Origin of the sequence: Lentiprolixibacter aurantiacus (assembly GCF_026241225.1) — a bacterium.
Taxonomy (GTDB): domain Bacteria; phylum Bacteroidota; class Bacteroidia; order Flavobacteriales; family Flavobacteriaceae; genus Lentiprolixibacter; species Lentiprolixibacter aurantiacus.
The window spans coordinates 287,674-344,457 of sequence record NZ_JAPFQP010000004.1 but is presented as its reverse complement, the minus strand read 5'-3'; the positions used below and the strand labels follow the sequence as shown (position 1 = coordinate 344,457).

The window sequence follows — 56,784 nt, the reverse complement described above, 5'->3', positions numbered from 1 at the left end:
TCTTACTTCTCTGTACTATGGCAGGGCTTTTCCTTTGTTGCCACTTTATGATGCCCGGGACCCGCGTAATTCGGTATTTCGGATCAGGAATGAAGTAAGTCAGCAATTGCAGACCCTTACCACGCATGTGCCTGAAGATAAAAAATACGAACAATTTATTGCTTATCTGATTTCAAGGGGAATTGATTTCCAGGATCCTGAAAAGGCAAATCAGGCAATTGCCGGCTTCACGGAGAATATGGTCGATTTCCCAGATGAGATGGTAAAAAAAAGGCGTACGGGAATACTCAGGCTTATTTTTTACCTGTTCAATTTCCCATTGGTGATCCCGTGGTTTTGGATAAAGAACCGATTGGTTCCCGAGCCGGAGTTTAACAGTACATTTCGGTTTGCCTATGCCCTTATGATATATCCTTTAGTATATCTGATTTGCTTTTTCCTTATCAGTTCCCTTTGGGGATATGCACAGGCTTTGACCCTGATCGCTTTGCATTTCGGTGTCAATCAGGTCTATATAAAAGTTGTGAGGGAGAACTGAAAGTGTTAGGAATTATACCTCGGAAATCATATTCTTCCCGGAATACATGTATTCCATAACATTTTATGCATAAGAGAAAACGGTCTCCTGTATAGAAGACCGTCAACTTTTTTTTGTGCTAGGCGATTAAATATCGTCGAAATCCAGATCCGTAAAATTCTCGGGGGATTTCATCTCTCCATTGGATTTTACGTCTTCCTTCTTAAAATCTTTCTGATGTCTTTCAGAAATTACCTCAAGGCCCTTTTCATCAATGATATAATCCATCATTTCCTCCATGATTTCCCGGAAAGCCTCGAAATCTTCCTTGTAGAGGTAGATCTTGTGTTTTTTATAGTGAAATGAACCGTCTTCGTGGGTGAATTTTTTGCTTTCCGTTATAGTGAGGTAATAGTCTCCGGCTTTTGTGCTTCTGACATCGAAAAAGTATGTGCGTCTGCCTGCTCTTAGGACTTTGGAGTGAATTTCTTCCTGATCCATGATTTCTTTATCACTCATTTCGGGTTGTTCTGGTTAGTATTTTCAATCTTGATCAGCTCAAAAATGTAAAAAAAAAGCGTATTCAGCAACTTTTTCTATGTTTCTTTCTCTGATAACTGGTGCATGTAAAGCTCTTTGTAATAACCCTCCTGTTCTACTAACAGATCGTGCGTTCCTTCCTGTAAAATCTGTCCGTCTTCAAGCACTATGATCCTATCTGCGTTTTTGGCCGATGATACCCGGTGGCTCACAATAAATGTGGTCCGGTTCCTTGAGGCCTTTTTCAGGTTGCTGAGGATTTCTTCTTCTGTTTCCGTATCTACCGCAGAAAGGCAGTCGTCAAAAAGGTATATTTCCGGGTCCCTTAAAAGTGCACGGGCTATTGAAACCCGCTGCTTTTGCCCTCCACTCAGGGTAATACCCCTTTCTCCAAGTACGGTATCATAGGTTTTCGAAAACCCCATGATATTGTTGTGCACAACGGCCTTTTTAGCAACATCTATCAGTTCTTCCTCACTGGCTTCTTCTTTTCCGAACTTGATATTGTTCCTTATGGAGTCCGAGAACAGGAATGCATCCTGCGGAACCGTCCCTATGGACGATCTCAGGTCCTTGAGGTTTAATTGCCTGATGGGTACACCGTCTATGCGTATTTCTCCTGAAGTGGTGTCATAAAGGCGTGTGATAAGTTCGAGAACGGTAGATTTTCCCGATCCGGTCTTACCCAGGATAGCGACGGTTTCTCCGGCATTTACACGGAAGGAAACTTCCTTGAGTGCTTCAATGTTGGTGTCTGAATAGGTGAATGAAACCTTGTCAAATTCAACCTGTCCCTGAATTGGGGTATGCCCTTCAACCTCATTCTGGATTTCCGGTTCAATTTTCAGGAATTCGTTAATTCTTTTCTGGGAGGCCTCAGCCCGCTGAACAATCGAGGTCAGCCATCCTACAATGGCTACAGGCCAGGTAAGCATGTTTACGTACAGGATAAACTCGGCGATGATCCCAAAAGTGGCTATTTCCCCGCTGAGGTATTGTTGTCCGCCCACATAGATCACACACAGGTTGGAGATCCCAATGAGCAAAATCATCAGGGGGAAGAACCACGCATTCACCTTGGCCAGATCCATGCTCTTGTCTTTTCCTTCGTGTGCAAGGGTGCCCATTTCCCCATTCAATTGTGGTTCCAGGTTATATGCCTTGATTACGGATACACCGGAAAAGGATTCCTGTGCAAAGGTCGATAGCCTGGACAGGAACTCCTGTACCACCGTGCTCCTCTTATGAATTATCCGACTGATCTGATAAATGAGTATGGAGAGGACAGGTAGTGGCACCAGGGCATAGAAAGCAATGGTTGGGGCTTTGATGAACATTAGTGGTATTAGGCATACAAATAGTGTAAGCGTCTGTATCCCATACATGATGGCCGGCCCGGCATACATGCGAACCTGGGTAACATCTTCACTTATGCGATTCATCAGGTCACCCGTACGATTTCTTTTATAAAAATCCAGGTTGAGAACCTGATAATGGTCGTAAACCTCATTTTTCAGATCGAATTCGATATAGCGGGAAACATTGATGATGGTTTGCCTCATCAGGAAGGTGAAAAATCCGGATAAGAGTGCGGCGCCCACAATTATAAGTATATATTCGAGCAACAGGTTGCGGGCAGCAGATTCGGCTATTTCCCCACGGATGAATTGCTCAACTACCTCAATAGAGTTTTTTACATAAGAGGGCATAACCAATTGGAAAACCCTGGCAATGATGGTGATAATTATCCCAATAAACAATTTGAGCCCGTATTTGCGGAAATATTTATTGAGGTGCTTGAGTTCTTTCATCTGAGTTTGGCAGGAGTGGACCGCTATCCCGGCAAATATAGGTGTTAGTTCCGGAACCAAGTGTTAGAAAAGTGATAAGAATATTGTGATGCAAAATACAATCCATTCGGGCAGGATTGTTATTTTTGTCGCTGATAACAGCAAACAGGCTAAAGTTCTTTTCACATGCTAACAAGAAGGCAATTGCGCATCAAGGTTATGCAATGCATATATGCATTAATCCAGTCTAAGGACGATTCTCTGGAAAAACAGCAGAAGTTCCTTAAGGTAAGCATAGACAATACCTTTACACTTTACCTTTTGCTTATAAGTGTTTTTCGCGAATTGCATGCCCTGGCTAAACGGCATGTGGAGCACACTTCAAAGAAATACCTGGCTGCTGAGAGTCCTTATCCCAACTCCAAGAAATTCCTGGAAAATCAATTGTTACAACAAATTGTTGATAATGAGCTTTTTGAAAAGGAATTAAAAAAGCGAAAGCTTAACCTGTGGTACCTGCATGAAGACTATATCAGCCTGCTCTACAAAGACATTGAGGGCAGTGATTTATACCAGGAATACATGCAGACTGAAGGGAGCTCTTACGAGCAGGACAGGGAATTTTTGATTGCTTTGTACAGGCAACTGATAGCTCCTAATGATAAGGTATATGAACTATTGGAGGACGATAAGCTGACCTGGGTTGACGATATCCCATTGGTGAACACCTTTATAGTAAAGAAGCTCAGGAAGATGACTCCTGATGAGCCCAAATCCTATTTACTCCCCAGATTGTTGAAGGATTCAGATGATTTGGATTTTGCAAGGGATTTACTGGCCAAAACCCTGCTGCACAACTCAGCTTTTGAAAAGGAAATTGTAGATAAGACCCCTAATTGGGATAAGGACCGAATAGCAGAAATAGATGCCATCCTGCTTAAAATGGCTATATGCGAGTTGCTTCACTTTGCATCGATTCCTGAGCGGGTGACTTTAAACGAGTATCTGGAAATTGCCAAAGAGTATTCCACACCCAAAAGCAGCATCTTTATAAACGGTGTTTTGGATAAACTGGTCAGGGAATACAAGGCTGCCGGAAAACTCAAAAAAACAGGTAGGGGCTTGTTGTAAGCAAATATTCCGTAATTTTGCCCAAAATTTAATCGCTTCACATAATGAAAAGAATTCTTTTATCGATCAGCCTTGTGGCTGCACTGACCCTGGTTTCATGTAAAGAAAAAGCATCTGAAAAAATCAATGCTTCAAACGTAGAAGTTGCTGCAGAAAGGGACGCCGTTTCCAAAAATCTGCCTGTGATGTCATTTGACAAAGCAGAACACGATTTCGGTGTCATTGAGCAGGGTGCTCCTCAGGAAACCGTATTTACATTTACCAATACAGGTAATGCTCCATTGATCATTACCAATGCCACCAGCAGCTGTGGTTGTACTGTTCCTGAATATCCAAAGAATACACCCATTGAACCCGGGCAATCCGGAGAAATGCTGGTAAGATTCAATGGTTCCGGACAAAATCAGGTTACCAAGACCATTACGGTTTCGGCCAACACTGCAAAAGGTTCTGAAATGCTCAGAATCAAAGCTTTTGTAACCCCTAAGAGCAGTACGTCGGCATCAACCCTCGGTCCTGTAAAATAAAACAACCCATAAATACCAGACAATGGAAGGTTTAGGACAATTTCTGCCCTTATTACTCATTTTTGTGGTGGCTTATTTTTTTATGATTCGCCCTCAGGTAAAACGTCAGAAAGAAGAAAAGAAGTTTGCGGAAGCCCTCAAAAAGGGTGATAAGATCATCACCAAGAGTGGTCTTCATGGCAAGGTGGTAGAGGTTAATGACAAAGATTTTTCCTGTGTTATTGAAACGATGGCTGGAAAGTTAAAATTTGATCGTTCCGCTATTTCGTTGGAGATGAGCAAGAAATTAAACCCACCCAAGGCGAAGTAAAATTGGCATTACAACAAATATAAACACCGGCCTGAGCCGGTGTTTTTTGTTTTCTAATATTATTAACGGTAGTGATCGTTCAGGCCTTTACCCTGCAGGATCATGGGAAAGATTTTCTCAATGCGTGAATGTTTGGTTTTTTCCTGCCTGGCGCTGTTAATATACTCGCAATACTCACGCTGCCTCCCTTGAGTGAGGCTTTCAAAGGCCTTTTTTAGCCTGGGGTCTTTGAGTGCGGTCTGCAGAAGCATGGGGATTTCAACCTCCTTTTTGCGTTCCGGGCTTAACTTCAGGCCTTTCTTCTGGTTGGCTATGGCTTCCTCTACATAGCTCAAAACAGCAGTGGTGTCGATGCCTTCATTCCTGGAAAACCTCCACTGCCTCATGGCTCTGGTCTTTTCCTGCTGTGCATTTTGGAGCACACCCAGTGGGTCAGAAAGAAACACGCCGTTGAAGAACCATATTCCAAAATGGTTTTTAAAGCCCATGACACCCAGAACATTTTTGTTGTTAAGGGAATATACCGGGGCACCCCATTTTAATTGTTCTTCCAGTTCCGTTTTAAGGATAATCTCCCGCAATTGCTGCAGCCCTTTTTGAAAAGGGTGTTCACGGGAATAGTAGGCTTCAATTTTATCCGAGCTCATGATAAGGAGCTTCTTTCAGCGGTAAGTTCACAAATCTTTACAATAGTAGCCACAGCTTTTTCCATGCTCTCCACGGGCACGTATTCGTACTTTCCGTGGAAATTATGCCCGCCTGCAAAAATATTTGGGCAGGGAAGGCCCATATAACTCAGCTGAGAACCGTCGGTACCGCCGCGGATAGGTTTTATAATTGGCGTTATGCCCAATGACTTCATGGCCGCTTTGGCAATCTCCACAATATGCATAACCGGGGTTACTTTTTCTTTCATGTTGAAATACTGATCCTCAATTTTGACTGAAAGGTAGCCGGGGTTTTGCTTATTGATTTCCTCAACCAAATGGGCCACATGTTGTTTGCGCGATTCAAACCGTTCCCTGTCGTGATCGCGAATGATCATTTCCAGGCTGGCATCTTCAATGCTTCCCTTAATTTTATGGATATGGAAAAACCCCTCTCTGCCCGATGTGCGTTCGGGAACTTCCTGCCTGGGTAGACCTGACATGAAATCCTGCAGCAGGCCAATGGCATTTACCATTTTGTCTTTGGCATAACCCGGGTGTACACTTTTACCTTTGGCTGTAACTACTGCACTGGCGGCATTGAAGTTTTCATATTCGAGTTCCCCGATCTGGCTGCCATCCATGGTATAGGCCCAGTCGGCCCCAAATTTTTCCACATCAAAATGGTGGGCTCCCCTTCCGATTTCCTCGTCCGGCGTAAAGCCAACGCGGATTTTACCATGTTTGATCTGGGGGTTTTGGATCAGGTACTCCATGGCCGTCATAATCTCAGCGATACCTGCCTTATCGTCTGCACCCAGTAAAGTGGTTCCATCAGTTACAATAAGAGTCTGTCCCTTATACAGGTTGAGGTCTTCAAAGTCATCCGGGGACAGGTGTATATTCTTTTCCTTATTCAGGACTATATCTTCTCCATTGTAGTTTTCGATTATGCGGGGGTTGACATTGGTTCCTGAAAAATCAGGGGTGGTATCAAAGTGCGAGACGAATCCAATAGTCGGGATGTCCTCAGTTGTATTGGCCGGCAGGGTGGCCATTATGTAGGCTTTGTCATCGATCGTTACATCCTGCATTCCAATTTCTTTGAGTTCAGTAACCAGCTTATGAGCCAGGTCCCATTGTTTTTTGGTGCTCGGTGTGCTGTTAGAGTAAGGATCGCTCTGGGTATCAATTTTCACATAGCTGAGGAAGCGTTCAACAAGATTATCCATATCCTTCTATTTTGGATAAATGTACTGCTAATTTGGAAGTATTCTTGTAACTTGGTAGAAAGATCAGGTTATGCAATTCCGGGTTTTTGGTTTGGTTTGTGTTGTGCTGCTTATCCCGAAGTTACATTTCGGACAGATGCAGGATTGCACCCTGGGTATTGGGAATAAGGATACTGAGGTAATTTACCAGGTTTTTAAGCTCAGTGGAGAGCAGCAGGTTGTGGCAGAGGCACTGGCCGCGGAGTACCAGAAAAATTCACGCCTTATACAGGAAGAAGTGGACCTGCTTTTCGAATCACATCCACAAGCAACCCCGGAGGACCTGCAAAAGATGGCTAAAAAATTCGATTCCCTCAAAGTAGCTCTAACTACAATGTCCAGAACCTTTGATCAGAAACTGGTGGGGATATTTAATGAGAAGCAATACGAGGTGTATTTGCAGCTATGCAATGAGGTGATGCGTAAACCTCTGGTGCCTTACCGGGATTAACAAAAAAACTTGTCAAAAAATTTCGTTCAGGATGCCCTGTTTAATTGATGTGTCCGCATGTAAGTTTGTATTTTTGCATAAACGAGCTTAACTTCATGTACAAGTCCCTCATCCGGCCATTATTGTTCCTGTTTGACCCGGAACGCGTTCACTACTTTTCCTTTGCCGCAATCAGATTATTATCCTGGCTGGGGCTCTCGCCCCTGATACGAAGGATATACCTCATAGAGGATAAACGACTGGAGCGGGATCTTTTTGGACTTAAGTTTAAGAATCCGGTTGGACTGGCAGCCGGGTTTGACAAGGATGCCAAGTTGTACAATGAATTATCCGATTTTGGATTCGGGTTCATCGAAATCGGTACACTAACTCCAAAACCTCAGGAAGGAAATCCAAAAAAGAGGTTATTTAGATTGAAAGCCGATAAAGCGATAATCAATCGTATGGGTTTCAACAACCAGGGTGTTTACAGTGCCGTGGAGCGCCTGGAGAAACCCCATCGCGTGCTCATAGGAGGGAATATTGGCAAGAATAAAATTACCTCAAATGAGGAAGCGATTGAGGATTACCTGATTTGCCTGCAAGCCCTTTTTGACCATGTGGACTATTTTGTGGTTAATGTAAGCTCTCCAAATACCCCGGGACTCAGGGAACTTCAGGATAAAGAGCCACTTACCAAATTATTGATCGCCCTTAAAAAGGAAAATAAAGCGCTTGCAGATTCAAGGAAGACGGGTGAAAAGCCCATATTGCTGAAAATTGCACCCGACCTGAATGAAGCCCAGCTTCTTGATATCATTGCCATTGTCCAATCGTCCCAAATTGATGGGGTCATTGCCACCAATACCACCATTGAGCGGAAAGGTTTAAATTCAGATGTGCAATTAACAGAAGAGTCAGGTGGTTTAAGTGGAAAGCCGCTCACCAATCGCAGTACGGAAGTGATCCGCTTCCTGACGGAAAAAAGCAGGAATGCTTTCCCAATTATTGGAGTGGGGGGCATCCATAGTCCGGAAGATGCCCTGGAAAAGCTTGAGGCCGGGGCAAGCCTGGTACAACTTTGGACAGGTTTTGTTTATGAAGGGCCTGGCTTAATCAAAAAAATAAATAAGGCGATCTTACAAAAGAAATTGGACTAAAATCAGGGGTGATACCTACTTTTTTCTTTACCAGCCCATTCTGTTTTATAAGTAGTATTTTTGAGGAAAGGTGGTTTTTTAGCTTATGTCCGATAAGGTTAAAATTATAGAATGCCCAAGGGATGCCATGCAGGGGATCAGGGCCTTTATCCCTACAGCGGAGAAGGTCAGATACCTTCAGGCATTGCTCAACTGCGGTTTCCATACCCTGGATTTTGGAAGCTTCGTTTCCCCCAAAGCCATACCCCAGATGGCAGATACCGCCCGGGTTTTGGAAGGACTGGACCTGAGTAAAACAAATACCCGTTTGCTGGCCATTGTGGCCAACCTCAGGGGTGCTGAAGATGCTTGCAAACACTCAGAAATACAGTACCTGGGTTATCCCTTTTCTATTTCAGAGAACTTCCAGATGCGGAATACCCATAAGACCATAACCCAGTCTGTGGAAATTTTGAAGTCTATCCTGGAACTGGGAGCTAAAACTAACAAGGAGGTAGTTACCTATATTTCCATGGGCTTTGGCAACCCCTACGGGGACCCATGGAGTGTGGAGGTAGTAGGGGAGTGGACCGAAAAACTGGCCTCTATGGGCGTAAAAATCCTGTCGCTATCCGATACCATTGGAACCTCCAAACCTGAAGTGATCCACAAGCTGTTCCATGAATTGATCCAGATGTATCCCAATATTGAATTTGGGGCCCACCTGCATACCACCCCTGCCACCTGGTACGAAAAGGTGAACGCTGCCTATAAGGGTGGATGCCGTCGTTTCGATGGCGCCATACAGGGGTTTGGCGGCTGTCCTATGGCTAAAGATGAACTCACCGGCAATATGCCCACAGAGAAAATGCTCTCCTATTTTACCAGCCAAAAGGTTGAGACCGGTGTTAACTGGATGGCCTTTGAGGCGGCATTCAATAAGGCCAAGGACCTTTTTGGACAATATGCTTAATGCAAGTTACCTCCTTAGTAACTCAAAATAAAACCAAGGCTTGCATTAAAAGGAAGTCCCGGACGCAGGCCTGCAGGAACACGGGCCACGGCATATTCCTCATCCGTCAGGTTCAGCACATTCATGGTTAGGCCCAGGTTTTTGCTAAACTGGTATTTTCCGGAAAGGTCAACAATAAAATTTGATGGTACTTCCTCGGCATCGGGAATACTCCCACTTCCTGCCTCAGTTCGGAATGCACCGTTGTATCTTCCACTCAGGTTGATTTCAAAATCCTGGTGCTCCAGGGAAATACCCAGGTTAAACTGGTGCTTGGCAATATAAGGCAGTTCGTCTCCTGCAGTTACCTCACCCCAGAGATCGTCCTCGCTTCCGAAACTGTTTTGGAATTCTGTATCCGTAAAAGTATAGGCGAAGGTAACAGGGAGTTGAAATTTTTCATTGTTGGAAAGCAGGTTGTAGTTCAACAGCAATTCCAATCCACTTACATTGACGGCTCCTGCATTGAACTGTTCCAGGCTGCCTGTCCCCCCTGTTGCTGCGAGGTCGCTCCCCAGCAAATTACTGTAATCGTTAAAGAAGCCTATAATTTCTCCTGAAAGACCCAGGAAGGTAAATCGCGTTCCCAGTTCCAGATTAATACTTTCTTCGGCTTCTTCACCTTCCCTGCTGGTAGGAGGGGAGAATCCTTTGTGTACCCCGCCAAAAAGAGAAAATTGCTCAAAATTATAGTTGAATCCAATTCCGGGAATAAATACATCTACCTGATTAGACCTCTCGGAAAGATCAGTTCCTTCCCGGGTTATGTCATTGGTCCCGTAATTGATCCTGCCCAAACGAATACTTTCAAAGCGCAAACCCGGGGTCAGGGTGAGGTTGTTGTATTTTAACTTGTACAGGGCATAGCTTGAGAAGGCACGCGCATCACTGATCCGGTTTGCATCCGTTCCGGGAGTCCCGGCTGTGGTGAGATTCATTACCCCATTAGTAATGCCATAGCCGTCTACCCACTGGAATCGGTCTTCCTCATCGTAATGGTACCTCAGGCCAATTTCGATATCGTGGAAGGTTTCTTCCCCCTTCCAGTGATAGTCAAATTTTGTCTGGATACCGGTAGAGATGTAGTCTCTGTTATTGGCTTTGACGAGCAGTGCATCTGCCGCTGCATCCTGGCTGCCATTGATCAGGGCAAAATAGTCAGGGAATAATTCAGGATTTTCGAGGATTCCTGAGAGTCCTTCCCGCTGGCCATTGATGGTTACGCCATCCAACTTGTACCAGTTTCTGCTGAACTTGTTATAATAGGCTGTGGTAGAAAGACTGAAAAAATCATTAAATCGGAAGGTATGAGTGCCCATAAATTGCAGGTGATCGTTCGTCATCTGATCCCTTTGGGAGCCTGCGTACCGGCGAAACGGACTTGCATTGAAATCAGTATCGGTCAAACCCAGATAAGTCTCATCCGAAACTTCATCCGAATACTGGAATTTCAGCATAAAGGATTGAGGAAGTTTGGAATCGGGCCTGGAGTTGTATCGGAATTTGGCTACCAGGTCGTTTTTGTTAAAACCGGTATCCCCACCCCGGTCCAGGTCCTTAAAGCCATTGGAATTGAAGTTAAGGTATTCTACAGCATACCCGAATCTTTCTTTGCGGTCACCGAACTTAGCGTGTAATCGACCGCTGTTAAAACTGCCATAGCCTCCACTTAAGCTTGCTTGAAATGCCTCGGGAATGGGCAGTGAAAGCATGTTGATAGCCCCCCCGGTAGTAAAGGGGCCGTATTGTACCTGACTACTTCCTTTTAAGATTTCCACAGCCTGCATGCGGGCAACGGAAGGAAAGTAATAAGCTGCGGGAGCACTGTATGGGGCAGGTGCTATAAGTACACCATCTTCCATCAGGGTAATCTTGGCACTTCTTTCAGGAGAGGTTCCCCTCAAGCTAATGTTAGGCCTAAGGCCAAAACCATCCTCCTCATATACGGTCACTCCCGGAACTGACCGCAATACGCGATTGATGTCCGTGTAATCAAATTTTTTAATTTCCTTAGGAGAAATGTAATACGCTGCGCCGGTACGATTCTGTGCCTGGAATTTGCTTCCCAGGATTTCATTGGCAGATAGAACTACTTCGTCAAGTTTAACCAGATTAGAGTCCCGCTGTGTAATTAGTCTTGTTGATTGAGCAGCCAGATTAAAACTGACGATACTAAATATAATCAGAACAGAATACCGTAACATTTTATTTAGATTGATTAAAAATAAAGTGTAAAAGTAGTAAGTAAACGGGGATTTGACAAGCTTATTTGGAAAGATTTTAAATAAGAAATTCTTAGGTTTTTGTAATCAATCGGTTATGAATAAAAATTAACATTTGCTGTTTTTATAGCCTCAGGCTGCCCACCGTGTTTAAGCCGATAAAAAACCGTATATTTGCACGCAATTAATCCTTAATTGCCATGGACGCTCACCTAAAGAAGATCGTTGGAGAAGGCCTCACCTATGACGATGTCCTCCTTGTTCCTGCTTATTCCGAAATACTTCCCAGAGAAGTTGATATCTCTTCCAGATTTACCAAGAACATCCGCCTTAATGTTCCTATAGTCTCTGCGGCTATGGATACGGTAACGGAGTCTAAAATGGCTATAGCTATGGCCAGGGAAGGCGGAATAGGGGTATTGCATAAAAATATGACCATCGCCAACCAGGCTCTTAAAGTTCGGAAAGTGAAGCGCGCGGAAAGCGGCATGATCATGGATCCCGTAACCCTTCCTTTATCGGCCATAGTACTTGATGCCAAGGAATCCATGCGGGAACATAGCATTGGCGGTATACCCATAGTGGATGAAAACAACAAACTGGCCGGTATCGTAACCAACAGGGACCTGCGTTTCGAAAAGAACAACAACAGGCCCATTACCGAGGTGATGACTTCTCAGAACCTTGTTACTGTGGGTGAGGGTACTTCAATGGAGGAAGCTGAGGAAATATTACAGGCAAACAAAATAGAAAAGCTTCCGGTCGTTAATAAAGACAATAAACTCGTTGGATTAATCACTTTCCGGGATATCACCAAGGTTACCCAGAAGCCCATGGCCAACAAGGATAAATATGGTCGGCTCCGGGTTGCTGCAGCCATAGGCGTAACCGCAGATGCTGCTGAAAGGACTGAAGCTCTTGTAAATGCAGGTGTGGACGCCGTAATCATTGACACAGCGCACGGGCATACCAAAGGGGTAATTGCTGTTTTAAAAGAGATAAAGGCCAATCACCCGGAACTGGATGTGGTGGTAGGTAATATTGCTACTGGGGAAGCTGCAAAGTATCTGGTTGAAGCCGGTGCAGATGCCGTAAAAGTTGGAATTGGACCCGGATCCATTTGTACCACGCGCGTGGTGGCTGGGGTTGGGTTTCCACAATTCTCTGCTGTACTTGAAGTAGCAGCTGCTATCAAAGGCAGTGGTGTACCCGTAATTGCGGATGGGGGTATACGATATACCGGAGATATTCCCAAAGCCATAGCCGCAGGTGCCGATTGCGTTATGCTCGGATCCCTGCTGGCCGGTACCAAAGAATCCCCTGGGGAAACTATTATCTATGAAGGTCGTAAGTTTAAATCGTACCGCGGCATGGGATCGGTTGAGGCCATGAAAGAAGGAAGTAAGGACCGCTATTTCCAGGATGTGGAAGACGATATAAAGAAACTGGTTCCTGAGGGAATTGTGGGCCGGGTGCCCTACAAGGGGGATCTTTTTGAAAGTATCCATCAGTTTGTGGGTGGACTCAGAGCAGGTATGGGCTATTGCGGAGCCAGGGATGTACAAACCCTGCAGGATTCTGCCAGGTTTGTAAAGATCACCTCAAGTGGTATCGCGGAGAGCCATCCACACCACGTAACCATTACCAAGGAATCTCCTAATTACAGCAGATAAATATTTCGAAAAGAAAATGGATAGAGCCTAAGGGTTTATCTGCTCTGGCCACTGTATGTTTTCCAGTCTTGTCTCAGGTAAATATTGTCTCCGAAATAACGGGCAATGTTTAAAAAAGGCTCAGGTTTCTGGTATCCCGGAACTGGTGAAAGCATGTTAAGGTTTTCATCCAGAAAAACTACAGTAGGATAACTTAGTCGGCCCTGTAGAAGGGCGGCGGCAAATTCGTGATAACCCCTTCGACCTGAAGGAACAAACTTAAAGGTTTTGCCTTTGAAATTGATGGGTTCCTTTCCCTCCCCGTCTAGTTTAACCATGTAGAAATTCTCTGTCATATAGGCGGCTACCTCCTCATTCTGAAAGGTGTCCTTGTCCATCTTCTTGCACCAGCCGCACCAGTCAGTGTAAACATCGATGAATATTTTCTTGGGATTTTCTTCTGTAGTAGCCAGCTGGGCTGCTTCTTCCCAGCTCATCCATTGTACTTTCTGTCCGAGTACAGAATTGCTTGTGAGCAGGAATAGAAAAACAGCAATTAATTGGAAAATTCTGGGGGCAAAATTAGTCATGAGATAGCTTTTGAGGAATCAGTCCAATTTCTATACCAAAACTAACGAAAATAATGAGATTTTATTTTACCGCAGGCTTTCTGGACGGGGCTTTGAAAAGATCGTCTACATCGATTTGATTGCGGATCAGGTCGTCAAAGTCTTCCCTTTTTCGGATCAGGATCGCTTTGCCTTCATGCCAGAGCACTTCCGCCGGCCGGTATCGTGAATTGTAATTGCTGGCCATGGTAAAGCAGTACGCCCCTGCATTTTTGAAACAGAGGATATCGCCCTCTGAGATTTCCGGGATGCGGCGGTTGTTGCCAAAAGTATCGGTCTCGCAGATATAGCCTACTACGGAATAGAAACGCTCCTTGCCTTCAGGGTTGGAGATATTTATTATTTCATGAGACGAACCGTAGAACATAGGCCTGATGAGGTGGTTAAAGCCAGAATCCACACCTGCAAAAACTGTGGAGGTAGTTTGTTTGACCACATTTACTTTGGCAAGGAAATATCCCGCTTCGCTCACCAGGAACTTGCCGGGTTCAAAGGCCAGGGTTAGCTCCCTGCCATAGCTTTTGCAGAATTCATTGAAACGGGTACTTAGTTTTTGTCCAAGTTCCTCAATATTGGTCTCTATGTCGCCTTCCTTGTAAGGCACTTTGAAACCGCTGCCAAAATCTATAAAATCAAGGCCTTTGAAATGCTTTGCCGTGTCAAAGAGGATTTCCGATGCGTAGAGGAAAACATCTATGTCCAGTATGTCGCTTCCCGTATGCATGTGGATCCCGTTCACCTTCATTTTGGTGAGTTCCACGATCCTCAGGATGTGGGGTATCTGGTGTATGCTGATACCGAACTTGGAGTCGATATGCCCCACGGAAATATTGTTGTTTCCTCCTGCCATCACATGTGGGTTGATGCGGATGCAAACAGGAATATCGGGATGCGCACTTCCAAATTGCTCAAGGAAGGAAAGGTTGTCGATGTTGATCTTGACGCCCAGTGCCGCAGCTTCCTCAATCTCTTCAAGGGAAACTCCATTGGGCGTAAAGATGATGTCTTCAGGCTTGAAACCAGCCATGAGCCCCAGCTTTACTTCCTGTATGGATACGGTATCCAGACCACTCCCCAGGCTGTTCATCAGCCTCAGAACAGACAGGTTTGACAAGGCCTTTACAGCATAATTCAGTTTAAGGCTGGGTACTGAACTGAATGCCCTGGTAAGCCTCTCGAACTGGGAGGTGATTTTTGCGCTGTCGTATACATAAACCGGCGCTCCGTATGTTTCTGCTACTGAAAGTAAGTCTGACGGTCTCATATCCGTTGCGATTTTGGCAAATCTAGGGGTCTTCTTCCGGGCACACAAGATATTGCCTTAGTTTTATATTTATACAACAAAAAGTTATAAATGTAACATTATGACTTTTTGGCTTATGCCGATTTGCTTTGTATTTTTAGGTAAAATCCTGCCATGAAAATACCGTTATTTCCTCTACAGACCATATTCTTTCCCGGTGAACAGGTGCCTTTGCACATATTTGAGGAACGCTACAAGGAGCTGATCCGGGATTGCAGGGAGGAGGCCACAACCTTTGGCATTCCGGTATATATAAACGACAGCATCGCCTATGGTACAGAAGTGCAGCTGGTAGAGGTTGTGAATACCTATGAAAGCGGGGCTATGGATATTGTTTGTGTAGCCCGACAGGTTTTCCGCGTGGTTACTTTTGAGAATGAGATGAGCGGTAAGTCCTACCCCGGAGGGATCGTTGAGTTTCTGGACAATGTGAAGGATGGGGACGAAAAACAGAAGCGGATAGTGCTGGACAGGTTAAGGGAACTGTATGATTTGATGGATGTACCCTTTGGTCCGCTCAAAGAAGATTTATTCAACAGTTTTACCCTGGCACACAAAATGGGCCTCTCTTTTGAGCAGGAATACCAGTTACTGCAGATGGCCCGGGAGAGCGAACGCCTCAGTTTTATCAAATCCCACCTGATTGGGACCATTATGGTGCTAAAGGAGGTGCAACGCACCAAAGAGCTGATTGATCTGAACGGGCATTTTCGGAACTTTGACCCGCTGGACTTCAAGGATTTTAAGATAAAGTAACTTAAGCGGATTACGCTATAATTTCGCCTCCCTGCAGCTGGTTCTAAATTGCTATCTTAGTTTCAGTAATGCATAATAAATAATACTTGCAGTTCAGCTTTGGTCGGGATAACCCAAATCAGTTAAGCAGCATATCGTCGGGAGTACGCAAATTTTAATGTACTTATTTTTATGAAACCTAAAACCAACTACACCAAAAGCGGGGATTTTAATATCGCCTATCAGGTAGTTGGCAAGGGTCCGGTGGACATCATTTACATACCTGGTTGGGTCTCCAACATTGATATGATGTGGGCCGAACCCAGACTTGCAGCCTTTCTGACAAGGCTTTCCCTTTTTTCAAGGCTTATTTTATTTGACAAAAGAGGTACGGGACTTTCGGATCGAACGGATGAATATTCCACTATGGAAGAACGGATGGACGATATCAATGCTGTTATGGATGCTGCAAATTCGGAAAAGGCATTTCTGTTTAGTCATTCAGAAGGTGGTTCGGTAAGCCTGTTGTTTTCCTTGAACTACCCGGAAAGAACATTGGGAGTTATCGGATTTGGAATATTTGCTAAACGCAGATTTTCCAAAGACTATCCATGGGCCCCTACCGACGAAGAGCGTGAAGTCTCTAATAAGTTAATAGAGGAGAATTGGGCTCACGGTGATTTGGATGAACTGCGTACCCTGGTACCGTCTTTAGCCCATGATCATGGATTTATGGACTGGCTCGCCAGCTATTTACGATCCGGGGCAAGCCCCAAAGCTGCCTTAATCCTGCATAAACAGTGCACTCATATAGATGTGACCGGGATTTTGGGCTCAATTAAGATTCCAACTTTACTCCTCTTCAGGATTGGGGATATAGAAATTCGTGTGGAAGAGGGAAGGTATCTGGCCGAACGTATCCCAAATTCCAAATTAGTGGAATTCCACGGTTCGGATCATCTCTTCTGGACTAGTGATACCTATCCTATTCTTGCTGAAATTGAAGAGTTTATAACAGGAATACGACCGGGAAGAATTGAATTTCAAAATGCAGAACCAATTAAGAGAAAATCGCGGATTGATCTGGAAACTGTAATGTCTGAAAACTTTCTGTATAATTTAAAAATCGAAGAATTCGCCAGATTATGTGGTAGAAGCCTGTCAGCATTTAAAAGAGATTTTAAAGCCAGTTTTAACACTACTCCTTCCAGATGGATCAAATCCAAACGTCTGGAACATGCCAAAAACCTTCTTTTGGAAAGTGAATTAAACATAAACCAGATTTCCTTTGATAGTGGTTTTGTAAACCCATCTCATTTCATTAAATCTTTTAAAGAAAAGTATAGGCTTCCTCCACTACAGTACAGGTACGAAAATTCCCAGGTCTGATCACTGATTCCAATTTTGGACGTTTTAGAATGTTTTTTGAACTATTCTGAAAATTCAACACGTTGATTTTTAATGACCTTTAGTATTTATTAAAATCAAACTTCACATATATGAAAACGAAATTAAGATTCGCCCTTCTTGGAATTACGCTGGTCGCATTTACCGCCTGCCAGGAACAAAAACAAGAACAAACTGCCAAAGTAGAGGAAACTAAGGTCGATTTGATTAATGATGAATTCCCGGAGGCCAAGCAGGAAGTCATGGAAACCTTTGGAGCTATAGCCCAGAGTATTCATGAAGGTGACCTGGACAAACTGATCTCCTTCCATGCCTATGGTCCAAAATTCACGGAATTCAAAAACGGAGAACCCAGAAATGGCGGAGCAGAAAATGAAGCGCATGAAAGAGGTGTATTTGGTTCCGTTACGGAAGTAGTCAAATTCGAAGCCAAAGATCTCCAGATTGCCGTATATGGAGACGTTGCCAATCTAACCTTCCATTCCGATTTTCATCTGAAATTTGGGGAAGACCTGGTTGTGGTAAACGATCAGATTACTTTACTCTTTGTAAAAACCGATAACGGTTGGAAAATGGTTCATGAACACCATTCGCCCCTCAACAAAGAGGAAGCATAGTTGATTTATGCAGACCATATAATTAAGCCAGAATTATAAGGTTTATAGTTCTGGCTCTTTCCCAAAATAAAAACAGGATGTAAAGCAAATTTTTATGAAAATACATGCTACATACAATTTCCTTTTGTCTGGTGTGATGCTCTTTTCATTTCTTTGGAACCAGGATCCACAGATGCGACCAGATGAATCAGAACCTGCCTCGAGAATTGAATACTTTACATTTTCAAACAACGGTACGCCCACAAAAGGAAAAATCTACATACCTGATTCGTACGATACCAATAAAAATATACCTGCCATTTATTTGATTGATTTTACAGAACAACACTTTAAGCTGGCTACAGATGAATTTGAAAAGGTAATTGCCGGAGTGGAACAGCTAGAGGGAGTTGAGGCCCTGGTGGTATCCCTGGAGGGCATTCCGGATATCGATGCCGAACCCGATTCGTATCAGCAACATTATTATATTTATAAGAATCTGGCCTCTTTTGTCGATGCCCAATATCCCAACAATTCCTCAAGAACATTTATCGGAAAAGGCAGCGAATCCGGAGTTGTACTGATGGCCATGTTTCTTGAAGATTCGAAAACTTCCATCTTTGAAAATTTTATAGCTACAGATCCTTCCGGGCTGTACACGGCTTCCCTGATTGATTTAATTGAGGGAGGGGATTTCCCACAAAACAAATCGGGTAAAAAACTCCATTTCTCTTTTTCTACCAGCAATGACCGGAATTCGTGTACCAGGCTGATCAATCTGATTGACAATGCCCGCTACCCCTGGCTGCAGTTCGAATCAAAAGAATATACGGATAGTAATTACGAAAACACCTACCCGATTGCTTTCGCAGAGGGCCTGCAGTATGTTTTAGGTGATTGATACCAGCAAACCGAATTACTGAGGGTTGAAATCAAACACATAAACATGTGAAATTTTCAGATACCTAAAACTGTGATATGATAAACCAGTCTGTAAAATATGCTCTTCAAGGGTTTTTTGCCTTAAATTGAAGAAATTCTACATTAACGCGAAACGGGGAATGAACAAGATCAGAAATAATCCTATCGAGATTGAAAAAGAAGAATTCAGGCGTATCGGTTATCAGCTTATTGATGACATCTCTGGTTTCATTAGCAGTATTGATGCAAAACCGGTAACCTACAATCGAAGTCCGTCACAAATTCAGCAGAAGATTGCTGCGACCTTACCCAAAAATGGTAGTCCTGCTGGGGAGTTATTGACAAAGACCACTGAATTGCTTATCAATAATTCACTCTTTAATGGTCATCCCAGGTTCCTCGGGTATATAACTTCTTCTGCAACGCCCATTGGCGCACTTGCCGATCTGCTGGCTGCTGCAGTAAATCCCAATGTGGGTGCTCATATTTTAAGTCCGGTGGCCACTGAGATAGAAAAACAAACTATAAAATGGCTGGCAGAATTTATTGGGGTATCCCCTAAATATGGTGGTGTTCTGGTTAGTGGAGGAAATATGGCAAATTTTACAGCCTTCCTGGCCGCAATAACTGCAAAGGCCCCCAAAGCGTATAAAACTAAAGGGGTAAGGTCCCTTACAGGTAACCCTGCAGTTTATTGTGCAAAATCCACCCATGCCTGGATTGAAAAGGCTGCCATACTTTTCGGACTGGGCTCAGATGCCATCCGATGGATACCCTGTGATTCCGCAAACAGCATGAAAACCACGGCTCTTGAGGAAAAAATTGAAGAGGACCTTAATAATGGCTGTCTTCCAATAATGGTAGTGGGTACAGCTGGTGATGTGAGTACAGGGGCCATAGACGACTTAACGGAAATCGGAAAGATTTGCCAGACCTATGATCTCTGGTATCATATTGATGGAGCATATGGTGTTCCTGCTGCAGTTGTACCGCAATACCGAGGTCTTTTCAACGGCATGGAGCAGGCCGATTCCATAGCACTGGATCCGCATAAATGGCTATATAGTCCCCTTGAAGCCGGATGTACGCTTGTTAAAGATCCAAAGCATCTGACAGACACCTTCAGTTCACATCCGGAGTATTATAATTTTGGCAGCGAGGAGGGAGAGTTTGCACAGAATTTTTACGAATACGGCCTTCAGAATTCCCGGGGGTTCAGAGCCCTTAAAGTGTGGCTTGGCTTGCAGCAAATGGGAAGAAATGGATATGAGAAGCTTATACGTGAGGATATCCAATTGGCAGAATTATTATATATGCTTGCTGATGAACACCCTCAATTACAGGCCGTTTCACAAAATTTGAGTATTACCACCTTCAGATATGTGCCAGAAGAATATGGTTCAGATGACAACTTTGACGAGGTTTACCTGAATTCGTTAAACGAAACCCTTGTCCATGCCCTGCAACGGGGCGGTGAAGTATTCTTGTCCAACGCCATTGTAGATCAGAAATACTGCCTGAGGGGCTGTATAGTAAATTTCAGAACCTCAGAAAAGGATATTCGGGATATTATCGAAATAGTGGTTCGAGAAGGAAGAAAGATGCATTTAAATCTGCAGAATAAAAAATAAAATCGATCTGCCATAACGCTTAAATGTGCCGGTATTATGAGGTTGGTCTTAATTTGCTATCTTAGGTTATCGTACACTTGGTTTGTTAAAGATATATTGAAGATCTTCCGGTGTGCCGATTTCATTTAGACCTCCTGTTCAATGCTTTACCGGGTTTTTAAATGGCTGTTTTACTTAACCGTTAAAGGGTATTTCCGTTCTATTTACATAAAAGGGAAAGAGAACATACCAGCCTCAGGTCCGGTCATTTTCGTGGCGAACCACAATAGTGCTTTTATGGACCCTATACTGCTCGCCGTCCATATCAATAGGCCTATCTATTTTCTGGCCCGTGGAGAATCCTTTACCTCAAAATTAGTATCCACCATTTTTGGGTGGTTGCATATGATTCCCATTTATAAACCGGAGATAACCCCGGATGAGGTCTATAAGAACAAGGCGATATTCCAGAAATGCTTTGACCACCTGGGTAGGGGAAAGACCATTATGATTTTTCCCGAGGGCATAAGCGAGACGGTGCGCAAACTCCGGCCCATAAAGACCGGAACGGCACGGATTGCTTTAGGTGCAGAAGAGCAGCATCAATTCGGGCTGGGTGTACAGATCGTTCCCATTGGTATCAATTATTCCAATCCGCATTATTTCAGAAGTGATGTTTTTGTCGAGGTGGGATCATCCATTGGCCTGGATCAGTACCGGGAAGGGTATAATGCGGATCCCGTGGGGGCAGTTCTGGAGCTGACTAATTTGATCAAGGACCGGTTGGAACAGCTAATTGTTATGGTGGAGGATCAAAGCATAGATCAGCTGGTGAAGGATATAGAACGCCTGTATCGCAGTACACTAAGGGAGGAAATGCCTGAAGAGCACAAAGCTTCCCAGGACTTCTACCTTTCACAGGAGATTGTAAAGGCGGTTGTTTTTAACAGGCAGAACCGTCCGAAAAAGTCTTTTAAATTCGAACGCAGGATCAGGCAATATTTTCGGGCCCTGGACAAGCTGAAGATCAGCGATTCGAAATTTCGGGACCCTGGTTCCAATAATCCCTCACCATGGCGAATTCCTTATTTTATTTTCGGATTGCCCATATTTGTCTACGGTTTTTTGGTAAACATTTTACCCTATATGACCGTCGGCCTGTTGTCGCGTCGTGTGAGTGTGAGGGCCGACTTTATCGGTTCTATGAAACTGGCCTTTGGGATGTTTGTTTTCCTGATTTTTTATGTCCTGCAAGTACTGATATTTGCTACCTTAACCAACTGGGCCTGGGGAATAGTATTTGCTTTGTCATTGTACCCGGGTGGCTTATTTGCGGTGAACTACCTGAACCAATGGTATCGTTTTAAAGCATATCTAAACTATCTCAGACTTAAAGCTAAAAGAAAAGAGCCTATTGGCAGGCTGCAGAGACTTCGTGATGAATTGTTGAATGAATTGGATGTAGGTAGGCATTCATATCTGGAAAGCCTTGATTAAAATTTCCCTATCTTATTATGAAATTGGAAGCAATAACTTTGAGACTTTAAGTGACTACAGATTAAATTGGATAAAATGGATAAGCCTAACTGGTTAAAAGAAGCGGAAGAAACCCTGATACGGTATTGCGGGGATTTTTCACCCATCCTGGTTGAAAAGGCAAAGGGCTCCTATATTCATACTAAAGACGGCAAGCGCATTCTGGATTTCACCTCCGGCCAGATGTGCTCTGTTTATGGACATAACCACGAAAAAATAATCCAGGCCATTCAGATGGCTACAAAAGATAGTATCCACCTGCTGAGCACCATGCTTTCCCCTGCTGTTATTGAATTAAGCAAACAGCTGGTCGACTTGTTGCCTGAAGGACTGGATAAAGCCGTATTTGTTAACACTGGTTCGGAATCTAACGAGGTTGCCATCCGAATGGCAAAACTGGCTTCAGAAGGCTTTGAGATCGTTGGGTTCCTGGGTTCCTGGCATGGTATGACCGCGGGTGCTCAATCGAGCACCTATTCCCATACCCGCAAAGGCTACGGGCCTGTAATTCCGGGAAACCTGTCGATTCCTGCGCCTTATGCCTACCGGTGTCCTGTAAAACATTGCAATAATAAATGCGACAACACCTGCCTGGAAGTGGGTATGGCCATGGTAGACCAGCAATCTGTGGGGGCTTACGCGGCCTGTATTATTGAACCGGTATTGAGCGCTGCCGGTATTGTGGAGTTATCGCCGGAATATTTGAAAAGGCTAAAAGAGCTTTGTGATGAAAGAGGACTTTACCTGATCCTGGATGAGGCACAAACTGGCTTCGGGAGGCTGGGGGTTAATTTCGGATTTGAATTACTGGAGGTTCAACCGGATTTTCTTACCCTCTCCAAAACCCTGGGGGGTGGATTGCCACTGGCCGCAACCGTTACAAGTAGGAAAATCGAAGAGGACTGTTATGAAAAGGGATTTATCAATATTACTTCTCACATTTCAGACCCCTTACCTGCCCGGGTGGGTCTGGCTATGATCGACATATTGATCAATGAAAAAATGGCTGAAAACGCTGAGGTGCAGGGGGCTTATCTGAAGCAGCGATTGCTGGAATTGAAAAACGAATTTGAGTGCATTGGCGATGTAAGGGGTGGGGGGTTGCTGCTTGGTGTGGAGATCGTTAGAGACAGGGAATCCAGGGAACCCGATATCGCATTAGGAAACAAAATTGCAGATACCTGCCTGGAAATGGGATTAAGCATGAATATTGTGAGGGTGAAGGGTTTTGGAGGCGTATTCCGCATTGCCCCGCCTTTGTCCATTACCCAGGAGGAAATTGATTTGGGCATTGAGATCATGGCCAGCGCCATCAGAAAATCAATCACCTAAAACCAGCTACTAACTGCAAACTACCAGCCACAAACCATGATCCTGCAAACCGAACGGCTCATCTTAAGAGAAATGCTGCCTTCAGACGAAACGAATATGTTGCGATTACACAGCCATCCCCAGGTACAGCAATACACGGGAGATACAATAATTACAACCCTTGAAGGGATTCATGGGAAAATAGAAGAGAAGATTGCCGAATACAAAAAGTACGGGTATGGCCGCTGGGTTGCGATCCTCAGGGAGGAAATGGAATTTATCGGTTGGGCCGGTTTGTCCTACCTCCCTGAATTTGACGAGATAGACCTGGGCTATCGGTTTTTACCGGAGTTCTGGGGTAGGGGATTAGCCACGGAGGCCTCCCGGGCAATTCTCAAATATGGATTTGAAGAACTCAAACTAAATAGGATAATTGCCATGGCCCTTCCGGATAACGAAGCATCGATAAGGGTGATGCAAAAAGCAGGCATGCAATTTGAAAAATTTGCGCCTTATGAACCTGGAAGCAAAGATGTAGTTTGGTATGCTCTCAGCGCAAACGACTATTCTAAAAACCCGGCCATTCAAACCTAGCTGGCTTGATTCAAATATTGCCTCCCAATTAATTGTTCTAATGGTAGGTGTTTCCTATTTTTGCCAGCAATAAAATTGAGCATATGAATCTTCACGAATACCAGGGAAAAGAAATCTTAGCGAGTTTTGGAGTGCGCATTCAGCGCGGTAAAGTGGCACAAACCCCTCAGGAAGCGGTGGCTGTTGCCAAAGAGCTTACTGAAGAAACCGGGACTTCCTGGTATGTAGTAAAGGCCCAGGTCCATGCAGGAGGTCGTGGAAAGGGCGGAGGTGTTAAGCTGGCCAAAGGTATTGAGCATGTAGAGGAAATAGCCGATCAGATCATCGGGATGAACCTGGTTACCCCTCAGACATCAGCTGAAGGAAAGAAAGTGCACCAGGTACTGATAGCTGAGGATGTTTACTACCCTGGAGAGAGCGAGACCAGTGAATTTTATATGTCGGTCTTGCTTAATCGTGCCATTGGGAAGAATATGATCATGTATTCAACCGAGGGTGGGATGGATATTGAGGAGGTTGCGGAAAAAACCCCTCACCTGATCTTTACCGAGGAGGTAGATCCTGCCGTTGGGCTGTTGCCGTTCCAGGCCAGGAAGATCGCCTTTAATTTAGGATTGAGTGGCGGAGCTTACAAGGAGATGGTCAAGTTCGTTACAGCACTCTATACTGCCTATGAGAAAAGTGATTCCAACCTGTTTGAGATCAACCCTGTGTTAAAGACTTCGGATGATAAGATCCTGGCGGTGGATGCCAAGGTAACCATTGACGACAATGCCCTTTACAGAAGAAAGGAATACGCTGCCATGCGCGATATCAGGGAAGAAAGCCCTATCGAAGTTGAAGCCACCGCATTGGGCCTCAACTACGTAGACCTGGATGGAAATGTTGGCTGTATGGTAAATGGGGCTGGTCTGGCGATGGCCACTATGGACCTTATCAAAATGGCAGGCGGGGAGCCCGCAAATTTCCTGGATGTTGGTGGTACTGCTGATGCCAAAAGGGTTGAGGAGGCATTCCGTATTATCCTTAAAGACCCAAACGTAAAGGCTATACTCATCAATATTTTCGGGGGTATTGTCCGCTGTGACAGGGTGGCCCAGGGTGTGGTGGACGCCTACAAAAATATGGGTGATGCCATTCAGGTTCCTATAATCGTTCGATTGCAAGGTACCAATGCCGATCTGGCTAAAGAGATTATAGACAACTCCGGACTTGCCGTGCATTCTGCAACCCTCTTCAAAGAAGCAGCAGATAAGGTGGAAGAAGTGTTGTCATAAATAACTGAAACAAAATTTACGGGGCGATGTTAGCAAAACATCGCCTTTTTTTTTGCCTCATTCTTTCCTGATAGTTGTTTTTATTAAGCTTTGGTTAAACCTATAATTTAAAATACAATAGCTGAATTTATTCTGCTGATTCTGCAACGAATTTATACTGTAAATGATTAAAGTTTTGTTAAAAAAGAAAATGCTTGTAACATTCGCAATAATAACTCGTCTCTTATAACAAATCATCAATTAATCATCAATCATTAAACAAACAACATCATGAGAAAAATTAGTTTAGTATTCCTGTCCGCTGTATTCTTAGTAACAACCAGCTTATCTGCCACTGAACCAGAACCTGTTTCAGAAGCATCAAAGCAATTGTTTAGCCAGATTTCGGAACTCCTTGACAAAAAGATAACCGTTAAGGAAGATCTTACTGCAACGGTTATGATCACTATCAATGAGGATAGCGAAATCGTTGTTATTTCTGTGGACACAGGTGATGAAAAACTGGAGCAGGCCCTTAAGTCTCGTCTGAATTACGAAAAAGTAGATCTCGCCCCACATCACGCAGGAAAACTATATAAGGTTCCTGTTCGCATTACGGCATAGTGAACTAACAGAAAAAAAATCCTGAACAAGTTTTCAGGATTTTTTTTTGCCTTTTTTTGGATAAGGAACGGTACTTTTTTTGGTTGGCACTGATTTGGAGGTTGACTGCTGTGAACCGGACTTAAGCACATCACCCGGATATTTAGGGTTTTCTTTAGTGCCTCGCAAATGAAGTACAAGGCCATTCAGGAAATTCCGAAGCACCTGATCTCCGCATTCCATGTATTTCGGGTGTCCCTCGCGACGGCAAAAAGCTCCTATTTCAGACTTGGAGATCTTGAAATCTACCCCTTTGAGGATATCCACAATTTCGTCATCCCTTAGCATTAAAGCTACCCTTAGCTTTTTTAAAACATCGTTGTTGTTCATTAAATACGTTTGGTTAGATAATAATAGATACGAACCTTCATTGTTTTATCGAGGGTTTACCAGTTTCGAGATAGGAGATCAGATTGTTATAAGACAGTTCGTTTCCCTGAATAAAAAACTTCATTAAAGACAGGTACTTTTCACTGGTTTTGTAACCTATCCCATAAGATGTGACCTTGGTTTCTTCAGGATTTAATTTTTCAAAAAGAATAACGTTATAGAGATCTTTTTCATCTTCCTTCATAAAATTAGGAAAGTTATCAGTCAATTCAGCCTGGAGTGTCAAAAGCCTTTTTGGCACATAATTGCGTATATGAAGCGTTATTGTTGAATCATCCCCAATTTCTCCTGATTTATCGTAATTTGTCTTAATAGTTCCATTTACCCTTAGATCTATTTCAGCAATTGCCACTGCCCAGCTTTCCCAGCCTTCTTTTGTAGTATAGGCATTCCAAACAGAATCTAAAGGAACATTCACAATAAATTCCTGGATTAAAACGAGTTCAGGGCTCTTAGTTGTATCAATTCGTGATACCACACGTTTCTCCTTAGTGTCCTGATCATTTTGTCCGGATAAAAGGGACACAGAAAAGAAGCAAATAATTATCGCCAGATATTTATGCATGCCCTACGGTATTTCACAAGTAAGTGGTTTGTCATAGTAATAATGCTAAATATAAAGTCCCTTTAATATACGAAACCTGGGCTATAATCAGTTATAAATCTGTAACCGGTTAAAAAAATCAATCGCCATGTGTACATACAAGGAAAAGCTTGGCCTGGTTTCAGAGCTCATAGCCCTTGCCAAAGCAGACAATGTAGTTTCGCCTGCCGAATATGGATTTTTACAGAGTATTGCAGCTGATCTGGGTATTGAGGAAAAACGCTTTCTGGAGCTTTTCGACCAGCCGGTTAAAAAGCCATCCCATGGATCCCAGGGCCAGCGTATTGTACAGTTCCACCGCCTGGTGCTTCTTATGAATGTCGACCAGGAACAGGACCAAAGGGAAGTCGAGAAATTATACAACCTCGGACTGCACATGGGTGTCCCGCCCGGGGCTATACAACAGGTGCTGGCCATCATGCATCAGTACCCCAACAAGATCGTTCCCCCAGATGTGCTCATCAGTATTTTTAAGGCACATAACAACTAATTCACGGCCTTTCCCCTATTTTTTAAGACATATTGACATTATAAACAGGTCTTAAACCGACAAAAAGGCAGTGTTTTACTATTGGTACACCCTTTGCCTATACAGCAGTGATTACAATGTTTAACCAAAAACTAATAGTCATGAGTATAGTAAAAAGACACAACGTATTGTTCCCTTCAGTATTTGATGAATTCTTTAAGCCTGACTGGTTTGGAGGTATGGAAAGATACAATACTTCATATCCCGCTGTTAACATAAAAGAAAACGAAGACAGCTTTGAATTGGAATTGGCGATACCTGGTAAGAAAAAGGAAGATTTCAACGTAGAACTGGATGATCATGTAATGACCATTTCTATGGAATCCAAAGCCGAAAATGAAGTGGCAGAGGAGAATTACACCCGTAAGGAGTTTTCATACACTGCTTTCACAAGGTCTTTTACCCTGCCAGAAACGGTAGCTGAGGATAAGATCGAGGCTTCTTATACAGATGGGATCTTAAAATTTAAGCTTCCCAAGAAAGAGGAGGCTCTTCCCAAGCCCAAAAGACTAATAGAGATCGGGAAGTAAAATATAATGATGTTATGTAGCGCCCGCCTAACGGGCCTTCATAATGGTTGGTTTGTTTAGTTGGTTAGTTAGGGAAAGCGCCCCGTATTCGGGGTGCTTTTTTTATCCTTCCTGTTCCTGAAGGGTCTTGATCTCATCCCGTAATTTGGCTGCCAGCATAAAATCCAGTTCTTTGGCGGCTTTTTCCATTTCCTTGCGCTTGCTGCGTATCAGTTTCTCCTTTTGTTCAGGGGTGAGGTAGGCAAGATCCGGTTCTGCGGCTCTTATGGCTTCCTTTTCATAATGATAGGTTGATACTGAATTTTTCGCCAGGACATTGTCTAAGCTTTTATTCAGGGCTTTGGGGACGATATTGTTCTCTGCGTTATAGGCCAGCTGTTTCTCCCTGCGATAATTGGTTTCATCTATGGTTTTCTGCATACTGTCGGTAATGGTATCCGCATACATAATGGCCTTGCCGTTCAGGTGGCGCGCAGCCCTTCCCACGGTTTGGGTCAGGGAGCGGTTGCTCCTGAGGAATCCTTCTTTGTCAGCATCCAGTATGGCCACCAGTGAAACTTCGGGCAGGTCCAGACCTTCCCGCAAAAGGTTAACACCAATGAGCACGTCAAAAATTCCTTTCCTCAGGTCCTGCATAATCTCAACCCGTTCCAGAGTGTCCACGTCGCTGTGGATATAACGACACCGTACCTGTATGCGTGTCAGGTATTTGGCCAGTTCTTCGGCCATCCTCTTAGTGAGCGTAGTCACCAGAGTCCGTTCATCCAGTTCCACGCGTTTTTGGATTTCTTCCACCAGGTCGTCTATCTGATTTTTACTGGGTCGAACCTCTATTTGAGGATCCAGAAGTCCGGTGGGCCGGATTACCTGCTCCACATAGACACCCTGACTGAGCTGTAATTCATAATCGGCCGGTGTAGCGCTTACATAAATCACCTGATTTTGAAGCGCTTCAAACTCCTCAAATTTTAAAGGGCGGTTATCCAGGGCGGCCGGTAGTCGGAAGCCGTATTCCACCAGATTTTCCTTCCTGGATCGATCTCCGCCGTACATGGCGTGTACCTGCGGGATCGTAACATGACTTTCATCAACCACCATGAGGTAATCATCCGGGAAGTAATCCAATAAGCAGAAGGGCCGTGTTCCGGGTTCCCGTCCATCAAGGTATCTGGAATAGTTTTCTATTCCTGAACAATACCCCAGCTCCCGTATCATTTCCAGGTCAAAGTTGGTCCGCTCTTCCAGGCGTTTGGCTTCCAGTGGTTTCCCGATCTCTTTGAAATAGTCAACCTGATGTACCAGGTCATCCTGTATCTCATGTATAGCATTCTGCAGAACGTCCTGTGAGGTTACGAACATATTTGCCGGGTAGATGGTAATCTGATCGAATGATTCCAGTTTCCCATTTTTATAGGGGTCAAAGGCCTCAATTTCTTCGATCTCATCCCCGAAAAAGTGGATACGGAAAGCGTAATCCGCATAACTGGGAAATACGTCCACCACATCTCCTTTTACCCGGAAGTTCCCATTGCGAAAATCGGCAGTGGTCCTGGAATACAAACCTTGTACCAGGTCGTGAAGGAATTTAGTCCTGGAGATTACCTGGTCGCGTTTAATGCGTATTACATTCTTCTGGAACTCCACCGGGTTCCCGATGCCGTATAGACAGGAAACCGAGGCAACCACCAGGACATCCCTCCTCCCAGATAAAAGGCTGGAGGTTGTACTTAGTCTCAACTTTTCGATATCCTCATTGATGGAGAGGTCCTTTTCAATATACAGTCCCGTAGTGGGTATGTAGGCTTCAGGCTGGTAATAATCGTAGTAGGATACAAAATACTCAACCGCATTGTCGGGAAAAAACTGTTTGAACTCCGAGTACAGCTGTGCCGCCAGGGTCTTGTTGTGCGCCAGTACGAGTGTGGGTCGCTGAACCTTTTCGATCACGTTGGCCACAGTAAAGGTCTTCCCGGATCCGGTTACTCCAAGCAGGGTTTGATGGGGCACACCGGCCTCTATCCCTTCGGCCAGTTCTGCTATGGCCTGTGGCTGATCACCGGTGGGGGTAAAATCGGAAACAACTTTAAATTTCAAGAAGCAGGGTATTAGATAATGTAAGTGCAAAAATACGAAAGCTATTGCTTTAGTTACCTTTTCAGGGAAAAGTGACCCTTAAGTTGTTCATCATCCAACGTAGTGGCCAGGAACCAGTAAATAGATTAAGGCTCTTATATGCAGATCCGTTGAGTTAAGTAACCCGGGCGGCTGGCATTATATCTTTACGGTACTTTTGAATACACTTCACTATATTATAAATCCCTCTTTTTAAGTAAAGCGTACGACAAATAGATAAAAATGGAGGTCCAACCCAGAACTATGAGCATTTCGTATCCATGTACCTGGTAGTCGAGGGGAATTTCCTCCCCGATTTGATTGGCCACCGTCTGTACGGCACTTAGGCGGGAGAAGGGCTCTTTGATCAGGTTGTACATAGAATTTAGCGGAAAAAAGCCCATCACTGCGTCCGTTGTTTCCGCGTCAAAGAGTTTCCAACGCATCATTCCGCGACTAAAACCTTCAAACACCTGCCAGAGAACGAGAAAGCCCAGGGCAAAAGCCGAACGCTTGACCAGTATTCCAAGGAAAAGACAGAATGAAAAGAACCCTACTAACTTGATAAAAAAGGCCAGCAGGAATTCCAGATCGGAAAAGATAATGGAAAACTCATCGTAGTCAGAGTAGATAAGTCCCAGGATCATGGACACCACGAACACAAACAATGTAGATATGAAAGCGAATGATACCACGGTCAGGAACTTGGACATGATAAACTCCTTCTTGGAAAGCCCGTCTATCAGGTTTTGCTTGATAGTCTTGTTACTGTATTCATTAGCCATCATGGAAACAATGACAATGGCCAGGAACAACTTGAAAAATGCTGTTACGAACGTATTGAAATGCCAGATATAGGGAAAATTAAAGATCCCCTGATCGGCCAGGTGGAACTTTACAGGACCTATGTCAAATTTGATAGCGGCAATTAGTGCTATAGAAGTAAGCAGAACAAAATATGATATTATCAGGATCCTGCTCGAACGGTTGTTCCAGAGTTTGATGAATTCTATATGGAGAAGGCGCTTCATGATGGTGTGGGTTTAAACCGTTTGTCTTTCGGTTATTGTCAGGAACTGTTCTTCAAGACTTTCTTTCTTTTTCTGCAGGTGGGATAGGACAAGGCCTTTTTCATACAGGAACTTGTTCAGATCCTTTGCACTCATCTCCTCCTTTGGAAATGCGATTATGAGGCCTGATTCTTCCTTGACTTCAGAAAACCCATTATGCTCTTTCAAAAGCCCCTTCAATATTTCATTGTTGTCGGCTTTCAATTCAAAGAAACCATGACTGGCCATCATGCCATCAACCTTGCCTGAGTATAACTTTTCCCCTTTCCTGAGGATAACCACATGGGTGCAGACCTTTTCTACCTCGTCGAGGAGGTGAGAAGCCAGTAAAATAGTGGTACCCTGTGAGGCTATCCGTTTTATTATCTCACGAATCTGATGGATGCCCTGTGGATCCAGGCCATTTGTAGGCTCGTCAAGGATCAGGATCTCAGGATCGTTTAGCAGGGCTGAAGCAATGGCCAGCCGCTGCTTCATCCCCAGGGAATAAGTCTTGAATTTGCTCTGGCGCCTTTCCCATAAGCCCACCAGTTCAAGTTTTTCCTGAATCTTGTCTTCAGATACATCCTTGATCTTGCAGACCAGTTTCAGGTTCTGGATGGCCGACATATACGGATAAAAGTTCGGACGTTCGATTATGGCGCCAACCCGCTTTAAGGCTTCATGGGTTGAGGTATTGCCATTGAACCAGGTAAAGGATCCACTGGTTCTGTTCACTACGTTCAGCACAATGCCCAGCGTGGTTGATTTACCACTGCCGTTGGGACCCAGGATTCCATAAACATTCCCTTTTTCAATAGTAAAGGAAAGGTCCTTGACAGCTGTTAGATAGCCGAATTTCTTGGTGAGTTGGTTGACTGATAAAATGGTTTCCAAAGGGAAATCTGTATTGGTTGTATAGTAACTTGACGAAGAAATTACTAATTTGTTACAAGAAAATCAAAGTAAAGCATTTTATGGCGCAGGAACGATTGATGTCGAAGAAGAAACCGGCCTACCCGGTGAGCGAGAAGCTGGATGCCTATCTTGAGAAGTACAACCGGAACATTGAGATACCTATCTTTTATGAGGATCTGCTGCGTTTTGCCGGCTCTGTGGTAGTGTATGATGACAATGGAGAGGATACCCTCTGGGTAAGGGTCTATTATTCAGATGCCGAGCGTCAGGAGATCGATCAGAGCCTTAAAAGTGTTTACTCCATCCTGCATTCAGACGGGAGTGACCGCATTTTTCAGTACCTCAATATTGATGCTGTAGACTACTGTACCTTCGGGAATTCAAAGCCTTTTCGAATCAAGGTCCGGAATATACTGAACGACAACTTCCTGTATTTCTATGTAAAAAAAACTGACGCATCCAGGATTTATGGCCTGGAACTGGAACATATACTATCTCCTTACCACCTCAATTTCCTTGTACACGAAGATACCCTGATCGAAGAACACATTGCAGGCATACCCGGTGATGTTTTTATCAAGGAAATGCTCCCTGACTGCACAGAGTCCGAAAAAGCACAGCTGGCCAAAGAATTCGTCAAATTTAATGAACGCTGCATGATACGATTGCTGGGCGATATGAGGTCTTACAATTACGTTATCGTGCCTATGCACGATTTTGACCATGTGATCTACAAAATAAGGGCTATTGATTTTGACCAGCAGAGTTATGAAGGTAAACTCAAGGTATACCGGCCGCAATTCTTCAAGGAGAATTACACCATGGTAGAAATGGTGCAGAACAAATTGCTTCCGGATTCTGTAGATCAGTATAAGATAGAAGAGCGTTCTGCCGTGGCTAAAAGGATTATAAGTTCCGGGGAGCGGATTAACCGACTGGTTAATATTTGCAAGGAAGACAATATTTCACTGCCCGAGAATATTGAATTGCTGGGGAAACAGATCTATGACCTTACCCACGACATGAAGTTCAAGAATTGCAAGACCATGGGCCAGTTGCTTTATCTGGCACTGGATTTTGTGAAGCGAAACTACCAGGACGTCAGCATGAAGCAGATCCTTGATAAAAAATTAGGTATTAAAAGGGGGAAGCAATAATTAAAACTTAAGCCGGGATCGCTTAATTCCAGTTTTCGTCAAAATCAAGGTCTTCGTAGCTTTCCAAAGGGTTGTCAAAATCAAAATCGCTTTCGGATTCAAATTTCTTTTCCGGGGGGGCATCTGGTAGTTCTCCAAAGGTGAAAAGCAAATTGGGATAAGACCTGCCGTCTTCCTTGGCCGTGATATCGGCCAGTTCCACAAAGAAGGTCCACATGCTCAGGAAGTCATAGACGTAGATCAGTTTGGGATTTTCCTCAGTCAGGATATCCTTCAGGAACGTATCCTTCATCAACCTCAAAGGAGCTTCTCCCTCGCCCATGTCGAATAAAGGAATCTCGTCTTCCTGATTCCAGCGGTCATCACAGGTATAAAAGGAGGCCATTTCGTTGCCCAGAAAACCAAAAGACTGGGTAATGGTATTGTGTAGGTCTTCCAGGGTATTGTCTCCTTCTATTTCGATGTCCCTGAAGATATCCTCCTCTGCATCCAGTATTATTCTGATCTTGAATATCATAGCTCAGCAATTCACTTATGCAAAATTACGAAGTTTTTAGTTTACCCCGGGCCATAAACACTTCGAGTACAAGAAAGAACTGTACACCGAAAAGAACGGTAGCCAGGAAAAGGTGTAATGGCTGACTGCTGAATGGAAAGTTGAGATAATACATGATAATTCCGGTTATGGCTTCGGCAAGCAGCAAAGCCAAAACCCAGTTAATTTTAGAAAATCCGAGTTTGTCCCTGAAAATGCGGTAAGCCAGGTACGCATTCAGCAGTAAAACCAGGATAGAAAAAGACCTGTGAATATAAAACGGCATGGTTGGTGCTGCCAGCCAGAGGTCTTTTGCAGTTTCACCAAGCAATTCAATCTGTTCATCAACCAATTGCCTTACCTGAGTGCCAAGTACAATTTGTACCATAGTGAATACCATGGCAACCAGTACAAGGCCACGCAAATTTTTACCTATTCTTCGCTCATGGCGGTGCTTTCCTGTTTTATGAATAAGGAAAAGCAGCAGGGCAACAATAGCCAGTGCCATAACCATGTGTACAGTAATCTTTACCGGTTCCAGCACCGAATAGACCACAGTTGCACCCAGCCAGGCCTGAAATCCCATGGCGAATACCACCAGAACAGACAATCCGGTGATAAATTTTTGCTCCTTCCAGTACCCGAATGAACTTATAGCCAGCAGTAGTGTGGCAAAGCCAGCGAGTGCACCCAGCAGGCGATTGATAAACTCGGTCCAGGTATGAAAAACATTGAATACGGCGTAATCGTGTTTGTCGTATACAGCCCAGTTGCCTGCATTGTAAGACTCGCCTGAAGTAAAGTCCAGCTGAGCAACCCAGAGTTGTTCTTCCCGGATAATGACCTGCCCTTTTTCATAATCGCTTCCCGGGGCCCATATCAGTTCACTTTCTTCGGTGGGCGGGATAAGGTAGCCAAAACACTTTGGCCAGTCCGGGCAGCCCATTCCACTACCTGTCATACGTACCACAGCTCCAGCAAGGATTACCAGGTAAACGAGTATCAGAGAGGTTTTGGCAAGTCTGCGGTACATCTTTTTCATAGCGATCAAATAGATTGCAAAATTACGGTTCTTCGGGAAAATTACCCAGCGTTCAGAGTGCGTATTTACTTTGGTTTCAGACCGATTTCCTGACCTTTTCTGAGCATAAATTCATAGGCGTGGTCATGTTCATTGGGGATCTCCCCATCCAGTATCGCCTCTTTAATTGCTTCTTTTATGATGCCTATTTCCCGACAGGGCTTCAGCCCGAATGCATTCATGATGTCATCGCCACTTACAGGAGGCTGGAAATTCCGGATACGGTCCCGTTCTTCCACTTCCTGTATCTTCTGGCGAACGAGCTGGAAATTATTGCGGTACCTCCTTTGTTTTCTGGGGTTCTTGGTAGTGATATCGGCTTCACACAGGGTCATCAGGTCTTCTACGTGTTCTCCTGCGTCAAAAACCAATCGGCGAACAGCCGAATCGGTTACATGATCTTCGGAAAGGATGATGGGCCTCGAGCTCATTCGCACCATTTTCTGGACAAATTTCATTTTCTCGTTCTGCGGCATCCGCAGGCGTTTGAACAATTTGTATACCATTTTTGAGCCCACAAATTCATGTCCATGGAAGGTCCACCCAATTTTAGGATCATACCGCTTTGTGGGCGCTTTGCCTATATCATGAAGTAGTGCGGCCCATCGCAGCCACAGGTCGTCCGTGGTTCTGGCAATATTGTCAACTACCTCCAGCGTATGCCAGAAGTTGTCTTTGTGCCTTTGTCCCTCTACCTCTTCGATTCCCTGAAGCGCTTTCAATTCGGGAAGTATAATAGGTAGTAAGCCCGTTTCGTGCAGCAGTTTCAGCCCAGCAGACGGCTGGTCGCAGGCCAGGATCTTATGCAGCTCGTCTACAATCCTTTCCTTCGATATTATTTTGATCCGTTCCCGGTTCTCTGAAATAGCCCTCAGGGACTCGTGGTGGATATCAAAACCCAGCTGACAGGCAAATCGTATGGCCCGCATCATCCTGAGGGGATCATCGGAATAGGTAATGTCCGGATCCAGGGGTGTCCTTAGTATCTTTTTCTCCAGGTCTTCCAGGCCGGAAAAGGGATCCAGCAGCCTGCCGAACTCACCGGGCTGTAGCGAAAGGGCAAGGGCATTGATGGTAAAATCCCTGCGTTTCTGATCATCCTGTAATGTCCCGCTTTCCACAATGGGTTTCCTGCTGTGGCGCTGGTAACTCTCCTTACGAGCACCTACGAATTCCAGTTCTTTACCCCCGTGCCTGATCATAGCCGTGCCAAAATTCTTGAAAACCTTAACCTGGGGTTTGTCCTTCAGCTGTTCCGCTACCTTTTTGGCCAGTTTTATCCCTTCCCCAACGGCGACAATATCAATGTCTTTTGGGGTGCCCCTTTCCAGAAGGTAATCACGAACATATCCACCAATCACATAGGAATCCACACCCAGATCCTGAGATGCCTTTGAAATCTTTTCAAAAACAGGGTTGGTTAAAGCTTCCTTGTAGAGTTTTTCCATGCTGTTGCAAAATTACCACTTCAGTCAGACCTATTAAAATAGGGTGGGCTGTAATGTTTTTGTTCGTACTGATCTGGTTTTGGTGTCCTGCTGTCAACTGCGATTCATGAATCTATCCAGATCGAAAAAATTGGTTAAGGCCTTCCATTGTTTTACATTCTTGTGCTCTCCCACATTGATCTGCTTGAGTGAAACCTTCTGTGTTCCGGCAATGGGTACGGGCTCTTTGGGCGTAGTCAAGGCCTGAATTGTTTTGGTACCGTTCAATAGTGCCATGGTTTTAAACCATAAGTCGTCGCTTTGGGGAGCAAGTCTGAGAAAGAGGTCAGCATCAAATACTTTTTCGCTCAAACTGCCGGGAGGATATAAAATCCCCCATGCACCTATAGCCACTACGGCCCATTCATTAGCGTCTTTGGAATGCCTGTACCTCCATTCTCCATAAGGCAAAATCCCTCCTTTCTCGTCATAACCGATATGGCGTGTATTGTTGCCAATTATGCAGTCCGGTAAAAGCCTGTGGTTCTCATACAATAGATAAAGCCAGTTATTCCGGTACATCAGGTCATCGTCACAGGTAATAATTACTTTATCAGGGTATTCTTTGAGGCTGTGAATGAGTTTTTTATGGGAACAATGGAGGTCTGAATAACGGATTTCGAATATTTCCGACTGTAATCTGGTCAGACTTTTAGGCAGGTGCGATTCCAGCTCCTGGTTGAGCCACAATACGATTTTTTCTGGCAGATGCGATTGGGTCAGAAGGCTGCGGATAACCAGGTGGAGGGAACTGAGCCTGGATTCAATGGAAGTTAAGGATACGATTACCGGAAGTGTGTCTTTTTTTGGGGAGATTAATCTTGACTTCGGAATTGAGGACAGCCTGATGCTATTCAGGATGTATAATGGAAGTTCTTTAACTAGCTTCATTTGGAATTTAGTATAACCTTGCCCAATCCATAGTTTAAAAGGAATCAGCCATTAAGAAAAACCTTGTCTTTCAGGATTGTATTATTGCGGCCCTGCAAATATAGTTTATAAGACTTTCTTATTTTTACACGCTGTACAGCGCTCATCATGGAAAAAGCAAAAATCTCGGTCATTGTAAGCACCTACAACTCAGAAGACTGGTTGCAGAAAGTCCTTTGGGGGTTCAATTACCAGATCTTCAAGGATTTTGAAGTGGTTATTGCCGATGATGGTTCCGGTCCGGCTACGCGGAAGCTCATCGAGAATATGGCTGAGGAGGTAGATTATCCTATAATCCATGTGTGGCAGGAAGACAAGGGATTCCAGAAATCCCGGATTTTGAATAAAGCTATAGTCGCTTGCAACGCGGACTACATTATTATGACCGATGGCGATTGCATTCCACGGGAAGATTTTGTGCTGGTCCATTATATCAATAAGGAAGAGGGATACTTTATTTCAGGGGGATACTACATGCTTCCCATGAACATTTCTAAATTGATTAGCCGCGAGGATATTGAGCATCAGCGCTGTTTTAATATTCAGTGGCTGAAGTCCAAAGGAATACCCAAATCCTTTAAGAATAATAAACTCACCTCCGGGGGCTTTCTTTCCAAAGTACTTAACGCTATAACCCCTACGAATGCCAGCTGGAATGGCCATAATTCCTCCGGTTGGAAAGCCGATATCCTCAAGGTAAACGGTTTTGATGAGCGAATGCAATACGGGGGGCAGGACCGTGAGCTTGGTGAGCGCTTATTTAATCTGGGAATAAAATCTAAACAAAGGCGATACAGCGCCGTCTGCGTACACCTGGATCATAAACGCGGATACAAGACTCCGGAATCTATTGCTAAAAACAAGGCAATAAGAAAAGAGACGCGTAGTAAACGCCTTGCCTGGACCTCTTACGGCATTACCAGGTAGTACGCCAGTTCGTTTTTCCTTTCCAGCTTTTTCAATTCCCTGTTCCGTTCAATTTCGCACAGCGCATTGAGGTAGCAGATGATCATGCCTTTTTTGCCATCCAGAATCCCCAGCCTAAGAAAGTAGTGGTTGACGAATTTCCAGGTAGGTTTGAACAAAAAGGAGAAATAGTTAAAACGCTTTTCCTTGTAAAAGTCTTCCGTGGCCTTCATACGGCCATAGCTGAGCATCTTCTTTTTGTAGTCTTCGTAGTTTTTATAGCAATAATGGGTAAGCTTCTCCCTGAAGATCCCCGTGGTGCCATTCACTTCAAGCGTCTCGTGTACAATTTTTTTATCGGTAAAACAGGCTTTGCTCTTTCTGAAAAGCCGGTAGTTCTTATCCGTTTGCCAGCCACTGAAACGCAATACCTTATTGCCAAACATAAATGTGCGGTAAAACCAGTAGGCTGCGTGGGTGCTATTAGAATTCACCGTATCCACTATTTCCTTTTGCAGTACCGGGGACACCACTTCATCAGCATCAACGAAAAGGATCCAGTCGTTTTTAGCAAGCTTTAAGGCAAAGGACTTTTGTGCGGTGAAATTGTTGAAGGGATTTTGTACCACCCTTACATTGGGTTGAGATAACAGATACTCATAGGTCCCGTCGGTGCTGTAAGAATCCACCACGACGATCTCATCGACAAAGGATATAGAATCAATACATTTCTGAATATAACCCATCTCATTGTAGGTGATAATCAGTGCAGTAATTTTATTTCCAGGGTCTTTCATTATTGACAATTAAATGGTGTCTTCTAAAAGGTTACAAAGCTATAACATTTATTCAGTTCAAAAATTGTACATCAGTAGAATATTGTCAATATATATAACAATTTAAAACGCAAATCCCCTACCGTAAATTTTCATGGGGATAAATTGAATTTTATATCTTTAGCGCTTATGGCAATAAAAATTATTGGGTGGGTCCTTCTCCTTGGAACGGCAGGTTTTTTTCTGGGCAAATTTATAAAGCATAAATCCCTCTATCCGTTTTTACCATTCCGTCACGATTTTCGCAAAAGGCGGGACAGCTTCAGATTGGTAATGGCCCTTATGGATCGCATAAAGGCAAGGGTAATAGTTGAGACCGGAACCTCAAGGGAAGGGCTCAAGGGTGCAAAAAGCAACGGTGCTGCAACCATTGTCTTTGGCACCTGGGCAAAAGCAAACAATGCACATGTGCATTCTGTGGATATTAGCCCTAAATCCATTGCGAATGCTGAGAAAGAGGTGATTCGCCAGGATCTGGCAGACTATGTAAGTCTTCACACTTCAGATTCCATAGCGTTCCTTAAAACCTTCAATGAATCCGTGGATCTGCTGTATCTGGACAGTTATGATTATAGTGATGACCCTGAGGTGCAGTTAAAGAGCCAGGAACACCATCTGGGAGAATTCAAGGCCATTGAAGCTAAGTTGCACGACAATACCCTTGTATTGATCGATGACTGTGATTTACCCAATGGAGGCAAGGGAAAGCTGGTAATCGCCTACATGAAAGAGCGCGGCTGGAAGATTATTTACGAGGGCTATCAGGTGCTACTCGTTAGGGATTCCTTCTCTTATTAGAAAATTTCGGAGTTCGATTTTAATTAAACCAGGTTCAAATTCCTGATACAGGTCCAGGGATTCCTTTTTCAATTGCGACTTGGATTTGCCTTCAAACAGTTCAGGTTTGTAATCACGCAGGTGAACCGCCTGGTTTCTGGTTTCGTTATTGAAGGTATCCCATGCCTTTTTCGAAATCCAAGGAGAGAAAATATTGAATGTTGGAAGTCCAAGTGCCTTGGACATATTTACCATGCCACCTTCATTTCCCACATAGGCTGTGCATTGACTTAAAACTGCAAGGAATGATCTTAAACTACCTGGCTCAAAATCATGATAAACAGCATTTTTAACCTCCTGAGGGCACAATTCTATGTAAGCCTTCACCTGTTCTTCCTGATGGGGGGAATAGTTGAACAGTAATCTGGCCCCGGTCTTCTCTATTATCTCTTCCAGCAAGGTGGTCAGATAGTTCAGGGGGTAGGATTTGATGTCGGAACTTCCCAAAACGCCGATCATGATCAGTGGTCGGGATAAATCCACCCCGGAGGTTTTTAGTAACTCTTTAGCCTTTTGGATTTCATCGGTCGATAAATGTATTTTAGGCTTGATAAAAAATCCATCAGAGGGGCCTAAGACCGGTTCCAGTAATAACAACCGGTTTTCTATAGCCAGGCCCATTGGAGTTTTACGTTCAGAGTGGGGCTTGCACAGGTGTGTATATATCCACGAGGTATACCACTTTTTATACGATATTTTGACTTTTGCCCCGGATGCCAGTGTGATCAGGTTGCTCTCGAGTTTACCGTAGGCGTCTATCACAATGTCGTACCGCCTGCTTCGTATTTCTCTCAGGAACTTGTAAAACGCCCCGTAGTTTTTTTTGAAATGGCTCTGGAAAATAACCAGGCCATCTATATGAGGATGGTTTTTAACTACATCAATGGCACCGTCATTTACAACATAATCTACCTGGGAATCTGGCAATTTCTGCTTGAGGAGGTCACATATGACCGATGAGGCCAGTACGTCTCCAATCATCTTTTGCTGAATTACCAGGATCCGTTTGCTCATGCCATAACGTTATAGGTCCTCAGGGCATCGTTTAATGAAGTTTTTTTATCCGTGCTGGCTTTTCTTTGTCCGATGATCAGTGCACAGGGTACCTGATATTCTCCTGCGGGAAATTTCTTGGTATAGCTGCCGGGGATAACCACTGAACGGGCAGGGATGCGTCCTTTGCTTTCAACTGGTGTTTCCCCCGTAACATCAATGATTTTGGTGCTGGCAGTTAACACCACATTTGCACCCAGTACAGCTTCTTTTTCTACGCGTACCCCTTCCACCACGATGCACCTGCTTCCTATGAAGGCATTGTCTTCAATAATAACGGGTGCGGCCTGCAGGGGTTCAAGGACCCCGCCTATTCCTACGCCTCCGCTAAGGTGCACGTTCTTTCCAATCTGTGCACAACTTCCTACGGTTGCCCAGGTATCCACCATGGTACCCTCATCCACATAAGCACCTATGTTCACGTAACTTGGCATCAGGATAGTTCCCGGAGCGATATAGGCCCCATGACGGGCCACGGCATGGGGAACAACCCGTATTCCTTTTTCCTTATACCCTTGTTTTAAGGGTATTTTGTCGTGGTACTCAAATATCCCTGCCTCCAGGGTTTGCATTTCCTGAATGGGGAAATAAAGGACCACGGCCTTTTTCACCCATTCATTAATCTGCCAGTCATCACCAACCGGTTCGGCGCAACGTAGCTTGCCCGCATCAATTTGGCCAATTACTTCGCGGATAGCATCCTTTGTTGCTTGATTTTTCAATAGCTCCCGATTTTCCCAGGCCTCTTCTATTATATTTCTGAGGTTCATAGTGTCCGATTCTTTGGGCAAAGATAGTTGTTGCGACCAATAAAGAAGCCAAAATTTACACCCATAACAGAATAAGCATTATTTTTGCGAAAAATTAAATTTGGGTAGGATTCTGGCTTTGGACTATGGTAAAGTAAGAACCGGTATTGCTGTTACGGATACCCTTAACCTTATTGCCTCCGGACTTACAACGGTCAGAACAACTGAGCTTTTTGATTTCCTTGGGGAATACCTGAAAAAAGAAGAAGTTGAAACGCTTGTGGTGGGAGAACCCAGGCAAATGCAGGATAAACCCTCAGAATCTGAGGTCCATATTGCAAAGTTCCTTGCCGAATTCAGTAAAAAATACCCTGAAATTAAAGTTGCAAGACAGGACGAACGCTTTACCTCCAAGCTCGCCCTTCGTAGCATGATAGAAGGAGGAATGAAAAAGAAAAAACGAAGAGACAAGGCCCTTGTTGATGAGATCAGCGCAACGCTTATTTTACAGGCCTACCTCGAAAGAATATAATTGCATATGACATTACCTATTGTTGCCTATGGGGATCCGGTTTTGAGGAAAGTTGGAGTGGATATTGATCCCGATTACCCCAATCTCAAAGAACTCCTTGAAAATATGTGGGAAACCATGTACAAGGCCAACGGGGTGGGGCTGGCCGCTCCGCAAATAGGCCTTCCAATCCGTCTTTTCCTGGTTGATACTTCGCCATTTGCGGAGGATGAGGATCTTACTCCTGAAGAACAGAAGGCTCTGAAAGGCTTCAAAAAGGTCTTCATCAATGCCTACATAGAAGAAGAAAGCGGAGAAAACTGGGCCTTTAACGAGGGCTGTCTCAGCATTCCGGATATTCGGGAAGACGTAACCCGGAAGGATACCATAACAATAGAGTATCAGGATGAAAATTTCAAAACCCACAAAGAGACCTACGATGGTTTGCTGGCAAGAGTAATACAACATGAATACGACCATATTGAAGGTATACTGTTCACCGACAAACTTTCATCTTTAAAGAAAAGACTACTTAAAGGACGATTAACCAATATTTCCAAAGGAAAAATTGACGTGGATTACAAAATGCGCTTCCCTGCTTTAAAAAAGGGGAGATAAAAGGTTAACCCGCATAAGCAAGATTCCGCAAAAGTCTTCATAATCATAAAATCAAATGAGTTTAGAAAAGATATTATCTATAGGGGGAAAACCCGGCCTGTTTAAATTGATCACCCAGACCCGCTCGGGTTTTGTAGCTGAGTCCCTGCTGGATGGAAAAAAAATTACGGTAGGGGTCCGGGGGAATGTGAGTGTGCTCTCTGAAATTGCAGTCTATACCCTGGAAGAAGAACTACCGCTGGCCAAGGTTTTCCAAAAGATCAAGGAGAAAGAGAATGGATCCAAAACGCCTATAGGACATAAGGCCGATAAGCTTGCCCTGGAAGAATATTTCTTTGAAGTGCTCCCTAATTATGATGAGGACAGGGTGTATGCCAGTGATATCAAGAAAGTCATACAGTGGTATAACATACTTCACGACAATGGGATCCTTGATTTTGAAGACGGAGAAAGAACCGAACCAAATCCGGAAGAAGCCGCGGAATAGATCGCTTCTTTATTTTCCATAATTATTCGGCTACTTAGCTGCCTTATTGTTTATATTAGGTGATTAATTTTAAATTCCACCTAAATGAACCGTAACCCCCTGATTATTATTTTCCTTTTAATAGGACTGGTTTTTAATGGTAAAGCATTAGCCCAGGAAAAGGAAAAAGACTCCACAAAAAAAGCAACCAAGAATCTCCCCTTAGAGCCGGAACGCACCGTTTCTTTCACTACGGATAAAGGAACCTGGATTTCACTGGACGTAAGCCCGGACGGATCAACAATTGTATTTGATCTTATGGGGGATATTTACAGTATACCCATAAGCGGCGGAAAAGCCGAGCCAATCACAACCGGTATGGCATATGATGTGCACCCCAGATACAGCCCGGATGGTAAGTCTATCGTTTTTATTTCCGATAAAAGCGGTTCGGATAATATTTGGACACTGCGATTGTCCGACAAGGAGGAAAAGCAAATCAGCAAGGATAAAAAACACAATTTTTTCTCTGCAGAATGGACTCCCGACGGGGATTATATCGTAGGTGCTAAAGGCAGACGAAACATAAAATTCCATATCTACCACAAAGAAGGAGGTGGGGGGAGCGCTCTTATAAGCGAACCTAAAAATATTAAGGTCATAGATCCTGCATTTGGTCATGACGGAAAGCTGCTCTATTTCTCAAGACGTAATGGTGCCTGGAACTACAACGCCCAACTGCCGCAATACCAGATAGGAACCTATGACATGGAAGATGGCGATATGGATGTGATTACCTCGCGATACGGTTCGGCCTTCACGCCTACTTTGTCCGATGATGGGCAGTGGCTGGTGTACGGAAGCCGTTTTGAGGACAAGACCGGTCTAATTCTCCGCAATCTAAAAAGTGGCAAGGAAAAATGGCTGGCTTATCCGGTGCAGCGTGATGAGCAGGAATCAATTGCTCCCCTGGGTGTACTTCCGGCTATGTCTTTCACACCCGATAGCAAGAACCTCATTGTTTCCTATGGTGGTAAAATCTATTCCATTGCCTTGGCTACGAATGTTGCCACGGAAATTCCATTTAGCGTTGATGTATCTCTGGAACTGGGGCCGAGGCTTAAGTTCAATTATCCTATAGACGACAAGGAAGAGGCATTTGTTACCCAGATACGGGACGCGGTTCCATCTCCGGACGGTAGTAAAATTGCCTTTACAGCCCTCAACAGGCTGTATGTTATGGACCTGCCTGATGGCCAGCCCAGGAGGTTGACAAAAAATAACTATACAGAAGCCATGCCTGCCTGGTCTCCTGATGGAAAAAACCTCGTGTTCACTACCTGGAAGCAGGGGGGAGGGCATCTGTACAAAGTTAACGCAGAAGGGCGTGCGAGGATCGTCCAGCTTACTCAGGAGCCTGGAATATACAGTTCCCCGAAATGGTCATACAAGAAAAACCGTATCGCCTTCCACAGGGGAACGGCGCAGACCTACGAAGATGCGATTGGCCCTTTTGCCGGCAGGGCGACTGAGGACCTGGTCTGGATTTCCACCGATGGAGGTGCCATGAAATTAATTGACAAATCCAAGGGGAGGGCACAACCCCATTTTACCAATGTGGATGACCGGATATATTTAACACACCCCACAAAAGGACTGGTTTCCATACGATGGGATGGAACAGATGAGAAGCAACACCTGAAGCTGAAGGGCATCGAAACCTATGGATCATCCGATATCTTTGGCAAGGGACATTTTGACCAGCACGAACACACTTACCTTCCGGTGGTTGATGATGACAGGGAACCCAATGATAAATCTTCCAAACCCTCCGAGATACAAATATCACCAGACGGAACCCAGGCCCTTGCTAAAATCAATAATGATATCTATACAGTGACCATACCCAGATATGGCAAAACCCCTACCATATCTGTGGCTTCACCTGAAAAGGCTTCCTTTCCGGCGATGAAGCTGACTACCCTGGGGGGTGAGTTTCCAACCTGGTCTTCTGACAGCAAAAGAGTACACTGGTCATTGGGTGCAAGCCATTTTCGTTATGATCTGGACAAGGGACGGCAGTTTAAAGACAGTGTGGAAGCTGCTAAAAAGAAGGAAAAGGAGCTGAAGGCGGCCGAAAAGGAACAGGATTCTACAAAAACGGAAGTAGAAGAAGATGAAAAGAAGAAAGATGAACGGTTTAAGGCAGAAGAGTTTAAAATAAAGGTTTCCTACAAAAGGAATATCCCCAGAGGTAACCTTTTGTTGAAAGGGGGGAGGATTATTACCATGAATGGTGATGCCATTATTGATAATGGCGATATCCTCATTGAGAACAATCGAATTAAGGCTATTGGGCCCTCTGGTAGTTTTGCTATCCCAAGTAATACCGAGCTAATTGATGTAAAAGGAAAGACGCTCGCCCCTGGCTTTGTGGATACGCATGCCCATATGTGGCCAAACTGGGGGATCCATAAGAATCAAATCTGGATGTATTCGGCTAATCTGGCCTATGGGGTTACCACAACCCGGGACCCTCAGACGGCTACCACCGATGTTCTTACCTATGCAGACATGGTAGAGGCCGGGATGTTGCATGGTCCCAGGGTGTACAGTACAGGTCCGGGTGTTGGCTTCTGGCAATATCAGATTACCAGTCTTGACCACGCCAAAGACGTTTTAAAACAGTACAGCGAATATTACAATACCAAGACTATTAAAATGTACCTGGTTGGAAACCGTCAGCAGAGGCAATGGGTAATCATGGCGGCTAAAGAACTGAAGTTAATGCCAACCACGGAGGGTGGACTCGATTTTAAACTGAATATGACTCAGTTGCAGGATGGTTATCCCGGTCATGAGCACTCGCTGCCTATTTATCCCATTTACCAGGACGTGGTTAAGTCTATTGCAGAATCCAAGATGGCTGTTACACCCACACTTTTGGTGGCTTATGGTGGGCCCTGGGCAGAGAATTACTTCTATTCAAGGGAAAATGTCTGGGGCGACAAAAAGCTGCAGTACTTTACCCCATACAGTGAGCTGGCCCAGAAATCCAGAAGGAGGCCGGGCTGGTTTATGGACGAGGAACATGTATTTAAGAAACATGCCGTATTCATGAATGATCTGGTCAAGGCCGGCGGCATCGCAGGAGTAGGAAGCCATGGTCAGTTGCAGGGCCTGGGCTACCACTGGGAACTGTGGTCCGTGGCCAGCGGAGGAATGAGCAACCTGGACGCCCTAAAAGTTGCGACTATCCATGGGGCCACTGCATTAGGCCTTGAAGGGGATCTCGGTAGCCTGGAGGCAGGAAAGATCGCCGATATCGTTATCCTGGAAAAGAACCCCCTGGAGAACCTGCGAAATACCAACACACTTACCCATGTAATTAAAAATGGTGTGGTTTACGATGCAGATACCCTGGATGAAGTCTGGCCGGAAGCTAAGAAAGCCGAAGACTTTAACTGGCAGACCAAAAAACCCCTGGGCTTGCCGGGTACTCAGGAATAAGGATTCCAGTATAAAAAAAGGACGTCATTTCGACGTCCTTTTCTTTTTCATTGTACTAATCTTTAACCTTTTGCTTTTCTGGAAAGTCATCCTTCACCCAGTCAATTCGCGGTGATGGGTAATACTTCACATTCATCCTTTCCAGGAAAGCAGCCTGGTTTGCCAGGCGGACTTTAAATTTCTCCCAGTCCCGGTTGGTTTCATCGGTCCAGCTTAATTCAGAGTACCCGATCATCCTTGGGAAAGCCAGGTACTCCAGTTCCTCTATATTGCTTATGGTTTCTGACCAAAGTGGGGCTTCCACTCCCAGGATCTGGTTTCTGGGTATGCCACTGTAGGTCTCAGGGGTCCAGATATATGCGCTGTCTACAGGAATATAGGCAGCCCATGCAAGCCCGTATTCAGAAAGGGTGTCGTATTTCATATCCAGGTAGGATTTGCTGGCTGGCGAGAGAATTACCTGCATTCCCTTTTGCTCGGCCAATTTAGCGTTGTCCAGGCTGGCCCAGAATTGGGCTATGGAGGTGCTGTCTATATCGGCGGTAGCCACCTCGTCCCAACCAATCATTCGTTTCCCGTATTTCTGGACAATTTTTTCCACACGCGATACGAAATAGCGGTAATCGTCTTTTTTGGTAACATGGCTTTCATCTCCGCCAATATGAAAATAGGGCCCGGGGCTTATATCGGATATCTCCCGAACTACATCATCAATAAATTGATAAACAGTGTCTTTTCTGGTGTCAAAAGTGCTGAAACCTACCCGCGTACCTTCGTAAAGCTTAGCCGGCTTTTCAGCTCCGTTGAGGAAGGCATAGGACGCTGAGGCGGCATTGGTATGCCCGGGCATATCTACCTCCGGTACGATGGTTATGTAAAGCCTCGCCGCATAATCCACGATGTCTTTGTAATCTTCCTGGGTAAAGTAGCCGCCAGCTTCTCCGCCTACTTCTGTACTGCCACCAATCTCGGTTAGTTTTGGCCAGGATTTTATCTCAATTCGCCATCCCTGGTCATCTGTAAGGTGGAGGTGGAGGTAATTAATCTTGTAGTAGGCAAGCAGGTCCAGATATTTCTTAACGTCTTCAACCGAAAAGAAATGCCGGGCCACATCCAGCATAGAACCGCGGTATTCAAAATTCGGCACGTCACTGATCCTGCCAGTCGGAATTCGCCAGATTGGAAATTCCGCGAGGGTGTCAATACCAGCCTCAGGGATTAGTTGCCTTAAGGTCTGGACACCGCGGAATGCTCCTTGGGGTGCGGTTGCTGCCAGGGTAATGGTATCCCGGCCAATATGCAGTTCGTAAGCTTCATCCCCGGACAGGCTAATGCTATCTTTTTGAACGATATTAATAATTCTGTCTGTTCTTTCTACTTCCCGATCATTTACAGGAAGTGTGAGTCCTGTTTTGGAGGCTATTTTCTTCGACAGGAAAAGCCCGATGGCTTCAAATTCTGAAGCCTCATCTGAAAAGGTATAAATTCCGGTAAAAGGGTCCAGGGCAAAACCGTCATTAGTGGCTTCAACACTGCGCGGAAATGGAATAAGGTTTTCCTGGGTGAGATCCGTTTCTCCTAGGTTGTACACCGGTAATTCCTTTTGTTTGCAGGAAGCAAACAATACCAGAATAATCATGGTGGTTGATAATTTTAAAACATAAGTTGTTTTCATAGGATAAAGGTTAATTAACATAGGGATCAATTACGTTTTTCCAGATTTGATACCCTTTCTCATTTATATGCAGACCGTCTTCTATATACAGGTCTTTCTTAAGTTTTTTACCGCTGAGCATTGCAGTCCAGACATCCGCAAAATACAACCCTGGCTGCCTGTCTGCAAGCCTTTTAAACCGCCGGTTCAGCCTCCTGAACGCCCCCTTTCTGTGCCAGCGTGAAATGCTGGGTTTTGCTGATATCAAAATTACTTCAGTATTTGGATTTGCCAACCATATTTTCGAGAGGATCTTATTAATATCCTTCAGGATTTTCCCGGGCCTTTTTCGCTCGGAGAGATCATTATCACCTTCGTATATAAATACTTTAGAAGGTTTGTAACGCAGAACCAGTTGGTCTGTATAGGCGATCAAATCTGAGGCATGGGATCCACCAAATCCTGAGTTTATTATTTGCCGGGAGGGGAAGTCGCTCTGAAGACTCTCCCAGGTTTTTATGCTTGAACTGCCTGTAAATACTATGGTTTCCTTAGTGCTGTCCCAAAGTGAATCGTTTCGTTTTACAAGCTTCTCCACTTCTTTCCGAAATCGCTCGGGATCCTGAGGCCTGGCCCCAGCCGATGTCAGCAAAAATGAAAGAAGTAAAATTACACTGGCTTTTGCCATAAAATTAATACTTGGTTGGCGTCACCACCAGACCCTCGGCAACCGCCCATTCATAGACTCTCGCCAGCCAGGTATCGGAAGGCAGGTTTTGCTTAAGCATGCCAAATCCATGTCCACCTTTCGCATATAAATGCAATTCAGTAGAAATTCCTGAGTCCAGCCATTCCGAATAGAGTTCGACACTCTCCCTGGCAAGCAGCAGAGGATCATCAGATGCACAAACCACTGCCATGGGAGGAGCTTCCTCCGGAACCTTATATTCACCCATAATAGTCATCCAGGGATATACCGGGACAAGGAAGTCTGGCATGTTGCTTTTATTGGCATTAAAGGCAACGCCCATGGTTACCGATCCACCGGCAGAAAAGCCCATAAATCCTATTTTATCCGGATTTACTCCCAGTTCGCCTGCGTGTTCTCGTACATATGAAACAGCAGTAAGTCCATCTGCTATAGATAAAGGCAGTACACGAGCTATTTTATCTGCATTTTTTTCTCCCCCATCCAGTAATTCTTTGACCCCGTCTTCTCCTGAGGGAACCAGGCGGTAATTCAGCACAAAAACCGTAATCCCTTTTTGATTGAGCCAGCGGGCTACATCCTTTCCCTCCTTGTTCACACTTAATGCATAAAGTCCGCCTCCCGGAGCAACGATTATTCCGGTTCCATTGGGAGGAGTCCCAGCCGGCCTGAAAACCTCCAGGGTAGGCCTGGATACATTAGTTAATACCTGGGTGTTCCAAATTTTTGAATAGTACTCCTTGGGTGCATCTGCCCATTCGATATTCCCCGAATCCTTATGTGGAAGCTCAATAATTTCCTGAGCTGAACAGGGTGCAGTAAAAAATATTAACAGGGCAAACAAATACGTTCCTTTTGGATAAGCCATGCAGAAGGGTTCGAATAACTTTGATTTTAGGACTTGAATTTACTCCATTATCATATGGTAGGCAAATAGTACCTCAGTAATTCTACCCCGGTAACATCGGTTACGGAGCTATTTAAAAAAATCATTTACATTTAGAAGCTATAATAACCAACTAATGCCCAAAGATTACTCCTGGTTGCATAATTCTTGGCATTCTGTACTCTTATTGAGTTTGCTAATACTGCCTGTTATATCTCAGGCACAGGATTTCGAAAACAACCGTCCTACCGCCAGGGCAATCCCCTTACAAGAAAGGCCCGAAATAGATGGGGAGGTGATGCAAGACCCCATATGGCAGGGGATTACACCCTTCGGTGACCTCATACAAACCCAACCCAGTTTTGGGTCACAGGCCAGTGAAAAAACCGAGATCCGTATTGCATACACCGCAGATACCTTCTATCTGAGTGTGGTTTGTTATGATGCAAATCCGGAACAACTGGTAGTATCTGATGCAAGGAGAGATGCCAATCTGGATAATACAGATGCCTTTATTTTTATAATGGATACCTATCAGGACGGGCAGAATGGTTTCATATTTGGGACTAATTCCCTTGGAGTGGAATACGATGCCCAGGTAGACAATGAAGGACAGGGTAATTTCAATGCCAACAGGCAACAGGGTGGAACAATAGGAGGGTTTAATCTCAACTGGGACGCAGCATTTGAGGTTAAGGCCAAGGTAGGTGACTTTGGCTGGAGCGCTGAATTTGCCATTCCCCTTCGGACCATTCGCTTCCAGGCGGGAAGGGACTGGGGTATCAATTTCAGGAGGAATATAAGGAAGACTAATGAGATAGCCTATTGGGCCAGCCTGCCAATAGGGTTCAGCCTTAACCGTTTGTCTCTTGCAGGTACCCTAACGGGCTTGGACCTGAGGAATCCCGGCAACCTGAAACTGATCCCTTATGTACTGGGGAGAATGGATAAGAATTATGAGCTCTCAGATCCAAAGCGGGAATTTAGTGCCGAAGCAGGAGGGGATATCAAATACAGTATTACCCCTAGCCTCACCCTGGATCTTACCTACAATACAGATTTCGCCCAGGTTGAGGTGGATGATCAGCAGGTAAACCTGGACCGGTTTAACCTGTTTTTTCCCGAAAAGAGGCCCTTTTTCCTGGAGAATGCTGGCCTTTTCAGCGTGGGTAGCCCCGGTGAGGTAGACCTTTTCTTTAGCAGGCGAATAGGTATTGGTGAAGATGGCAATATCGTTCCCATTATTGGCGGGGCCCGCCTTTCGGGAAAACTGAACCGTACCAATGTGGGGTTCCTTAGCATGTTTACTGATGATGTTGTTGATGCCGGCATTGAAAAAAATAACTTCACCGCAGTCCGGGTAAATCACGAATTTAAAGGGAGGACGGCATTAGGAGCGGCGTTTATCAGTCGAACTGGCATGGAAACGGATAATGACTACAACCGGACCTTTGCTATCGATGGCAAGCTGGGACTGGGAAACAAAGCCAGGATGTCCGGGTTTTATGCCCGTTCTGTAGATCCTGATCGCCCTGATGATGCCCATTCCTTTAAATTCCAGACCGATTATCAATGGAATAACTGGGTAATGCGTGCGGCATATACGGAGGTGGGAGAGGGGTTCAATCCCGAAGTGGGTTTTTTACTGCGATCTTCCTTCCGCAAACCCGAAGCCCTGATCCTTCATCATATGCGTCCCAAAAAGGAAAACTCTAGGATCCTGGAATACCGTCCGCATATTTCCTACCGAGGCTACTGGAATTTTGAAGGGTTTCAGGAAACTGGATTCCTGCATATTGACAACCACTGGGAGTACAAAAGCGGACTTGAGTTCCACACCGGGGTCAATTTTACAACAGAGGGTGTGGTTAATGCATTTGAAATTTCCGATGGTATTGTTGTGCAGCCCGGCACCTACAATCATGCGGAAAGTCAACTGATTTTTTTTACCAACCGCAGTAAACCGGTATCGGTTAATATACGTTCTGTTATGGGAGGGTCCTTTGGGGGTTCCCGATATCTCAATAGTGCAACCCTTAGCTTTAGAAGGGGGGACAAGTTCAATGCCGATTTTACCTATCAGTACAACCGATTTAACCTTCCTGTGGGAGATTTTTCGGCCAATATTTTCCGTAGCCAGATCACCTATGCGTTTACCCCAACAATGTTTGTGCAGGGCTTGATACAGAACAATACCAGCCGGAAACTATGGGCAGCGAATATCCGTTTCAGCTGGCTTCAGCGCGCTAATACGGGTTTGTTTATAGTGTACAACCACAATCTGCAGGACAGGAGTCCCCTGAACAATAGTATTATCCTGAAATATACTCGCATCTTCGACCTGGTCAAATAATTAACTCCGGAAATGGAGGCTCAAAACACCAGTTCGTCGTAATTAACGGGTTCGTTGATTTCCGGGACATTTCCCAGGTAGCCTTTACCCCTTAACCTATGTACCGTATGGGCCTCAATAGCCTCAGCCGGATAAGAGCGGATCAATTCCTGAACGGCTTTAATATCCAGATCATCTGTTGTTGGTTCCAGCCATTTATCCGCTAGTTCGTCGGGTAGGATAAGAGGCATTCGGGGCCCCTTTACCCTGGGATTATTGTGCACTTTTGCGAGGAGTTCATTCCCTTCCGTAGTAACAATGCTGAAGGTGTTTATTACTTCGGCAGTTTCCGGATCTCTCCATTCACTCCAGAGACCTGCAAAGGCCATGGGCTCAAGATCTTTTCGATACAGGTAAAAAGGATAGGTTTTACCTTTGTAATGGTGGTGTTCATAAAAGCCGTCTACATATATAATACATCGGTTATGGCGGGCAGCCCAGCGGAAGGACGGTTTTTCAAAAATAGTCTCCCCCCGCGCATTCAGGGTGTTGTTCCATAGCTTTTTCAATTGCTGCTGGTCCTTAACCCAATGGGGTATCAGGCCCCATACGGATACTTCCGGAATTTCAGGTGACCTGTCCGTGTAGATAAGCAGTTTAGGGTGTTGAAAACCTGAGGCGTGATGTAGCGGGAGGTCTGTAAAGGGCAGGAGTTTTTTCTCGATTTCCCGCACAGCGTCCCGGTCCCCATAACGCTGAGCCCGTTTCAGTTGTGCCTCTAAACTTGCCTTGATGTCATAACACATCTTCTGTGGATTTTTAAGCCAGGTTGATCAACGAACACCGCTTACGTTCATCTCAAGGGTATAAAGGCTGTTCATAGCAGTGACGAACAATGTCTTCTGATCCTTGCCTCCAAAAGTGACATTGGCCGTCCAGTCCTGGGGTACTGGTATGTGTAATACCTCAATACCCTCCATATTGAACACCGTAACTCCATCACCCGTAAGGTAGATATTCCCCTTATTGTCCATTGTCATTCCATCAGACCCCATTTCGGTGAGCAATTTTTTGTTGGTGAGCAAACCATTATCCTGAATGTCATAGGAAAAAGTCTTTTTATCCCCAATATCCGCTATGTACAGTTTTTTACCATCAGGACTGCCGATGATACCATTGGGTTGAACAAAATCATCGACTACTATTTGAGGTTCCTTGCTTCCTTTTGGTAGGTAATAAACCCGTTCCTGCTCAATTTCCTTGGCAGATCTGTCCCACCAGGGTCTTTGGTAGTAGGGATCAGTGAAGTAGATGCCACCACTGGGGTCTACCCAGATATCGTTGGGGCCATTCAGGTTCTTTCCCTGGAACTGACTTAGGAGAACCTCTATATTCCGATCTCCTTCTACGTCTATTCTCCACAATTCAAATTGCTCATCGGCCGCTGCCAGCAACCTGCCCTCATTATCGAAATAAAGACCATTGGCCCTACCTGCCGGTTTCATAAATACGGTTACTTCCCCGTTTGCTTCAGACCACTTTAAAATCTGATCATTGGGCTGGTCCGTAAAATAAACATTTCCATAGGCATCAACTGCCGGTCCTTCGGTAAATGCATATTCATCCGAAACAAGAGTAAGTTCTGCTCCCTTTGCAATCAGTGATTCTTCCGTTCCCTTGCAGGCGATACAAAGCACAGCGAAGAAAACCGGGAACATCAGGAAGTAAAATTTTCGTACATACATAGAAAAAAGGTTAGGCCAAAGCCTCAAGGCCAGGGGGAAATAAGCCTTTTAAAAATACGCTAAAAATACCGATGGACAAACCCTGAACTTTGTACTTTTGCCCAAATTCCGAGAACATGAACAGCAGGAAAGCACAATTGGAAGCCCTGGACCGCCTACTGACCATTATGGACGAATTACGGGAACAATGTCCGTGGGACCGCAAGCAAACGATGAAAAGCCTGAGGCACCTGACCATAGAGGAGACCTATGAACTGGGCGATGCAATCCTGGATGAAGACCTGGAGGAAGTAAAAAAGGAGCTGGGCGACCTGTTGCTGCATATTTTCTTCTACGCCAGGATCGGATCTGAAACCCGGTCTTTTGATATTGGCGATGTAGCCAACGTAATCAGCGATAAGCTTATACATCGCCATCCTCATATCTATGGGGATGTGGATGTGGCCGATGCCGAGGAAGTAAAACAAAACTGGGAAGCCATTAAGTTGAAGGAAGGGAAGAAAAGCGTACTGGAAGGGGTTCCCAATAGTCTGCCTTCCCTGGTTAAGGCAAATCGGATACAGGATAAGGTTGCGGGAGTAGGGTTCGACTGGGAAAAACCAGAACAGGTATTTGAAAAACTCAAAGAGGAACTTGCGGAATTGCAGCATGAGGTTGCAACAGGAGGGAAAGATCGCATAGAATCGGAATTTGGTGATGTACTCTTTTCCATGGTCAATTACGCCCGATTTCTGGATGTTAACCCTGAGAATGCCCTGGAACGAACCAACAAGAAATTTATAAAGCGGTTTAAGTACCTGGAGTCCAAAGCCAGGGATGCCGGGAAATCTTTAAAAGACATGACGCTTGCAGAGATGGATGTTTACTGGGAAGAGGCAAAGCAACTGTAGCGCTGCTATTGAATGCAGGCGTGAATTCCTGAAAACCCTTCAACATTGCATAAGTTGTCTTCAACCCAGCAAATTGCCCCATAATATTATTGATTAAATTTTTAGACTTGCTTCGCCAGTACACACGAGAATTTCGCTTTAACGCCCGCCTGGCAGCCCCGGTAATACTGGGTATGCTGGGACATACCTTTGTGGCCTTCGCAGACAATATAATGGTGGGGCAGTTGGGCACGGCAGAGCTGGCAGCTGTTTCCCTGGGCAACAGTTTTGTCTTTATAGCGATGTCTATTGGTATTGGTTTTTCAACGGCTATTACGCCTCTTGTGGCAGAAGCCGATGGAGCTGCGGATAAAGGGGCTGGCAAAAATGCTCTGAAACATGGTCTTGTGCTCTGTACGCTGCTTGGTCTGGTGCTATTTGGTCTTATCATCCTGGCAAAACCACTAATGCTCTATATGGATCAGCCGGAAGAAGTGGTGCAGCTGGCCATTCCCTACCTGGATATTGTGGCCTTTTCGCTAATACCACTGATCATGTTCCAGGCTTTCAAGCAATTTTCAGAAGGACTTTCCCAGACCAAATACCCCATGTTCGCTACCATTCTGGCCAATGTGGTGAATATTGTACTAAACTACCTCCTTATATTCGGTGCATTGGGGTTTCCGAGGCTTGGTGTGGTTGGGGCGGCTATAGGTACACTGGTAGCACGGATAATTATGCTGGTCTTCCTCTGGCTGCTACTCAAAAACAGGAAGAAATTCCACGACTATGTTACCGGGTTTAATTTCCGCAATCTGGAAGCCAGTTATCTCAAAAAGATTATGAGTCTTGGTTTTCCTTCTGCCCTGCAGATGCTTTTTGAGGTGGCCATTTTCACCGCAGCAACATGGATAAGCGGGGTGTTGGGTAAAAACCCTCAGGCAGCCAATCAGATAGCTTTGAACCTCAGTAGCATGACTTTTATGTTTGGTATGGGACTGGGGGTGGCAGCCATGATCCGGGTAGGAAACCAGAAAGGTCTGAATAATTTCATAGAATTACGCAGGATAGCACAATCGATCTTTTTTATGACCTTCTTGCTGGAAATTGTATTTGCAACCCTCTTTTTAATAGGGCGGTACTGGTTTCCCACCCTCTATCTGGATGAGCATGACCTGATCAACCAGGCAGACAACCTGGAGGTTATAGGTATTGCTGCCCAATTGCTGCTTGTATCTGCTTTTTTTCAGATATCCGATGGTTTGCAGGTTGTCATTCTCGGTGCATTAAAAGGCCTGCAGGATGTTAAGATCCCCACAATTATTACCTTCATTGCTTACTGGGTGATAGGGTTTCCATTGAGTTTTTATCTGGGGCTGTATACGGATTTAGAGAGCGTTGGTATCTGGATTGGCTTGCTCTCCGGGCTCACAGCATCGGCCATAATGTTGTATATTCGATTTAATTATATGACCAACCGTCTGATCACTAACTGATATAAATATTTGAAACCCTCATGACACTTCCCAAATTCCTTTTAGGAGACAATACCGATCATCCCGATGCCATATACATAGTGCATACGGAATACCCGAGGTTTATTATAAATCTTGAGAATGATGAAGTAGAATGGTTTGAGGAGTTTGGAAGGGAAGATGAAGATGACCTGGCCGTAGAAGCCGAAAGGCTGATTGAGGAAGCAGTGGCTTTTTATGACCGGGAAGTTAGTCGTTACCAATCCTAAAGTATGCTGGAAGAGCTAGTAAAGCTGGATCAGGAACTATTCCTCTTTCTCAATCAACTGGGATCGGAAACCTGGGATTCGTTTTGGTTATTGCTTACCAATAAGTGGACTTCAATCCCATTATACCTGTTGCTTTTAATACTCAGCTATATCCATTTGGGCTGGAAGAAAACACTGATACTTTTGCTGGTTGTGGGCTTATTGATTACCTGTACAGATCAGCTGGCTAACTTTTTTAAGTATGGGGTAATGCGCCTCAGGCCCTGTCACGATCCTGATCTGGTTGAT

At 44.6% G+C, this 56,784-nt stretch carries 56 protein-coding genes (2 of these 56 cut by a window edge); 32 read left to right on the top strand and 24 right to left on the bottom strand.

The window, feature by feature from the left end; all coding sequences use genetic code 11:
- Nucleotides 1-538 carry the 3' portion of a lysophospholipid acyltransferase family protein gene (locus OO016_RS12905; RefSeq protein ID WP_266014756.1) on the top strand. Its footprint begins 479 nt before the window's first position, so 538 of the gene's 1,017 nt are visible here — the last part of the coding sequence; its start codon lies beyond the left edge, outside the window; the stop codon is at nucleotides 536-538.
- Nucleotides 539-664: 126 nt separating this feature from the next.
- On the opposite strand, the gene OO016_RS12900 is transcribed toward OO016_RS12905, so the two are convergent.
- Both OO016_RS12900 and OO016_RS12895 read right to left on the bottom strand, forming a co-directional pair.
- Complete coding sequence (locus tag OO016_RS12900; RefSeq protein WP_266014754.1) at nucleotides 665-1,036, bottom strand: PUR family DNA/RNA-binding protein; 372 nt, start codon at nucleotides 1,034-1,036, stop codon at nucleotides 665-667.
- 77 nt (nucleotides 1,037-1,113) lie between these two features.
- A complete protein-coding gene (locus OO016_RS12895; RefSeq protein ID WP_266014752.1) occupies nucleotides 1,114-2,868 on the bottom strand; it encodes an ABC transporter ATP-binding protein in 1,755 nt (584 codons plus the stop codon).
- A gap of 165 nt (nucleotides 2,869-3,033) precedes the next feature.
- Between OO016_RS12895 and OO016_RS12890 the strand changes: the two genes are divergently transcribed.
- Genes OO016_RS12890 through yajC form a run of 3 tightly spaced genes read left to right on the top strand, consistent with a single transcriptional unit; the run spans nucleotide 3,034 to nucleotide 4,815 of the window.
- Nucleotides 3,034-3,978: a transcription antitermination protein NusB gene (locus OO016_RS12890; protein ID WP_266014750.1), complete on the top strand. Its 945-nt coding sequence runs from the start codon at nucleotides 3,034-3,036 to the stop codon at nucleotides 3,976-3,978.
- 44 nt (nucleotides 3,979-4,022) lie between these two features.
- Entirely contained in the window at nucleotides 4,023-4,505 is a 483-nt protein-coding gene (locus tag OO016_RS12885; protein ID WP_266014748.1) for a DUF1573 domain-containing protein, read from the top strand.
- Nucleotides 4,506-4,527: 22 nt separating this feature from the next.
- Nucleotides 4,528-4,815 (top strand): preprotein translocase subunit YajC, encoded by a 288-nt coding sequence (gene yajC, locus OO016_RS12880; RefSeq protein ID WP_266014746.1) that lies wholly within the window; start codon nucleotides 4,528-4,530, stop codon nucleotides 4,813-4,815.
- A gap of 62 nt (nucleotides 4,816-4,877) precedes the next feature.
- Here yajC and OO016_RS12875 read toward each other — a convergent pair whose 3' ends face one another.
- Nucleotides 4,878-5,462 carry a YdeI/OmpD-associated family protein gene (locus OO016_RS12875; protein WP_266014744.1) on the bottom strand — a complete coding sequence of 195 codons (585 nt, stop codon included), beginning with the start codon at nucleotides 5,460-5,462 and terminating at the stop codon, nucleotides 4,878-4,880.
- A complete protein-coding gene (pepT, locus tag OO016_RS12870) occupies nucleotides 5,459-6,694 on the bottom strand; it encodes a peptidase T (protein ID WP_266014742.1) in 1,236 nt (411 codons plus the stop codon). The genes OO016_RS12875 and pepT overlap by 4 nt, the downstream gene beginning before the upstream one ends.
- Nucleotides 6,695-6,764: 70 nt before the next feature.
- Here pepT and OO016_RS12865 point away from each other — a divergent pair, with 70 nt between their 5' ends.
- From OO016_RS12865 to OO016_RS12855, 3 genes are all read left to right on the top strand, one after another.
- Nucleotides 6,765-7,184, top strand: coding sequence for a hypothetical protein (locus OO016_RS12865; RefSeq protein ID WP_266014740.1), 420 nt, complete (start codon nucleotides 6,765-6,767; stop codon nucleotides 7,182-7,184).
- Between the two features lie 95 nt (nucleotides 7,185-7,279).
- Nucleotides 7,280-8,323 carry a quinone-dependent dihydroorotate dehydrogenase gene (locus tag OO016_RS12860; protein ID WP_266014738.1) on the top strand — a complete coding sequence of 348 codons (1,044 nt, stop codon included), beginning with the start codon at nucleotides 7,280-7,282 and terminating at the stop codon, nucleotides 8,321-8,323.
- Nucleotides 8,324-8,408: 85 nt separating this feature from the next.
- On the top strand, nucleotides 8,409-9,275 hold the full coding sequence (locus OO016_RS12855; protein ID WP_266014736.1) for a hydroxymethylglutaryl-CoA lyase: 867 nt from the start codon (nucleotides 8,409-8,411) through the stop codon (nucleotides 9,273-9,275).
- A gap of 14 nt (nucleotides 9,276-9,289) precedes the next feature.
- Here the strand turns inward: OO016_RS12855 and OO016_RS12850 are convergent, their stop codons facing one another.
- A complete protein-coding gene (locus OO016_RS12850; RefSeq protein WP_266014733.1) occupies nucleotides 9,290-11,518 on the bottom strand; it encodes a TonB-dependent receptor family protein in 2,229 nt (742 codons plus the stop codon).
- Nucleotides 11,519-11,736: 218 nt separating this feature from the next.
- Here OO016_RS12850 and guaB point away from each other — a divergent pair, with 218 nt between their 5' ends.
- A complete protein-coding gene (gene guaB, locus OO016_RS12845) occupies nucleotides 11,737-13,209 on the top strand; it encodes an IMP dehydrogenase (RefSeq protein ID WP_266014730.1) in 1,473 nt (490 codons plus the stop codon).
- 35 nt (nucleotides 13,210-13,244) lie between these two features.
- Here the strand turns inward: guaB and OO016_RS12840 are convergent, their stop codons facing one another.
- Together OO016_RS12840 and lysA are read right to left on the bottom strand one after the other, a co-directional pair.
- Nucleotides 13,245-13,778: a thioredoxin family protein gene (locus OO016_RS12840; protein ID WP_266014728.1), complete on the bottom strand. Its 534-nt coding sequence runs from the start codon at nucleotides 13,776-13,778 to the stop codon at nucleotides 13,245-13,247.
- 61 nt (nucleotides 13,779-13,839) lie between these two features.
- Nucleotides 13,840-15,081, bottom strand: coding sequence for a diaminopimelate decarboxylase (gene lysA / locus OO016_RS12835; protein WP_266014725.1), 1,242 nt, complete (start codon nucleotides 15,079-15,081; stop codon nucleotides 13,840-13,842).
- Nucleotides 15,082-15,234: 153 nt separating this feature from the next.
- Between lysA and OO016_RS12830 the strand changes: the two genes are divergently transcribed.
- From OO016_RS12830 to OO016_RS12785, 10 genes are all read left to right on the top strand, one after another.
- Nucleotides 15,235-15,876: an LON peptidase substrate-binding domain-containing protein gene (locus tag OO016_RS12830; protein WP_266014723.1), complete on the top strand. Its 642-nt coding sequence runs from the start codon at nucleotides 15,235-15,237 to the stop codon at nucleotides 15,874-15,876.
- Nucleotides 15,877-16,047: 171 nt separating this feature from the next.
- Nucleotides 16,048-17,244, top strand: coding sequence for an alpha/beta fold hydrolase (locus OO016_RS12825; RefSeq protein ID WP_266014721.1), 1,197 nt, complete (start codon nucleotides 16,048-16,050; stop codon nucleotides 17,242-17,244).
- A 110-nt stretch (nucleotides 17,245-17,354) separates the two neighbouring features.
- Nucleotides 17,355-17,879, top strand: coding sequence for a nuclear transport factor 2 family protein (locus OO016_RS12820; protein ID WP_266014716.1), 525 nt, complete (start codon nucleotides 17,355-17,357; stop codon nucleotides 17,877-17,879).
- 94 nt (nucleotides 17,880-17,973) lie between these two features.
- Nucleotides 17,974-18,759, top strand: coding sequence for an alpha/beta hydrolase family protein (locus OO016_RS12815; RefSeq protein ID WP_266014713.1), 786 nt, complete (start codon nucleotides 17,974-17,976; stop codon nucleotides 18,757-18,759).
- Between the two features lie 160 nt (nucleotides 18,760-18,919).
- A complete protein-coding gene (locus OO016_RS12810; RefSeq protein ID WP_266014710.1) occupies nucleotides 18,920-20,410 on the top strand; it encodes a pyridoxal phosphate-dependent decarboxylase family protein in 1,491 nt (496 codons plus the stop codon).
- Between the two features lie 141 nt (nucleotides 20,411-20,551).
- Nucleotides 20,552-21,886: a lysophospholipid acyltransferase family protein gene (locus tag OO016_RS12805; RefSeq protein ID WP_266014708.1), complete on the top strand. Its 1,335-nt coding sequence runs from the start codon at nucleotides 20,552-20,554 to the stop codon at nucleotides 21,884-21,886.
- A gap of 75 nt (nucleotides 21,887-21,961) precedes the next feature.
- Nucleotides 21,962-23,257, top strand: a complete 1,296-nt coding sequence (locus OO016_RS12800; RefSeq protein ID WP_266014704.1) for an aspartate aminotransferase family protein — start codon at nucleotides 21,962-21,964, stop codon at nucleotides 23,255-23,257.
- A 36-nt stretch (nucleotides 23,258-23,293) separates the two neighbouring features.
- Nucleotides 23,294-23,830 (top strand): GNAT family N-acetyltransferase, encoded by a 537-nt coding sequence (locus OO016_RS12795; protein ID WP_266014701.1) that lies wholly within the window; start codon nucleotides 23,294-23,296, stop codon nucleotides 23,828-23,830.
- Nucleotides 23,831-23,913: 83 nt separating this feature from the next.
- Complete coding sequence (sucC, locus tag OO016_RS12790) at nucleotides 23,914-25,107, top strand: ADP-forming succinate--CoA ligase subunit beta (protein ID WP_266014696.1); 1,194 nt, start codon at nucleotides 23,914-23,916, stop codon at nucleotides 25,105-25,107.
- A 270-nt stretch (nucleotides 25,108-25,377) separates the two neighbouring features.
- Nucleotides 25,378-25,710 (top strand): hypothetical protein, encoded by a 333-nt coding sequence (locus OO016_RS12785; RefSeq protein WP_266014694.1) that lies wholly within the window; start codon nucleotides 25,378-25,380, stop codon nucleotides 25,708-25,710.
- Nucleotides 25,711-25,743: 33 nt separating this feature from the next.
- Here the strand turns inward: OO016_RS12785 and OO016_RS12780 are convergent, their stop codons facing one another.
- Nucleotides 25,744-26,079 (bottom strand): DUF1456 family protein, encoded by a 336-nt coding sequence (locus OO016_RS12780; protein ID WP_266014691.1) that lies wholly within the window; start codon nucleotides 26,077-26,079, stop codon nucleotides 25,744-25,746.
- A gap of 37 nt (nucleotides 26,080-26,116) precedes the next feature.
- Nucleotides 26,117-26,704 (bottom strand): SRPBCC family protein, encoded by a 588-nt coding sequence (locus tag OO016_RS12775; RefSeq protein WP_266014688.1) that lies wholly within the window; start codon nucleotides 26,702-26,704, stop codon nucleotides 26,117-26,119.
- Nucleotides 26,705-26,831: 127 nt separating this feature from the next.
- On the opposite strand from OO016_RS12775, the gene OO016_RS12770 reads away from it, so the two are divergent.
- Nucleotides 26,832-27,233, top strand: coding sequence for a TerB family tellurite resistance protein (locus tag OO016_RS12770; RefSeq protein ID WP_266014685.1), 402 nt, complete (start codon nucleotides 26,832-26,834; stop codon nucleotides 27,231-27,233).
- Nucleotides 27,234-27,373: 140 nt separating this feature from the next.
- Nucleotides 27,374-27,802, top strand: a complete 429-nt coding sequence (locus OO016_RS12765; RefSeq protein ID WP_266014682.1) for an Hsp20/alpha crystallin family protein — start codon at nucleotides 27,374-27,376, stop codon at nucleotides 27,800-27,802.
- A 102-nt stretch (nucleotides 27,803-27,904) separates the two neighbouring features.
- On the opposite strand, the gene uvrB is transcribed toward OO016_RS12765, so the two are convergent.
- From uvrB to OO016_RS12750, 3 genes are all read right to left on the bottom strand, one after another.
- Nucleotides 27,905-29,896, bottom strand: a complete 1,992-nt coding sequence (gene uvrB / locus OO016_RS12760; RefSeq protein WP_266014679.1) for an excinuclease ABC subunit UvrB — start codon at nucleotides 29,894-29,896, stop codon at nucleotides 27,905-27,907.
- A gap of 215 nt (nucleotides 29,897-30,111) precedes the next feature.
- Nucleotides 30,112-30,945, bottom strand: coding sequence for an ABC transporter permease (locus tag OO016_RS12755; RefSeq protein WP_266014676.1), 834 nt, complete (start codon nucleotides 30,943-30,945; stop codon nucleotides 30,112-30,114).
- A 12-nt stretch (nucleotides 30,946-30,957) separates the two neighbouring features.
- On the bottom strand, nucleotides 30,958-31,860 hold the full coding sequence (locus tag OO016_RS12750; RefSeq protein WP_266014673.1) for an ABC transporter ATP-binding protein: 903 nt from the start codon (nucleotides 31,858-31,860) through the stop codon (nucleotides 30,958-30,960).
- An 80-nt stretch (nucleotides 31,861-31,940) separates the two neighbouring features.
- Here OO016_RS12750 and OO016_RS12745 point away from each other — a divergent pair, with 80 nt between their 5' ends.
- A complete protein-coding gene (locus OO016_RS12745) occupies nucleotides 31,941-33,038 on the top strand; it encodes a hypothetical protein (protein ID WP_266014672.1) in 1,098 nt (365 codons plus the stop codon).
- A gap of 22 nt (nucleotides 33,039-33,060) precedes the next feature.
- Here OO016_RS12745 and OO016_RS12740 read toward each other — a convergent pair whose 3' ends face one another.
- The 4 genes from OO016_RS12740 to OO016_RS12725 all read right to left on the bottom strand — a co-directional run bounded on the left by OO016_RS12740 (nucleotide 33,061) and on the right by OO016_RS12725 (nucleotide 37,032).
- Nucleotides 33,061-33,555 carry an IS1096 element passenger TnpR family protein gene (locus OO016_RS12740; RefSeq protein WP_266014669.1) on the bottom strand — a complete coding sequence of 165 codons (495 nt, stop codon included), beginning with the start codon at nucleotides 33,553-33,555 and terminating at the stop codon, nucleotides 33,061-33,063.
- Nucleotides 33,556-33,580: 25 nt separating this feature from the next.
- Nucleotides 33,581-34,615 carry a COX15/CtaA family protein gene (locus tag OO016_RS12735; protein WP_266014666.1) on the bottom strand — a complete coding sequence of 345 codons (1,035 nt, stop codon included), beginning with the start codon at nucleotides 34,613-34,615 and terminating at the stop codon, nucleotides 33,581-33,583.
- Between the two features lie 65 nt (nucleotides 34,616-34,680).
- Nucleotides 34,681-36,102 carry a CCA tRNA nucleotidyltransferase gene (locus OO016_RS12730; RefSeq protein ID WP_266014663.1) on the bottom strand — a complete coding sequence of 474 codons (1,422 nt, stop codon included), beginning with the start codon at nucleotides 36,100-36,102 and terminating at the stop codon, nucleotides 34,681-34,683.
- A 93-nt stretch (nucleotides 36,103-36,195) separates the two neighbouring features.
- Complete coding sequence (locus OO016_RS12725) at nucleotides 36,196-37,032, bottom strand: glycosyl transferase (protein WP_266014660.1); 837 nt, start codon at nucleotides 37,030-37,032, stop codon at nucleotides 36,196-36,198.
- A gap of 147 nt (nucleotides 37,033-37,179) precedes the next feature.
- Between OO016_RS12725 and OO016_RS12720 the strand changes: the two genes are divergently transcribed.
- On the top strand, nucleotides 37,180-37,998 hold the full coding sequence (locus OO016_RS12720) for a glycosyltransferase family 2 protein (protein ID WP_266014657.1): 819 nt from the start codon (nucleotides 37,180-37,182) through the stop codon (nucleotides 37,996-37,998).
- Here OO016_RS12720 and OO016_RS12715 read toward each other — a convergent pair.
- Complete coding sequence (locus OO016_RS12715; protein WP_266014654.1) at nucleotides 37,980-38,774, bottom strand: glycosyltransferase family 2 protein; 795 nt, start codon at nucleotides 38,772-38,774, stop codon at nucleotides 37,980-37,982. The genes OO016_RS12720 and OO016_RS12715 overlap by 19 nt on opposite strands.
- 168 nt (nucleotides 38,775-38,942) lie before the next feature.
- On the opposite strand from OO016_RS12715, the gene OO016_RS12710 reads away from it, so the two are divergent.
- Nucleotides 38,943-39,611: a class I SAM-dependent methyltransferase gene (locus OO016_RS12710; protein WP_266014651.1), complete on the top strand. Its 669-nt coding sequence runs from the start codon at nucleotides 38,943-38,945 to the stop codon at nucleotides 39,609-39,611.
- Here OO016_RS12710 and OO016_RS12705 read toward each other — a convergent pair.
- Together OO016_RS12705 and OO016_RS12700 are read right to left on the bottom strand one after the other, a co-directional pair.
- On the bottom strand, nucleotides 39,582-40,664 hold the full coding sequence (locus OO016_RS12705) for a glycosyltransferase family 9 protein (RefSeq protein WP_266014649.1): 1,083 nt from the start codon (nucleotides 40,662-40,664) through the stop codon (nucleotides 39,582-39,584). The two genes, OO016_RS12710 and OO016_RS12705, sit on opposite strands and share 30 nt — an antisense overlap.
- Nucleotides 40,661-41,473: a 2,3,4,5-tetrahydropyridine-2,6-dicarboxylate N-succinyltransferase gene (locus OO016_RS12700; RefSeq protein ID WP_266014648.1), complete on the bottom strand. Its 813-nt coding sequence runs from the start codon at nucleotides 41,471-41,473 to the stop codon at nucleotides 40,661-40,663. The genes OO016_RS12705 and OO016_RS12700 overlap by 4 nt, the downstream gene beginning before the upstream one ends.
- 100 nt (nucleotides 41,474-41,573) lie before the next feature.
- Here OO016_RS12700 and ruvX point away from each other — a divergent pair, with 100 nt between their 5' ends.
- From ruvX to OO016_RS12680, 4 genes are all read left to right on the top strand, one after another.
- On the top strand, nucleotides 41,574-41,984 hold the full coding sequence (gene ruvX / locus OO016_RS12695) for a Holliday junction resolvase RuvX (protein WP_266014645.1): 411 nt from the start codon (nucleotides 41,574-41,576) through the stop codon (nucleotides 41,982-41,984).
- Between the two features lie 6 nt (nucleotides 41,985-41,990).
- Nucleotides 41,991-42,581, top strand: a complete 591-nt coding sequence (def, locus tag OO016_RS12690; RefSeq protein WP_266014642.1) for a peptide deformylase — start codon at nucleotides 41,991-41,993, stop codon at nucleotides 42,579-42,581.
- A 55-nt stretch (nucleotides 42,582-42,636) separates the two neighbouring features.
- The gene (locus OO016_RS12685; protein ID WP_266014639.1) at nucleotides 42,637-43,068 is read left to right on the top strand and encodes a DUF5606 family protein; all 432 of its coding nucleotides are present in this window, start codon (nucleotides 42,637-42,639) and stop codon (nucleotides 43,066-43,068) included.
- 84 nt (nucleotides 43,069-43,152) lie between these two features.
- Complete coding sequence (locus OO016_RS12680; protein WP_266014636.1) at nucleotides 43,153-46,557, top strand: amidohydrolase family protein; 3,405 nt, start codon at nucleotides 43,153-43,155, stop codon at nucleotides 46,555-46,557.
- A gap of 55 nt (nucleotides 46,558-46,612) precedes the next feature.
- Here the strand turns inward: OO016_RS12680 and OO016_RS12675 are convergent, their stop codons facing one another.
- From OO016_RS12675 to OO016_RS12665, 3 genes are read right to left on the bottom strand one after another with little or no spacing between them, the layout of a single operon-like run.
- Nucleotides 46,613-48,232, bottom strand: coding sequence for a beta-N-acetylhexosaminidase (locus tag OO016_RS12675; RefSeq protein WP_266014633.1), 1,620 nt, complete (start codon nucleotides 48,230-48,232; stop codon nucleotides 46,613-46,615).
- A gap of 10 nt (nucleotides 48,233-48,242) precedes the next feature.
- Nucleotides 48,243-48,899 (bottom strand): GDSL-type esterase/lipase family protein, encoded by a 657-nt coding sequence (locus tag OO016_RS12670; RefSeq protein WP_266014630.1) that lies wholly within the window; start codon nucleotides 48,897-48,899, stop codon nucleotides 48,243-48,245.
- Nucleotides 48,900-48,903: 4 nt separating this feature from the next.
- A complete protein-coding gene (locus tag OO016_RS12665) occupies nucleotides 48,904-49,788 on the bottom strand; it encodes an alpha/beta hydrolase (protein WP_266014627.1) in 885 nt (294 codons plus the stop codon).
- Between the two features lie 154 nt (nucleotides 49,789-49,942).
- On the opposite strand from OO016_RS12665, the gene OO016_RS12660 reads away from it, so the two are divergent.
- Nucleotides 49,943-52,159, top strand: coding sequence for a carbohydrate binding family 9 domain-containing protein (locus OO016_RS12660; protein ID WP_266014624.1), 2,217 nt, complete (start codon nucleotides 49,943-49,945; stop codon nucleotides 52,157-52,159).
- A gap of 20 nt (nucleotides 52,160-52,179) precedes the next feature.
- Here OO016_RS12660 and OO016_RS12655 read toward each other — a convergent pair whose 3' ends face one another.
- Both OO016_RS12655 and OO016_RS12650 read right to left on the bottom strand, forming a co-directional pair.
- The gene (locus tag OO016_RS12655) at nucleotides 52,180-52,944 is read right to left on the bottom strand and encodes an SOS response-associated peptidase (protein ID WP_266014622.1); all 765 of its coding nucleotides are present in this window, start codon (nucleotides 52,942-52,944) and stop codon (nucleotides 52,180-52,182) included.
- 27 nt (nucleotides 52,945-52,971) lie between these two features.
- Nucleotides 52,972-53,883, bottom strand: coding sequence for an SMP-30/gluconolactonase/LRE family protein (locus OO016_RS12650; protein WP_266014620.1), 912 nt, complete (start codon nucleotides 53,881-53,883; stop codon nucleotides 52,972-52,974).
- 116 nt (nucleotides 53,884-53,999) lie between these two features.
- Between OO016_RS12650 and mazG the strand changes: the two genes are divergently transcribed.
- The 4 genes from mazG to OO016_RS12630 all read left to right on the top strand — a co-directional run.
- Nucleotides 54,000-54,773, top strand: coding sequence for a nucleoside triphosphate pyrophosphohydrolase (gene mazG / locus OO016_RS12645; RefSeq protein ID WP_266014617.1), 774 nt, complete (start codon nucleotides 54,000-54,002; stop codon nucleotides 54,771-54,773).
- Nucleotides 54,774-54,880: 107 nt separating this feature from the next.
- Nucleotides 54,881-56,248 carry an MATE family efflux transporter gene (locus OO016_RS12640; protein WP_266015507.1) on the top strand — a complete coding sequence of 456 codons (1,368 nt, stop codon included), beginning with the start codon at nucleotides 54,881-54,883 and terminating at the stop codon, nucleotides 56,246-56,248.
- A gap of 20 nt (nucleotides 56,249-56,268) precedes the next feature.
- Complete coding sequence (locus OO016_RS12635) at nucleotides 56,269-56,496, top strand: DUF8828 family protein (RefSeq protein WP_266014614.1); 228 nt, start codon at nucleotides 56,269-56,271, stop codon at nucleotides 56,494-56,496.
- 3 nt (nucleotides 56,497-56,499) lie between these two features.
- Nucleotides 56,500-56,784: the 5' end (the start) of a phosphatase PAP2 family protein gene (locus OO016_RS12630; RefSeq protein WP_266014611.1), read on the top strand. 285 nt of this gene lie beyond the right edge of the window; only the first 285 of its 570 coding nucleotides appear in the window; it begins with the start codon at nucleotides 56,500-56,502; its stop codon lies off the right edge, out of view.

Excerpts from the sequence above, each read along its gene's own strand:
- OO016_RS12740 (WP_266014669.1), bottom strand. The coding sequence starts at position 33,555 with ATGATATTCAAGATCAGAATAATACTGGATGCAGAGGAGGATATCTTC.
- OO016_RS12715 (WP_266014654.1), bottom strand. The coding sequence starts at position 38,774 with ATGAAAGACCCTGGAAATAAAATTACTGCACTGATTATCACCTACAAT.
- OO016_RS12670 (WP_266014630.1), bottom strand. The coding sequence starts at position 48,899 with ATGGCAAAAGCCAGTGTAATTTTACTTCTTTCATTTTTGCTGACATCG.
- OO016_RS12795 (WP_266014701.1), top strand. The coding sequence starts at position 23,294 with ATGATCCTGCAAACCGAACGGCTCATCTTAAGAGAAATGCTGCCTTCA.
- lysA (WP_266014725.1), bottom strand. The coding sequence starts at position 15,081 with ATGAGACCGTCAGACTTACTTTCAGTAGCAGAAACATACGGAGCGCCG.
- OO016_RS12710 (WP_266014651.1), top strand. The coding sequence starts at position 38,943 with ATGGCAATAAAAATTATTGGGTGGGTCCTTCTCCTTGGAACGGCAGGT.
- def (WP_266014642.1), top strand. The coding sequence starts at position 41,991 with ATGACATTACCTATTGTTGCCTATGGGGATCCGGTTTTGAGGAAAGTT.
- OO016_RS12890 (WP_266014750.1), top strand. The coding sequence starts at position 3,034 with ATGCTAACAAGAAGGCAATTGCGCATCAAGGTTATGCAATGCATATAT.
- OO016_RS12865 (WP_266014740.1), top strand. The coding sequence starts at position 6,765 with ATGCAATTCCGGGTTTTTGGTTTGGTTTGTGTTGTGCTGCTTATCCCG.
- OO016_RS12755 (WP_266014676.1), bottom strand. The coding sequence starts at position 30,945 with ATGAAGCGCCTTCTCCATATAGAATTCATCAAACTCTGGAACAACCGT.
- OO016_RS12830 (WP_266014723.1), top strand. The coding sequence starts at position 15,235 with ATGAAAATACCGTTATTTCCTCTACAGACCATATTCTTTCCCGGTGAA.
- OO016_RS12685 (WP_266014639.1), top strand. The coding sequence starts at position 42,637 with ATGAGTTTAGAAAAGATATTATCTATAGGGGGAAAACCCGGCCTGTTT.
- OO016_RS12775 (WP_266014688.1), bottom strand. The coding sequence starts at position 26,704 with ATGCATAAATATCTGGCGATAATTATTTGCTTCTTTTCTGTGTCCCTT.
- OO016_RS12705 (WP_266014649.1), bottom strand. The coding sequence starts at position 40,664 with ATGAGCAAACGGATCCTGGTAATTCAGCAAAAGATGATTGGAGACGTA.
- OO016_RS12820 (WP_266014716.1), top strand. The coding sequence starts at position 17,355 with ATGAAAACGAAATTAAGATTCGCCCTTCTTGGAATTACGCTGGTCGCA.
- guaB (WP_266014730.1), top strand. The coding sequence starts at position 11,737 with ATGGACGCTCACCTAAAGAAGATCGTTGGAGAAGGCCTCACCTATGAC.
- OO016_RS12665 (WP_266014627.1), bottom strand. The coding sequence starts at position 49,788 with ATGGCTTATCCAAAAGGAACGTATTTGTTTGCCCTGTTAATATTTTTT.
- OO016_RS12725 (WP_266014660.1), bottom strand. The coding sequence starts at position 37,032 with ATGAAGCTAGTTAAAGAACTTCCATTATACATCCTGAATAGCATCAGG.
- OO016_RS12700 (WP_266014648.1), bottom strand. The coding sequence starts at position 41,473 with ATGAACCTCAGAAATATAATAGAAGAGGCCTGGGAAAATCGGGAGCTA.
- OO016_RS12635 (WP_266014614.1), top strand. The coding sequence starts at position 56,269 with ATGACACTTCCCAAATTCCTTTTAGGAGACAATACCGATCATCCCGAT.
- OO016_RS12860 (WP_266014738.1), top strand. The coding sequence starts at position 7,280 with ATGTACAAGTCCCTCATCCGGCCATTATTGTTCCTGTTTGACCCGGAA.
- yajC (WP_266014746.1), top strand. The coding sequence starts at position 4,528 with ATGGAAGGTTTAGGACAATTTCTGCCCTTATTACTCATTTTTGTGGTG.
- OO016_RS12650 (WP_266014620.1), bottom strand. The coding sequence starts at position 53,883 with ATGTATGTACGAAAATTTTACTTCCTGATGTTCCCGGTTTTCTTCGCT.
- OO016_RS12655 (WP_266014622.1), bottom strand. The coding sequence starts at position 52,944 with ATGTGTTATGACATCAAGGCAAGTTTAGAGGCACAACTGAAACGGGCT.
- OO016_RS12815 (WP_266014713.1), top strand. The coding sequence starts at position 17,974 with ATGAAAATACATGCTACATACAATTTCCTTTTGTCTGGTGTGATGCTC.
- OO016_RS12780 (WP_266014691.1), bottom strand. The coding sequence starts at position 26,079 with ATGAACAACAACGATGTTTTAAAAAAGCTAAGGGTAGCTTTAATGCTA.
- OO016_RS12735 (WP_266014666.1), bottom strand. The coding sequence starts at position 34,615 with ATGAAAAAGATGTACCGCAGACTTGCCAAAACCTCTCTGATACTCGTT.
- OO016_RS12900 (WP_266014754.1), bottom strand. The coding sequence starts at position 1,036 with ATGAGTGATAAAGAAATCATGGATCAGGAAGAAATTCACTCCAAAGTC.
- OO016_RS12660 (WP_266014624.1), top strand. The coding sequence starts at position 49,943 with ATGCCCAAAGATTACTCCTGGTTGCATAATTCTTGGCATTCTGTACTC.
- OO016_RS12675 (WP_266014633.1), bottom strand. The coding sequence starts at position 48,232 with ATGAAAACAACTTATGTTTTAAAATTATCAACCACCATGATTATTCTG.
- OO016_RS12745 (WP_266014672.1), top strand. The coding sequence starts at position 31,941 with ATGGCGCAGGAACGATTGATGTCGAAGAAGAAACCGGCCTACCCGGTG.
- OO016_RS12730 (WP_266014663.1), bottom strand. The coding sequence starts at position 36,102 with ATGGAAAAACTCTACAAGGAAGCTTTAACCAACCCTGTTTTTGAAAAG.
- OO016_RS12840 (WP_266014728.1), bottom strand. The coding sequence starts at position 13,778 with ATGACTAATTTTGCCCCCAGAATTTTCCAATTAATTGCTGTTTTTCTA.
- mazG (WP_266014617.1), top strand. The coding sequence starts at position 54,000 with ATGAACAGCAGGAAAGCACAATTGGAAGCCCTGGACCGCCTACTGACC.
- OO016_RS12785 (WP_266014694.1), top strand. The coding sequence starts at position 25,378 with ATGAGAAAAATTAGTTTAGTATTCCTGTCCGCTGTATTCTTAGTAACA.
- OO016_RS12825 (WP_266014721.1), top strand. The coding sequence starts at position 16,048 with ATGAAACCTAAAACCAACTACACCAAAAGCGGGGATTTTAATATCGCC.
- OO016_RS12770 (WP_266014685.1), top strand. The coding sequence starts at position 26,832 with ATGTGTACATACAAGGAAAAGCTTGGCCTGGTTTCAGAGCTCATAGCC.
- OO016_RS12875 (WP_266014744.1), bottom strand. The coding sequence starts at position 5,462 with ATGAGCTCGGATAAAATTGAAGCCTACTATTCCCGTGAACACCCTTTT.
- sucC (WP_266014696.1), top strand. The coding sequence starts at position 23,914 with ATGAATCTTCACGAATACCAGGGAAAAGAAATCTTAGCGAGTTTTGGA.
- pepT (WP_266014742.1), bottom strand. The coding sequence starts at position 6,694 with ATGGATAATCTTGTTGAACGCTTCCTCAGCTATGTGAAAATTGATACC.
- OO016_RS12805 (WP_266014708.1), top strand. The coding sequence starts at position 20,552 with ATGCTTTACCGGGTTTTTAAATGGCTGTTTTACTTAACCGTTAAAGGG.
- OO016_RS12800 (WP_266014704.1), top strand. The coding sequence starts at position 21,962 with ATGGATAAGCCTAACTGGTTAAAAGAAGCGGAAGAAACCCTGATACGG.
- OO016_RS12680 (WP_266014636.1), top strand. The coding sequence starts at position 43,153 with ATGAACCGTAACCCCCTGATTATTATTTTCCTTTTAATAGGACTGGTT.
- OO016_RS12720 (WP_266014657.1), top strand. The coding sequence starts at position 37,180 with ATGGAAAAAGCAAAAATCTCGGTCATTGTAAGCACCTACAACTCAGAA.
- OO016_RS12810 (WP_266014710.1), top strand. The coding sequence starts at position 18,920 with ATGAACAAGATCAGAAATAATCCTATCGAGATTGAAAAAGAAGAATTC.
- OO016_RS12850 (WP_266014733.1), bottom strand. The coding sequence starts at position 11,518 with ATGTTACGGTATTCTGTTCTGATTATATTTAGTATCGTCAGTTTTAAT.
- OO016_RS12885 (WP_266014748.1), top strand. The coding sequence starts at position 4,023 with ATGAAAAGAATTCTTTTATCGATCAGCCTTGTGGCTGCACTGACCCTG.
- OO016_RS12895 (WP_266014752.1), bottom strand. The coding sequence starts at position 2,868 with ATGAAAGAACTCAAGCACCTCAATAAATATTTCCGCAAATACGGGCTC.
- OO016_RS12765 (WP_266014682.1), top strand. The coding sequence starts at position 27,374 with ATGAGTATAGTAAAAAGACACAACGTATTGTTCCCTTCAGTATTTGAT.
- OO016_RS12855 (WP_266014736.1), top strand. The coding sequence starts at position 8,409 with ATGTCCGATAAGGTTAAAATTATAGAATGCCCAAGGGATGCCATGCAG.